This is a genomic window from Microbacterium sp. 10M-3C3, assembly GCF_003931875.1.
Lineage (GTDB): Bacteria > Actinomycetota > Actinomycetes > Actinomycetales > Microbacteriaceae > Microbacterium.
Genome location: NZ_CP034245.1, coordinates 2,099,296 through 2,154,858 on the forward strand (window position 1 = coordinate 2,099,296; position 55,563 = coordinate 2,154,858).

The window sequence follows — 55,563 nt, forward strand, 5'->3', positions numbered from 1 at the left end:
CCGGCAAGGACGTCTCCACGCGCGCCGCATCCGGTGTCGTCATCAACGCCCTCGCCGCCGAGCTCCCCGAGCTGTGGGGCGGATCGGCCGACCTCGCCGAGTCGAACCTGACCACGATCAAGGACGCCGCGTCGTTCCTGCCCGAGGAGTGGTCGACGCACGAGTGGTCGGGCGACCCCTACGGCCGCGTGCTGCACTTCGGCATCCGCGAGCACGCGATGGGCTCGATCATCAACGGCATCGTGCTGCACGGCCCCACCCGCGCGTTCGGCGGCACGTTCCTCATCTTCAGCGACTACATGCGCCCGCCGGTCCGCCTCGCGGCGCTCATGAACATCCCGTCGCTGTTCGTGTGGACGCACGACTCCATCGCCCTCGGCGAAGACGGCCCGACGCACCAGCCGATCGAGCAACTCGCCGCGCTGCGCGCCATCCCGAACTTCACGCTCGTGCGCCCGGCCGACGCCAACGAGACCGCCGTCGTGTGGCTCGAGCTGCTGCGCCGTCACGCAGGCCCCGCGGGTCTCGCGCTGACGCGCCAGAACATCCCCGTCTTCGCCCGCGGCGAGGGCGAGGCCTCCGGCGACGAGTTCGCGTCGGCCGCGGGCGCGGCGAAGGGCGCGTACGTCCTGGCCGAGGCTCCCGGCGGCGCGCCCGACGTGATCCTCATCGGCACGGGCTCCGAGGTGCAGCTGGCCGTGGCCGCGCGCGAGACGCTCGCCGCCGAGGGCGTGAACGCCCGCGTCGTGTCCGCGCCGTCGCTCGAGTGGTTCGCCGAGCAGGACGAGGCGTACCGCGAGTCGGTGCTGCCGTCGTCGGTGAAGGCGCGCGTGTCGGTCGAGGCGGGCATCGCCCTGCCGTGGCGCGGCATCGTCGGCGACAACGGCCGCTCGGTCTCGATCGAGCACTTCGGTGCGTCGGCCGACTACAAGACGCTGTTCGAGAAGTTCGGCATCACCGCCCAGGCGGTCGTCGATGCCGCCCGCGAGTCGCTCGCCGCGACCCGCTGAGATCACGGATCCGAGGAGAATCATGAGCACCCCCACTGAAGACCTCGTCGCCGCGGGCGTCAGCATCTGGCTGGACGACCTGTCGCGCGAGCGCATCCAGACCGGCAACCTCGCCGACCTCATCGCCACGCGCAACGTCAGCGGCGTGACCACGAACCCCACGATCTTCGCGGGCGCGCTCGCGAAGGGCGAGGCGTACGAAGCGCAGGTGCGCGAGCTGGCGGCGCAGGGCGTCGACACGGATGCCGCGATCTTCCAGATCACGACCGACGACGTGCGCGACGCGTGCGACATCTTCCAGCCCGTGTTCGCGGCCACCGGCGGCGTCGACGGCCGCGTGTCGATCGAGGTCTCCCCCGACCTCGCCAACGACACCGAGGGCACGATCGCCCAGGCCAAGGATCTGGCGGCGCGCGTCGGCCGCGACAACGTCCTCATCAAGATCCCGGCGACCAAGGCGGGCCTGCCCGCCATCACCGAGGTCATCGGCGCGGGCATCTCGGTCAACGTCACGCTGATCTTCAGCCTCGAGCGCTACGCCGAGGTCATCGACGCGTACCTCGCTGGTGTCGAGAAGGCGCAGGCGGCCGGGCACGACGTGTCGACCCTGCAGTCGGTCGCGTCGTTCTTCGTCTCGCGCGTGGACACCGAGGTCGACAAGCGCCTCGCCGCGATCGGCAGCGACGAGGCGGCGGCCCTCAAGGGCAAGGCCGGCATCGCGAACGCGCGCCTGGCGTACGAGCTGTTCGAGCAGAAGTTCGCCGAGCCGCGCGCCACGAGCCTCGTCGAGGCCGGCGCCACGGTGCAGCGTCCGCTGTGGGCCTCGACCGGCGTCAAGGACCCGGCCCTGCCCGACACGCTCTACGTCACCGAGCTCGTCGCCCCGGGCGTCGTGAACACGATGCCCGAGAAGACGCTGCAGGCGACCTTCGACCACGGCGTCGTGACCGGCGACACCGTCACCGGTGCATACGACGAGGCGCGCGAGGTGTTCGCACAGCTCGCCGCCGTCGGCGTCGACTTCGCCGATGTCACGCAGGTGCTCGAGGACGAGGGCGTCGAGAAGTTCATCGCCTCGTGGCACGAGCTGCAGGACACCGTCACGCAGGCGCTGCAGGCGGGCACGACCGACGCGGCCACGGCACCGGCGGACGCGTGAGCTTCGGCATCCACGTCTCGGGCCACCCCCGGGAGCTCGTCGAGACGACGGTGCCGGCCCTGGCCGCATCCCTCATCGCGTCGGGCATCACGGCGCAGGACGCGTCGCTGTGGGGTCCGGCGGCCGAGGCCGAGGCGGGCCGGCGTCTGGGATGGGTGCAGGCCGTGTCGGTCTCGCGCCCACTCGTGCCCGAGATCGAGCGCCTCCGCGCCGAACTCGTCGAGCGCGGGCTCACGCGCATCGTGCTGGCCGGCATGGGCGGCTCGTCGCTCGCGCCCGAGGTGATCGCGCGGACGGCGGGCGTGCCGCTCGTCGTCCTCGACGCCACGGCCCCCGGTCAGGTGCTCGCCGCGATCGACGGCGACGCCGAATCGGGCGGCCTCGACCGCACCGTGCTCGTGGTGTCGTCGAAGTCCGGCTCGACGGTCGAGACGGATGCCGTCCGCCGCGCCTTCGAGGCCGCGTTCCGTGACGTCGGCATCGACCCGGCCGAGCGCATCGTCGTCGTGACCGACCCGGGTTCACCCCTCGAGGAATCCGCGCGCGCCGCGGGCTACCGCGTGTTCCTCGCCGATCCGACGGTCGGCGGCCGCTACTCGGCGCTGACGGCGTTCGGGCTCGTCCCCGCGGGACTCGCGGGCGTCGATCTCACCGAGCTGCTGGACGAAGCGGATGCGACGCTCCTCGAGGTCGCCGTCGACTCGCCCGAGAACCCGGCGCTCACCCTCGCCGCGGCGATCGCGGGCGGCGACCCGCGCCGCGACAAGCTCGGGCTCGTGGCCGACGGCACCCACATCGAGGGCCTCCCCGACTGGATCGAGCAGCTCATCGCGGAGTCGACCGGCAAGGACGGCACCGGCATCCTGCCGGTCGTCCTCCTGCCCGTCTCGCCCGAGCTGGAGACCCGCCCGGAAGACCTCCAGATCGTCCGGTTCGTCGACGACGCCAAGCGCTTCCACCTGTTCGAGCACCACGAGGGCGAAATCCTCGTGAGCGGCTCGCTCGCCGCCCAGTTCGTGGTGTGGGAGTACGCCACCGCGATCGCGGGACGATTGCTCGGCATCGACCCGTTCGATCAGCCCGACGTCGAGTCGGCCAAGACCGCGACGCGAGCCCTGCTGGAGAGCCGTCCCGAGCCGGCGGCGCCCGCGTTCACGGCGGACGGCGTCGACGTGCGCGTGAGCGACCCGTCGCTCGCCGCGTCCGGCACCCTTGCCGGCGTCCTGGATGCCCTGTGGGCGACGCTCCCCGCCGACGGCTACGTGGCGGTGCAGGCCTACGTCGACCGCGTCGCGGCGCCGCAGCTCGCGGGCATCCGCGAGCTCATCGCCGCCGACGCGGGACGTCCGGTGACCTTCGGCTGGGGCCCGCGCTTCCTGCACTCGACCGGGCAGTTCCACAAGGGCGGGCCGCGCACGGGCGTGTTCCTGCAGATCGTCGAGCACTCCGAGGTCGACCTGGAGATCCCGGGCCTGCCGTTCACGTTCGGCCAGCTGCTGCGGGCTCAGGCGGCCGGGGACGCGAGCGTCCTCGCCGCCCACGGCCGCCCTGTCGTGACGCTCACGCTCACCGACCCCGCAGCCGACGTGCTGTCCCTGTTCGAGGCCGCCCAGTGAGGAGAACGCAATGACGGTCGAGATCTCGCGCGGACACAATCCGCTGCGCGACCCCGAGGATCGGCGCCTGAGCCGCATCGCCGGCCCCAGCGCCCTCGTGATCTTCGGCGTGACGGGCGACCTGTCGCGCAAGAAGCTCATGCCGGCCGTGTACGACCTGGCCAACCGCGGTCTGCTGCCGCCCGGGTTCGCGCTCGTCGGCTTCGCGCGCCGCGATTGGGAGGACCAGGACTTCGCGAAGGTCGTGTACGACGCGGTCAAGCAGAACGCGCGCACCGAGTTCCGCGAGGAGACGTGGCAGGAGCTGCTCGAGGGCATCCGCTTCGTGCCGGGCGAGTTCGACGACCCCGAGGCGTTCCGTCGTCTGCGCGAGACGGTCGAGAAGCTCGACGTCGAGCGCGGGACGATGGGCAACCACGCGTACTACCTCTCGATCCCGCCGAAGGCCTTCCCCGTCGTGACGCAGCAGCTGAAGGCGTCCGGGCTCGTCGGCGACGCGGCCGACGACGACACCGGCTGGCGCCGCGTCGTCATCGAGAAGCCGTTCGGCCACGACCTCGCCTCGGCCCGCGAGCTGAACGCGGCCCTCGAGAGCGCGTTCCCGCCCGACTCGATCTTCCGCATCGACCACTACCTCGGCAAGGAGACGGTCCAGAACATCCTGGCGCTGCGCTTCGCGAACGAGCTGTACGAGCCGCTGTGGAACCGCAACTACGTCGACCACGTGCAGATCACGATGGCCGAGGACATCGGCGTCGGCGGGCGTGCCGGGTACTACGACGGCATCGGCGCGGCGCGCGACGTCATCCAGAACCACCTGCTGCAGCTCATGGCCCTCACCGCCATGGAGGAGCCGATCAGCTTCAACGCGCGCGACCTGCGCGCCGAGAAGGAGAAGGTGCTCGCCGCCGTGCGGCTCCCGGAGGATCTGTCGCTCGCGACCGCTCGGGGCCAGTACGCCGGCGGCTGGCAGGGCGGCGAGAAGGTCACCGGCTTCCTCGAGGAAGACGGCATGGACCCGCACTCGACGACCGAGACCTTCGCCGCCGTGAAGCTCGAGGTGAACACGCGGCGGTGGGCGGATGTGCCGTTCTACCTCCGCACCGGCAAGCGCCTCGGCCGCCGAGTCACGGAGGTCGCGGTCGTGTTCAAGCGGGCGCCGCAGCTGCTGTTCTCGCGCAGCCAGACGGAGGAGCTCGGCCAGAACGCGCTCGTGATCCGCGTGCAGCCCGACGAGGGCGTCACGATCCGCTTCGGCTCGAAGGTGCCCGGTGACGGCACGCAGGTGCGCGACGTCACGATGGACTTCGGCTACGGTCACGCCTTCACTGAGGCGAGCCCCGAGGCCTACGAGCGCCTCATCCTCGACGTGCTGCTCGGCGACCCGCCGCTGTTCCCGCGGCACGAGGAGGTCGAGCTCAGCTGGAAGATCCTCGACCCCATCGAGCGATTCTGGGCCGAGCAGGGCGGCCCGCTCGAGCAGTACTCCCCCGGGTCATGGGGCCCCGCCTCGGCGGACGAGCTCCTCGCCCGCGACGGACGCACCTGGAGGCGGCCATGATCATCGATCTGCCCGACACGACCGTCAGCAAGATCTCCAAGGCGCTCGTCAACGTCCGCGAGGAAGGCGGCGCGGTCGCCCTCGGACGCGTGCTGACGCTCATCATCGCGACGCGCCACGGCGCCGAGGAAGAGGTGATCGAGGCGGCCAACGACGCGTCGCGCGAGCACCCGATGCGCGTCATCGTGGTCATGATCAACGACGACCACGACGAGCCGCGTCTGGACGCCGAGATCCGCGTCGGAGGCGACGCCGGCGCGAGCGAGGTCGTCGTGCTCCGCGCGTTCGGCCCCGTCGGGTCGAACACCGAGAGCCTCGTGACGGGTCTGCTCCTGCCGGATGCTCCGGTCGTGGCATGGTGGCCGGCCCAGACGCCGCCCTCCCCGGCGGAGTCGCCGATCGGCCGCATCGCGCAGCGTCGCATCACCGACGCGTCGAGTCAGCCCGACCCGGCCTCGTGGGTCGATGGCCTGGGCGACCACTACTCCCCCGGCGACACCGACTTCGCCTGGACGCGCCTGACACGCTGGCGCGAGCAGCTCGCCGCCGTGCTCGACCAGCCGCCGTACGAGCCGGTCACCGCGGTGGCCGTCCGCGGCGCCGCCGATTCTCCGTCGACGGTGCTCCTGGCGGCGTGGCTGCGGCTGAAGCTCGGGGTCCCGGTGGACTTCGCGTACCTGCCCACCGACGAGTGGGCCAGCGGCATCAAGAGCGTGCGTCTGACGCGTCCGAGCGGCGACACGCTGCTGGAGCGGCCGAGCCCGGGCGTCGCCACGCTCACGCAGCCGGGCCAGCCCTCGCACGACCTCGCCTTCCCGCGCCGCACCCTCCGCGAGTGCCTCGCGGAGGAGCTGCGGCGCCTGGATCCGGACCTGCTCTACGGTCGCGTGATCACCGAGGGTCTCGAGCTGCTCGACCGAACCGACGAAGGAGTGGCACGTGGCTGACGGGACCGAGAAGCGCGTCGTCATCCGGGAGAGCCCCGAGCGGCTCGCCAAGAGCGTCGCGCGACGCCTCGTCGACCGCCTCCTCGCCCAGAACGCTGCCGGCGTGCTCGCCCACATCTGCCTGACGGGCGGGACGATGGGCGGCGCCGTGCTGCGCGCGGCGGCGAAGGACAAGCGCGTCGGCGACGTCGACTGGACGCAGGTGCACTTCTGGTTCGGCGACGAGCGCTGGGTCGCTGCGGACTCGTCCGACCGCAACGAGCGTCAGGCCCGCGAGGCGCTGCTGAACACGTTGCCGGTCCCGGCCGAGAACGTGCACGCCATGGCCGCGAGCGACGGCACACTCGACCTCGACGACGCCGCCGTCGCGTACGCCGACGAGCTCGCGCAGTTCGCCCCGGCCGACCGCTCGGAGTCGGGCGCGTGGCCCACGTTCGACATCTGCTTCCTCGGCGTGGGACCGGACGGGCACATCGCCTCGCTGTTCCCCGATCGCGCGGAGATCCAGATCACCGACCGCGCCGTCGTGCCGGTGCGCGACTCCCCCAAGCCTCCACCCGAGCGGCTCTCGCTGACGCGGCCGGTGATCAACTCGTCGACGCGCGTGTGGATGGTCCTCGCCGGCGCCGACAAGGCCTCGGCGCTCGGTCTCGTCCTGGCCGGCGCGAGCTACGAGAGCGTTCCGGCCGCCGGGGCCAAGGGGCGCCGCCGCACGGTCATCTTCGTCGACGAGGCGGCCGCCGAGCAGGTGCCGCCGCAGCTGATCGACCGCGAGTACTGACGCGAAAAGGGGATGCCGACCGGCATCCCCTTTTTCCGTGGTGTCTGAGTCAGAGCTGACCGCGACGCTCCCGCAGCTGCTGCAGCGCGTCGTCGAGGAGCTGTGCCGCCTCCTCGTCGGTGCGACGCTCCTTCACGTACGCCAGGTGCGTCTTGTACGGCTCGGTCTTCGCCACCGCCGGCGGGTTCTCCTTGTCACGCCCGGCGGGAAGACCGGAATGCGGCGAGTCGATCACCTCGGGGATCTCGTCGTCCGGGATGCCCGCGGCGAAGTACCGCACGGTCTCGTTGCCCAGGGCGTCCCAGTACGACACCGCGATGCGGTCTGCGTGGAAGCCGTGGTCCTGTTCGCCCATCGGGCCCGCGCCCACGCGCGTGCCCCGGATCGCGTTGCCGCCGGTCGCCATGTCACAGTCCCCCGAACTTCGTGATGAGACCCAGCGCGACGATCGAGACGAACCACGTCAGCGCGAGGATGATGGTGAAGCGGTTGAGGTTGCGCTCGGCCAGTCCCGACGATCCGAGAGCGGACGACATGCCGCCTCCGAACATGTCGGACAACCCGCCGCCGCGGCCCTTGTGGAGAAGGATGAGCAGGGTCAGCAGGAGGCTGGTGATGCCCAGCAGCACCTGCAGGACGAACTCGAGAATCTGCACGGTTGAAAGCCTTTCGCGGCGACCGTCCCCGGCCGCACCAGCGTCAAGTGTAGCCCGACGGTCAGACGCCGACGTGCTTCTGGTACCGGATGATCGCGGCGAACTCGTCCACCACGAGGCTCGCACCGCCCACGAGCGCACCGTCGACGTCGGGCTCGCGCATGAAGCCGGCGATGTTGCCCGACTTCACCGAACCGCCGTACAGGATGCGCGTGCGTGCGGCCGCGTCCTCGTCGAGGCTCTCCGCCACGACCTGACGCAGCTTCGCGCAGACCTCCTGGGCCTGCTCGGGAGTGGCGGCCTGGCCCGACCCGATGGCCCACACCGGCTCGTAGGCCACCACGATGTCGGCGTTCGCGGGCACGCCTGTCAGTGCCGTACGCAGCTGGCCGACGGGGACGGCGCTCGCGCCGTGGCGCTCGAGGTCCTCCGCCGTCTCGCCGACGCAGATCACGGGCACGAGGCCGTGCCGCAGCGCCGCCTGGACCTTCGCCGCGACGACCTCGTCGGTCTCGTCGTGGTACTCCCGGCGCTCGGAGTGGCCGATGATCACGTAGGTCGCGTCGAGCTTGGCCAGGAACTGACCGGAGATCTCGCCGGTATACGCGCCCGAGTCGTGCGTCGACAGGTCCTGCGCGCCGAGGGCGAACGGGATCTTGTCGGCGTCGATGAGCGTCTGCACCGTGCGCAGGTCGGTGAACGGCGGGAAGACGGCCACCTCGACGCTGCCGGTCTCGTGCTTGGCCTCCTTGAGCGTCCAGTGCAGCTTCTGCACGAACGCGACCGCCTGCAGGTGGTCGAGGTTCATCTTCCAGTTGCCGGCGACGAGCGGCGTGCGGGCGGTCATGCCCATCCGAGGACCTCCAGTCCGGGAAGCTTCTTGCCCTCGAGGAACTCGAGGCTCGCGCCGCCGCCGGTCGAGATGTGCCCGAAGCGGTCGTCGGAGAAGCCGAGCTGACGCACGGCGGCCGCCGAGTCGCCGCCGCCGACGACGCTGAGGCCGTCGACCTGCGTGAGCGCCTGCGCCACCGCGCGGGTGCCGTCGGCGAAGGGCGCCATCTCGAACACGCCCATCGGGCCGTTCCAGAAGACGGTGCGGCTGTCGCGGATGGCGGCCGCGAAGGCCTCCGCGGTGCGCGGGCCGATGTCCAGGCCCAGGCCCGACGCGCCGAACGGCGTGTCCTCGAGGGCCGTCGCGTCGGCGACGACGTGCTCGGCGTCCGCCGAGAACGACGCCGCGACGACCGCGTCCACGGGGAGCACGATCTCGACGCCGCGCTCGCGAGCGTCGGCGAGGTAGCCCCGCACGGTGTCGATCTGGTCCTTCTCGAGCAGCGAGGATCCCACGGGGTGGCCCTGCGCGGCGAGGAATGTGAACATCATGCCGCCGCCGATGAGCAGGCGGTCGACGCGCGGCAGCAGGTGCTCGATGACCTCGAGCTTGTCGCTGACCTTCGAGCCGCCGAGCACGACCGTGTACGGGCGCTCGGGCTTCTCGGTCAGGCGGTCGAGGACGTCGACCTCCGCCTCGATGAGCAGACCTGCCGCGGAGGGCAGGATCTCGGCGAGGTCGTACACGCTCGCCTGCTTGCGGTGCACGACGCCGAAGCCGTCGGAGACGAGCGCGTCGCCGAGCTCGGCGAGCTGCTCGGCGAACGCACGGCGCTCCGCATCGTCCTTCGCTGTTTCGCCCGCGTTGAAGCGCAGGTTCTCCAGCACCGCGACGTCGCCGTCGCCGAGGGCGGCGACAGCCTCGTGGGCCGACTCTCCCACGGTGTCGCGGGCGAACGCGACGGGCTTGCCGAGCAGCTCGGACAGCCGCTGGGCGACGGGGGCGAGGGTGTACCGCTCGTCGGGCGCGCCGTCCGGGCGGCCGAGATGCGAGACCACGACGACGCGGGCGCCGGCGTTGATGAGCGTGTTCAGGGTCGGAAGCGACGCGCGCACGCGGCCGTCGTCCGTGATGACCCCGTCCTTGAGAGGGACGTTGAGGTCACAACGGACGACGACGCGCTTGCCTGCGAGCGACCCCAGGGCGGCGAGGGTGCGCAGTGCCATCGGTGGGCCTTACAGGCGCTCGGCGACGTACTCGGTGAGGTCGACGAGGCGGTTGGAGTAGCCCCACTCGTTGTCGTACCAGCCCGAGACCTTCACGAGGTTGCCGCTGACGTTGGTCAGCTCCGCGTCGAAGATCGACGAGTGCGGGTCCTGCTGGATGTCCGACGACACGATGGCGTCTTCGTTGTACTTCAGGTAGCCCTTGAGGCGACCCTCGGCGGCGGCCTTCGCGTACGCCTCATTGACGGCCTCCTTGGTGAGGCCCTCGGCCGGCGTGATGATCGTGAGGTCGACGATCGAGCCGGTGGGGACGGGCACGCGGTAGGACGAGCCGCTGAGCTTGCCGTTGAGCTCGGGCAGCACGAGGCCGATCGCCTTGGCGGCACCCGTCGAGGCCGGGACGATGTTGATCGCCGCGGCACGGGCGCGGTGCAGATCGCTGTGCGGGCCGTCCTGCAGGTTCTGGTCGGCGGTGTAGGCGTGGGCGGTCATCATGAAGCCGCGCTCGATGCCGAACGCGTCGTTGAAGACCTTCGCCAGCGGCGCGAGGCAGTTCGTCGTGCACGACGCGTTCGAGATGATGTGCATCGTCTCGGGGTCGTACGTGTCCTCGTTGACGCCCATGACGAAGGTGCCGTCGACGTCGGTGCCGGGAGCGGAGATCAGGACCTTCTTCGCACCGCCGGCGATGTGCTTGGCGGCGTCGGCGCCCTTGGTGAACCGGCCCGTCGACTCCACGACGATGTCGACGCCCAGCTCGCCCCACGGGAGGGCGGCGGGGTCGCGCTCGGCGAACACCTTGATGCTCTTGCCGTTGACGGTGATGGAGTCCTCGTCGTACGAGATGTCGGCGTCGAGGCGGCCGCCCACCGAGTCGTACTTCAGCAGGTGCGCGAGCGTCTTGTTGTCGGTGAGGTCGTTGACGGCGACGATCTCGAGGTCGGCGCCCTGCTCGAGTGCAGCGCGGAAGTAGTTGCGTCCGATCCGGCCGAAGCCGTTGATCCCGATCTTGACGGTCACGGAGTCACTCCTGAAGGGGTTGTGCGCGAAATGCGCTGTGGTGAGGGTTTTTCCAGGTCGGACGACGGCGTCCCGGCGGGGGTCCCGCCGGGACGCTCACGCCGTTTACGACAGTACCAGCAGACCCGCGCTCTTCTGGCGGGCGGCGTCGAGGCGCTGGGCCACGTTCTGCCAGTTGGCGATGTTCCACACTGCCTTGACGTAGTCGGCCTTGACGTTGAGGTAGTCGAGGTAGAAGGCGTGCTCCCACATGTCCAGCTGGAAGACGGGGATCGTGCCCATCGCAGTGTTCGCCTGCTGGTCGAACAGCTGCTGGATGATGAGCTGCTCGCCGATCGGGTCCCAGCTCAGGACGGCCCAGCCGGAGCCCTGGATGCCGGTCGCGGCCGCGGTGAAGTGCGCCTGGAACTTCTCGAACGAGCCGAAGAACTCGTCGATCGCGGCCTTCAGCTCGCCCTCGGGCTGCCCGCCGCCCTCCGGCGACAGGTTGGTCCAGAAGATGGAGTGGTTCACGTGCCCGCCGAGGTTGAACGCGAGGTCCTTCTCGAGCTTGTTGACGTTCGCGAGGTTGCCCGTCTCGCGGGCCTCGGCGAGCTGCTCCAGAGCGGTGTTCGCGCCGGTCACGTACGCCTGGTGGTGCTTGTCGTGGTGCAGCTGCATGATCTTGCCGCTGATGTGCGGCTCCAGCGCGGAGTAGTCGTAAGGGAGTTCGGGCAAGGTGTAGGTCGCCATGTTCTCTTCTTCCGTTCGGCGCGCGCCGAGTCCCCGGCGCAGCGAGGGTGACGTCTTCATCCTAGTGAGGGGCAACGCCGGGGCGCCCGGGTTGCTTCCCGTCGCCGGGGGCGGTAGCGGCGCTCAGTCCTCGACGCCGGCGGGCACGGCCGCCTCGGTGCCGGGGATGCCGTCGGTCTCGGCCTTCTTGTCGGCCATGGCGAGCAGTCGTCGGATGCGTCCGGCCACGGCGTCCTTCGTCAGCGGCGGGTCGGCGTGGTGCCCGAGCTCGTCAAGGCTCGCATCGCGGTGCGCGAGGCGGAGCTCACCCGCCTCCCGCAGGTGCTCGGGCACGGTGTCGCCGAGGATCTCCAGGGCGCGCTCGACGCGCGCGCACGCCGCGACGGCCGCCTGCGCCGACCGGCGCAGATTCGCGTCGTCGAAGTTGACGAGCCGGTTGACGCCCGCGCGCACCTCGCGGCGCTGGCGCATCTGATCCCACTCGGCGGCGGTGCGACGCGCCCCCATCTCGGCCAGGGTCGCGCGGATCGCCTCGCCGTCCCGCACGACGACGCGCGGCACGCCGCGCACCTCGCGCGCCTTGGCGGGGATGCCGATCCGGTGGGCGGCGCCCACGAGCGCCATCGCCGCCTCCGGCGACGGGCAGGCGATCTCCAGCGACGCGGAGCGACCAGGGTCGCTGAGGGTGCCGGCGGCCAGGAACGCACCGCGCCACACCGCGGCCAGGTCGGGGCGCGAACCGGTCGTGAGCTTGTTGGGGAGCCCGCGCACCGGGCGACGACGCTGGTCGAGCAGACCGGTCTGGCGGGCCAGGGTCTCCCCCGCCTCGATGACGCGCACGGCGTAGTGGGCGCCCGTGCGGCTGCCGGAGCCCTGCACGTGCACGAGCTCGGGACGCACGCCGTACAGTTCCATGATGTCGCGGCCGACGCGGCGGGCCAGCAGGTCGGAGTCGAGCTCGGCCTCCACCGCGACGCGGCCGGCGATCGAGTGCAGTCCGCCCGAGAACCGCAGGATGGCCGTGAGCTCCGCCACGCGGGCCGTCGGCCGCGGGTCGCGGACGCTCGTCAGCTCGGCCTTCACGTCGGCGGTCAGCGGCACGATGCTCCTCGGGTCAGGCGGCGGGGGGACGACGGTACAGCCTACTCGCGGCCCGCCGAGGGCGCGTCACTCCCGTCCGAGGTCGCGGTGCAGCACCCGGACCGAGACGCCGGGCGTGCCGCGCAGGCGCTCGGCGAGCTCGCGCGCCATGACGACCGAGCGGTGCTTGCCGCCGGTGCATCCGATGGCCACGACCGAGTGCCGCTTGTTCTCGCGCTGATAGCCCTCGAGCACCGGACGCAGCGCCGCGGCGTAGTTCTCGAGGAACTCCGCCGCGCCCGGCTGCCCGAGCACCTCGTCGCGGACCGCCGGGTCCTCACCCGTCAGGGCGCGTAGCGCGTCGTTCCAGTAGGGGTTCGGGAGGAAGCGCATGTCGGCGACCATGTCGACATCGGTGGGCAGGCCGTACTTGAAGCCGAAGCTCATGAGCGTCACGGTATGCCGCGCCGCGCCCGCCTCGCTGAACTGCTCGACGACGCGCGTGGTGAGTTGGTGGATGTTCGTCGAGGTCGTGTCGATCAGCACGTCCGCGGCCTCGCGCACGGCGGCGAGCTGGGCACGCTCGCGCCGGATGCCGTCGAGGATCGTGCGGTCGCCCTGCAGCGGATGCGGCCGCCGCACGGCCTCGAACCGGCGCACGAGCACGTCGTCGGCGGCGTCGAGGAAGACCACGCGCACCTGCCGCCCGACCCGCAGGTGCTGCATGACCTCGGGGAGGTCCGCGAACAGCTCGCGGCCCCGCACGTCGACCACGACGGCGACCCGCGGCAGCGCGCCCGCGGCGATCTCGGTCAGCTCGAGCAGCGGCCGCAGCATCTGCGGCGGCAGGTTGTCGACGACGTACCAGTCGAGGTCTTCCAGCGCGTTCGCGACCGTCGAGCGGCCGGCTCCGGACATGCCCGTGACGATCAGCACCTCGCCCGTGTCGCGGCGCTCCGGATCCGTCATGACCACCCCCGTCGGCTCCCCAGCCTATCCGGCGAGATGCGCGTGGATCGATTCGGCGAGCTTCGGGCCGATCCCCGGCAACGCCGTGATCTCCTCGGGACTGGCGTTCTTGAGGGCCGTCACCGATCCGAAGTGCCGCAGCAGCGCCTTGATCCGTGCGTCGCCGAGCCCCGGCACCTCCGACAGCACGCTCGTGATGTCGCGCTTCCGGCGTCGGCGCTGGTGCGAGATCGCGAACCGGTGGGCCTCGTCGCGCAGCCGCTGCAGGAGGTACAGGGCCTCGCTCGTGCGCGGGAGGATCACCGGGTAGTCCTCCCCCGGCAGCCACACCTCCTCGAGGCGCTTGGCGATGCCGCACAGCGCGATCTCCTCGTGCCCCGCGTCGGCGAGGGCGCGCGCGGCGGCGGCGACCTGCGGCTGCCCGCCGTCGACGACGAGCAGCTGTGGCCGGTACGCGAAGCGCGGGCGCTTGCGGGCGGTCACGACCTCGCCGTCGGCCGTCGCATCCGGCACCTCGTCCTCCTCGTCGGGACGGTCGAGGTAGGCGAGGCGGCGCATGAGCACCTGGTACAGCGAATCGGTGTCGTCGGTCGTCTCCGGCACGCCGAACGAGCGGTACTGGTCCTTCCGAGGCAGCCCGTCCTCGAACACGACCATCGAGGCGACGACGTTGGTGCCCGACAGGTGCGACACGTCGAAGCCCTCGATGCGCAGCGGCGCCTCGGCGAGGTCGAGCGCCTCCTGCAGGTCGGTGAGCGCTTGCGACCGGGCGACGTAGTCGCTCGTGCGGCGCGTCTTGTGCAGCATGAGCGCCTGCTGCGCGTTGAGCGTCGCGGTCTTCAGGAGCTCGGCCTTGCGCCCGCGCTGGGCCACCTGGATCGAGACGTTCTTGCCGCGCCGCGAGCGCAGCCAGGCCTCGAGATCGCCGGCGTCGTCGGGCAGCTCCGGCACGAGCACCTGACGCGGGATGTCGGCGGATGCGGCGTCGCCGTACGCGCGTTGGATCACCTGGTCGACGAGCTCGGCGCCGGAGATGTCGATCTCCTTCTCGATCGTCGTCGCCCGGACGCCGCGGACGCGCCCGCCGCGGACGACGAAGTGCTGCACGGCGGCGGCCAGCTCGTCCTCCGCGATGCCGAACAGGTCGGCGTCCGTGTCGCTCGCGAGCACGAGCGCGCTCTTGTTGAGCACCGCGTCGATCGCCTGCAGCTTGTCGCGGTACTGCGCCGCCGACTCGTAGTCCATCGCCGCCGACGCCTCGCGCATGCGAGCGGTGAGGGCGCGGGTGAAGCGCTGGTCGCCGCCGGCCATGAACGCGACGAAGTCGTCGACGATCGCGCGGTGCTCCTCGACGCTCACGCGCATCGAGCACGGACCGCCGCACCGACCGATCTGCCCCGGGAAGCACGGACGCCCCGACTGCATCGCCTTGCGGTACGACGCGTCGCTGCACGTGCGGATCGGGAAGACCTTGATGAGCAGGTCGATCGTGTCGTGCACCGCCCACACCTTCGGGTACGGGCCGAAGTACTTCGCCCCGGGGATCCGGCGATTGCGCGTCACCATGACGCGGGGCGCCTCATCGGCGAGGGTGATCGCCATGAACGGGTAGGACTTGTCGTCGCGGTAGCGGACGTTGAACGGGGGATCGAACTCCTTGATCCACATGTACTCCAGCTGCAGCGAGTCGACGTCCGTGGGGACGACCGTCCACTCGACCGACGTCGCCGTCGTGACCATGCGGCGCGTCCGCTCGTGCAGCGACGACAGCGGCGCGAAGTAGTTCGACAGCCGCGCCCGGAGGTTCTTGGCCTTGCCGACGTACAGCACCCGGCCCTGCGCGTCGCGGAAGCGGTAGACGCCGGGGTTGGTCGGGATCTCGCCGGGCTTGGGCTTGTAGGGCAGCTGCGACATCCGCTCTCGCGCAGCCACCTCAGCCCGCCTTGCGCTGCAGTTCCGGTCGCCGGGCCGTGCCGAGCACCTCGGCGAGGAAGCGGCCGGTGTGCGACTCAGGCACGCGCGCGACCTGCTCGGGCGTGCCGGTCGCGACGATCGTGCCGCCGCCGGATCCGCCCTCGGGGCCGAGGTCGATGACCCAGTCCGCCGACTTGATGACGTCGAGGTTGTGCTCGATGACCAGCACCGTGTTGCCCTTGTCGACGAGGCCGTTCAGCACCTGCAGCAGGCGCGACACGTCCTCGAAGTGCAGACCCGTCGTCGGCTCGTCGAGCACGTAGATCGAGCGGCCGTTGCTCCGGCGCTGGAGCTCCGTCGCGAGCTTGACGCGCTGCGCTTCGCCGCCCGACAAGGTCGTCGCGGACTGTCCAAGACGCACGTATCCGAGGCCGACGTCCACCAGCGTCTTCAGGTAGCGGTGGATCGCCTGGATCGGCTCGAAGAACTCCGCCGCCTCCGCGATCGGCATCTCGAGCACCTCGGCGATGTTCTTGCCCTTGTAGTGCACGGCGAGGGTGTCGCGGTTGTACCGCTTGCCGTGGCACACCTCGCAGTCGACGTACACGTCGGGGAGGAAGTTCATCTCGATCTTGATCGTGCCGTCGCCCGCGCACGCCTCGCAGCGCCCGCCCTTGACGTTGAAGCTGAAGCGCCCGGCCTGGTAGCCGCGCACCTTGGCCTCGGGGGTCTCGCTGAAGAGCGTCCGGATGCGGTCGAAGACACCCGTATAGGTCGCCGGGTTCGAGCGCGGCGTGCGCCCGATGGGCGCCTGGTCGACGTGCACGACCTTGTCGAGGTTGTCGAGCCCCGTGACGCGCGTGTGCTTGCCGGGCACGCGGCGCGCGCCGTTCAGGCGTGACGCGAGCACCTCGTACAGGATGCCGTTCACGAGCGAGGACTTGCCCGAGCCGCTCACGCCGGTCACCGCCGTCAGCACGCCGAGCGGGAAGTCGACGGTGACGTTCTTGAGGTTGTTCTCGCGCGCTCCGACCACCGTGATCTGCCGCTTCTTGTCGATGCGGCGCCGCTTCTTCGGCGTCTCGATCGCGCGCCGGCCCGACAGGTAGGCGCCCGTGAGCGACTGCGGGTCGTCGAGCAGCTCGGCGAGCGGGCCGGAGTGCACGACGTTGCCGCCGTCGACGCCCGCGCGCGGGCCGATGTCGACGATCCAGTCGGCGGCGCCGATCGTCTCCTCGTCGTGCTCGACCACGATGAGCGTGTTGCCGAGGTCGCGCAGCTTCACGAGGGTCTCGATGAGGCGACGGTTGTCGCGCTGGTGCAGGCCGATCGAGGGCTCGTCGAGGACGTAGAGCACCCCGGTCAGGCCCGAGCCGATCTGGGTGGCCAGACGGATGCGCTGCGCCTCGCCACCCGAGAGGGTCGCGGCCGCGCGTCCGAGGCTGAGGTAGTTCAGACCCACCTGGATGAGGAAGTCCAGACGCGCGCGGATCTCGCGCAGGACGGCCGCCGCGATGCGTGCCTCGCGCTCGGTCAGCTGCAGCTTCGCGAAATACTCCTGCGCCTCGGCGAGGCTCAGGCGGGATGCATCCGCGATCGAGTGGCCGTGCACGAGCACCGCCAGCACCTCGGGCTTGAGGCGGTCGCCGTTGCAGACCGGACACGGCACCTCACGGAGGAACTCCGACCAGCGCTGGCGCTGCGTGTCGGACTCGGCCTGCATGTACTGGCGCTCGATGTAGGGCACGACGCCCTCGAAACCCGACGAGTACCGCATCTCGCGGCCGTAGCGGTTCTTCCACTTGACGGTGACCTTGTAGTTCTCACCGCGCAGCACCGCGTCCTGTACGTCGGTGGGAAGGTCCTTCCACGGCGTGTCGAGGGAGAAGCCGAGATCGCGGGCGAGGCCCTCGAGCAGGCGCTCGTAGTACTGGAAGAGCCCCTTGCCCTGGGTCGTCCACGGGATGATGACGCCCTCGCGGATCGACAGCTCCTCGTCGCCGAGCATCAGGTCGACATCGACTGACATGCGCGTGCCGAGACCCGAGCACGCGGGGCACGCGCCGAACGGGGCGTTGAAGGAGAAGGTGCGCGGCTCGATCTCCGTCAGCTGCAGCGGATGCCCGTTCGGGCACGCGAGCTTCTCGGAGAAGGACTGCCACGCGGCGTCGCCCTCCTCATCGACGAAGTTCACCTGCATGATCCCGCCGGCAAGGCCCAGCGCCGTCTCGACGGAGTCGGTGACGCGCCCCAGGATGTCGCCTCCGGCGACGAGGCGGTCGACGACGACCGCGATGTCGTGCTTGTAGCTCTTCTTGAGCACGGGCGGCTCGGCCAGCTGCACGAGCTCGCCGTCGACGACCGCGCGCGCGTAGCCCTTCGCGCTCAGCTCCTTGAAGAGGTCGACGAACTCGCCCTTCTTCTGCGTGACGACGGGTGCGACGATCTGGAAGCGCGTGCGCTCGGGCAGCTCCATGAGCTGGTCGGCGATCTGCTGCACCGTCTGACGCTGGATCTGCTCGCCGCAGACCGGACAGTGGGGCACGCCGATGCGCGCCCACAGCAGACGCATGTAGTCGTGGATCTCGGTGATCGTGCCGACGGTCGAGCGCGGGTTGCGGTTCGTCGACTTCTGGTCGATCGACACGGCGGGGCTGAGCCCCTCGATGAAGTCGACGTCGGGACGGTCGACCTGCCCGAGGAACTGCCGCGCGTACGCGCTCAGCGACTCGACGTAGCGGCGCTGGCCCTCGGCGAAGATCGTGTCGAACGCCAGGCTCGACTTGCCCGAGCCGGACAGGCCCGTGAACACGACGAGCGCATCGCGCGGGATGTCGAGATCGACGTCCTTGAGATTGTGCACGCGAGCACCGCGGACGCTGAGCTTTCCGCTGGTGTTTCCGGGCAGCGCGACAGGGAGGATGGGCACCGCACAATTCTAGGTGTGGCCTCCGACACGGGCTCCGGGGTTCGCGTCGGGCGCACGCGGCGACGTCAGGTCCGGGGGCCCGCGAAGGGCGTGAGACCGTCGCGGAGCGCCGTCACGGCCTCGATGGTCAGCCCGGTGCGGGCCATGATCTCCACCGGCACGCGCAGCGCCTCGCGCCGCAGCATCCGCCCCTCCTCGGTGAGGGAGATCTCGAGCACCCGCTCGTCTGCGGCGCTGCGTCCGCGCGTGACCCGGCCCTGCGCCTCGAGCCGCTTCACGAGCGGGGAGAGCGTCGCGGGCTCCATCGCGAGCGTGGCGGCGAGCTCGCCGAGCGCCTGCGGCGACCGCTCCCACAGCGCGAGCATGACGAGATACTGCGGATGCGTCAGCCCGAGCGGCTCGAGCACCGGCCGGTACAGCGACACGACGTTGCGCGCGGCCGTGACGATCGCGAAGCACAGCTGGTTCTCGAGCGCGAGCGGATCGACCTCGATCGTCGGCATCGCCCCTCCCATTCGTCAGTACACTAATAATCATGGCACGAAAGAACGGTGATGCGCGGCCGCTGCGCGAACGTGTCGCCGAGGCGGGCGGCTGGTACCAGTACCTGAACACGCGTCTTATCCGCGTTGCGGGGCCCGCCTCCGTCGGTCCCTACGAGACGACACCCGAACCGTCGCGCGCGGAGCGGGCGTGCCCGCTGTGCGGCCAGGCCATGTCTGAGCACACGTTCGACCGCTCGGGGCCGAAGCCCCTCATGCACTGCCCCTGAGCGCGCTTCTGATCAGCCCAGGCGCACGCGACCGTCGTCGTCGAGCGGCCAACCCGGATTGACCGCGATCTCCCACGGGTGGCCGTCGGGGTCGACGAAGACGCCCGAGTAGCCGCCCCACGCGGTGGGAGCACCGGGACGGGCGAGCCGCGCGCCGGCGGCCTCTGCGGCCGCCAGGACGGCGTCGACCTCGGCGGGCGTCCGGACGTTGTGCGCGAGGGTCACGCCGCCCCAGCCGCCGCCGTCGACGACGCCGGAGTCGTCCGCGAGCGCGGCGCGGCTCCACAGCGCGAGCACGGAGCCGCCCAGGTCGTAGAAGGCGACCTCGCCCTCGACGGACGACGCGTGCCGGCGCCAGCCGAGCGCCGCGTAGAACGCGATCGCACGCTCGAGGTCGGCGACGCCCAGCGTCAGGAGGCTCAGCCGTTGGGCGAAGAGCGCCTGATCAGGCATGTCCGGCCTTCTCCATCGCGCGCAGCTCCTTCTTGAGGTCCTGCACCTCGTCGCGCAGCCGCGCGGCGAGCTCGAACTTCAGCTCGGAGGCGGCCGCGAGCATCTGGTCGCTGAGGTCGGCGATCGTCGCCTCGAGCTGCCCGGCGCCCTCCGCCGCGATGCCCGACCGTCGCAGCTGCGGGGTCGGCGACTTGCCCTTGCCGTTCTTGGACCCGGCGACCTCTTTGCGCGAGAGCATCGCCTTGGTGTCGTTCGCCTCGCGGGCGAGCACGTCGGTGATGTCGGCGATCTTCTTGCGCAGCGGCTGCGGGTCGATGCCGTTGGCCTCGTTGTACGCGATCTGCTTCTCGCGGCGGCGCTCGGTCTCCTCGATCGCGTTGCGCATCGAGTCGGTCATCGAATCGGCGTACATGTGCACCTCGCCCGAGACGTTGCGCGCGGCGCGGCCGATCGTCTGGATGAGCGACGTGCCGCTGCGCAGGAACCCCTCCTTGTCGGCGTCGAGGATCGCCACGAGCGAGACCTCGGGCAGGTCGAGACCCTCGCGGAGCAGGTTGATGCCGACGAGCACGTCGTAGACGCCGGCACGCAGCTCGCTGAGCAACTCGACGCGGCGCAGCGTGTCGACATCCGAGTGCAGGTAGCGCACGCGCACGCCGTGCTCGCCGAGGAAGTCGGTGAGCTCCTCCGCCATCTTCTTCGTGAGCGTCGTCACGAGCACGCGCTCGTCGCGATCGACGCGGATGCGGATCTGCTCGAGCAGATCGTCGATCTGGCCCTTCGACGGCTTCACGACGATCTGCGGGTCGACGAGGCCCGTCGGGCGGATGATCTGCTCGACCACCCCGTCGGCGATGCCCATCTCGTACCGGCCCGGCGTCGCGGACAGGTACACCGTCTGACCGATGCGCTCCTTGAACTCGTCCCACCGCAGCGGCCGGTTGTCCATCGCGCTCGGCAGCCGGAACCCGTGCTCCACGAGCGTGCGCTTGCGCGACGCGTCGCCCTCGTACATCGCGCCGATCTGCGGCACCGTCACGTGCGACTCATCGATGACGAGGAGGAAGTCGTCGGGGAAGAAGTCGAGCAGCGTGTGGGGCGGCTCGCCGGGCCCGCGGCCGTCGAGGTGCCGCGAGTAGTTCTCGATGCCCGAGCAGAAGCCCAGCTGCTGCAGCATCTCGAGGTCGAAGGTCGTGCGCATCCGCAGCCGCTGCGCCTCGAGGAGCTTGCCCTGCGACTCCAGCTCCTTGAGGCGCTCGGCCAGCTCGTGCTCGATCGTGCCGATCGCGCGCTGCACGGTGTCGGTGCCGGCGACGTAGTGGGAGGCCGGGAAGATCGGCACCGACTCCATCTTCTGCAGCACCTCGCCGGTCAGGGGATGCAGCGTGTACAGCGCCTCGATCTCGTCGCCGAACATCTCGATGCGGATGGCGTACTCCTCGTACACCGGGATGATCTCGATCGTGTCGCCGCGCACGCGGAAGTTGCCGCGCGAGAAGTCGACGTCGTTGCGGTTGTACTGCATCGAGATGAACTTCCGGATGAGGGCGTCGCGGTCGTACCGCTCCCCCACCTGCAGCGCCACCATCGCGCGCAGGTACTCCTCGGGCGCGCCGAGGCCGTAGATGCAGGACACGGTCGAGACGACCACGACGTCCCGCCGCGACAGCAGCGAGTTGGTCGTCGAGTGCCGCAGCCGCTCGACCTCGGCATTGATCGACGAGTCCTTCTCGATGAAGGTGTCGGTCTGCGGGACGTACGCCTCGGGCTGGTAGTAGTCGTAGTACGACACGAAGTACTCGACGGCGTTGTGCGGCATGAGCTCGCGGAACTCGTTGGCCAGCTGCGCGGCGAGGGTTTTGTTGTGCGCGAGCACGAGGGTCGGACGCTGCACGGCCTCCACGAGCCACGCGGTCGTCGCCGACTTTCCCGTGCCGGTGGCGCCGAGCAGGACGACGTCGGTCTCGCCGGCGTTGATGCGGGCGGCCAGCTCGGCGATCGCCTGCGGCTGGTCGCCCGAGGGGGCGTAGTCGCTCACGACCTCGAACGGGCGCACGGAACGCGTGGTCTGCATGATTCCAGCGTAGGCGCGGCCACCGACACGGCGGCCGGCGTTCGCCGAGCGCGATGCGCGTCAGGCGGACAGGCGCTCCCACAGCTCGTCGGTGCGGCGGAGCGTGTCCTCGATCGTGCCGGACGTGTCGATCACGACGTCGGCCAGGCGCAGCCGCTCATCGTCGCCGACCTGCGAGCCGATCCTCGCGAGCGCGTCCTCCCGGGTCATGCCGCGGCGACGGACCAGCCGCTCGGCGCGCACGTCCGCCGGCGCGTGCGCGACGACCACGAGCTCCCACGGATCGTGCGCGCGCGCCTCGGCGAGCAGCGGCACGTCGTAGACCACCACCGCCGCCGGGTCGCGCGCGAACGCGGCCGCGAAGCGGCGCTGGGACTGCGCGCGCACGGCGGGGTGGACGAGCGCGTTCAGTCGGGAGAGGCGCTCGGGATTCCCGAACACCCGACGTCCGAGCTCCGCGCGGTCGAGCGCCCCGTCGGGACGGAGGACGTCGGCGCCGAACTCGGCGGCGATCGCGGCGAGCACGGGCGAGCCGGGCGCCTGCACGTCGCGGACGATCGCATCCGCGTCGACGATGACGGCGCCGTGCTCGGCCAGCCGCGCGGCGATCGTGGACTTGCCCGACGCGATGCCGCCGGTGAGTGCGATCAGAGGCATGATCCGAGCATTCCATGCCGTGTGCCGCTCGGCCGTGCACTACGCTTCGACCAGAGCCGCCGGATACCCGAGCACCGACGGAGTGCCGAGGTACCGATGTCCACCCCCGCCGTCGCCGTCGTCGTCGAGGACGACGCCGACATCCGCTCCCTCCTGTCGGCCGTGCTCGAGCAGTGCGGTCTCGCCGTGCAGACGGCAGCCGACGGGCTCGCCGGCGTCGAGCTCGTGCGCGCGCACACGCCCGTCATCACGACGCTCGACGTGAGCATGCCCGGCATCGACGGCTTCGAGACGGCGCGCCGCATCCGCGAGTTCAGCGACACGCACATCTTCATGGTGACCGCGCGCGCCGACGACGAGCACATCCGCCGCGGGCGCGAGGCCGGTGCGGACGACTACATCCTGAAGCCCTTCCGCCCGCGCGAGCTGCGGGCACGCGTGCAGGCGATCGTCGCCGCGGCCTGACGCCGGGTCAGGCGTCGGCGAGGATCACCGAGGCGTCGGAGCTCGTGGCCGAGCGCCGCGCGGCGTCCGCGGCCGCGGCGACGAGGGCGTCGAAGTCGTAACCGGTGCGGTCGGTGAGAGCGATGCCGACGCCGACGACGGGGATCGCCGACAGGCCCAGACCGCCGAAGTCTTCGAGCAGCTGCCGCTGGAGGATCCCCGCGGTGCGGCGCACGTCGGAGAACGAGGTCGTGATGAACGCGGACAGGAGCGTCGTCGGCCCGCCCTCGCCCACCAGTGAGGCACTCGGCGCGTCGCGACGCAGGATGCGTCGCCAGGCTTCGGCGACGGCGTCGGCCTCGCCGGGGCCGAACGCGACGCCGAGCCGGTGCAGATCGTCGATGCGCACCGCCATCACGCACATCGTCTCGCCCTTGCGCTGCGTGCGCTCGAGGAGGGTCTTCGCCGCCGAGCGGAAGGAATCGGCCGTGAGCACGCCGTCGAGGGCGACCTCGATCGTGTACGTGTCGCGCTGCCCGCGCAGGCCCGACTCCCCCGCCCGCAGCACGGAGGTCGTCACGACCGCCACGATCGTCAGCACGATCGTGAGCACCGACGTCGGCCCCGAGTCGAACCACGTCCGGAACACCTCGGACTCCGGGCCGGCGATGAGGAAGAAGACCGTGCGCGCGAGGAAGAACACCGCCTCCACGACCAGCACGACGGTGAGCCCGATCGCGTTCCACTGGGCGGCGAGCGCGCCGCGACGGGTCTCCAGCGCGCCGAGCGACGCGAGGACGGCGTTGCCGAGGAACATCGGCACCGCACCGGCCCAGTCCCCGCCCCCGGGGCCGGCCAGCAAGGCCGAGGCCGTTACGACGACCTCGATCGCGGCGAGGACGACCGCGGGCACGCGCAACGACCGGCGGTTGAAGGCGAGAGCCCCGAGCCAGATGAATCCGGCCGTCGCGACGAAGCCGGCGTTGCCGACCGCGACGGCGACGAACGCGGTCCGGTCGATCGACCACACCAGATAGGACGAGACGGTGATGGTGCCCGCGAGGTACGCGACCGACCACAGCCGCCCGGCGGCCCCGTCGTTGCGCAGCAACGTCTCCACGAGATAGAGCACGGTGCACACGATGATGACCAGCGCCGTGACGAGTGTGATGGTGAACAGATCGATGGTCATGGCCGCTCCCCCTCCGGCTGCAGCGGGACGCGCACTGTGAAGGTGGCGCCCGCTCCGGGCCGGCTCTGCACGAAGATCTCACCGCCGTGGGCGCGCACGAGATCGCGGCTGATCGCGAGGCCGAGGCCCGATCCGTGCGTCGACGAGTTGCGCACCGCGTCGGCCCGGAAGAACCGTTCGAACAGCATCGGCTGCTCGTCGAGGGCGATTCCGGGCCCGTCATCGCTGACCGACAGCCACGCGTCCACGCCGTCGCCGCTGACGGCGACCTGCACCGACCCGCCGTCGCGGTGGTACTTCACGGCGTTGCTGAGCAGATTGTCGACGACCTGACGGATGCGGTGGGGGTCGACGCGCGCGACGACCGGAGCGGCCGTCTCCCCGCGCACGTCGATGTGGCGCTCAGCCGCCCGGGGGGCGATCGACTCGATCGCCGCCGTGACGATGCCGACCAGATCGACGTCCTCCGGCCGCAGCACGAGCCCGACGCCGTGGCGGGTCACGTCGGAGATGGCGAGGATGTCGGTGACGAGTTCGAGCAGGCGCTCGGCGTTGCGCTCGGCCACGGCGAGGTCACGGCGAGTGCTCTCGGGCAGCTCGCCGTCGAGCGCGAGCTCGAGGTAGCCCAGGATCGACGTCAGCGGCGTCCGCAGCTCGTGCGACACGGAGGCGACGAGGTCCTCCCGGGCGCGCAGCGCCTGGACTTCCGCCGTCACGTCCTGCGACACGACGACGGTTCCGCCCGCGCCGCCGTCCAGGTCGTGCAGCGGGCGGGCGGTCACGCTGAGCGCGCGTCGGCCCGGGCCGGGCGGCCCATACCAGACGAGCTCCTTCTCGAACGCCTCCCCCCGTCGGGCCCGCGCCAGCGGCGCCCCGTCGGCGGCCACGGGCGTCTCGCCGTCGCGCGCGAACATCGGCAGCTGCGCACCGCCGTGATCGGTCGCGCCCTGCAGGCGCGCGTGCGCCTCGTTCGTGAAGACGAGATCGCCGGTGGGGGTGATGCGGATGACGCCGAACTCGACGGCGTCGAGGACCTCCGTCACGAGGTCCTCCTGCCGCCGCGCGCGCGCGACGGAGTGCTGCAGCTGACGGGCCTGCTTGTCCAGCAGCTCCCGCTGCGCGGCGCTGCGGCGCGAGGCCAGGGCGGCGATCGTCGCCAGGGCTGCGATCGTGACGGGCAGCAGCACGGTCGGAGTGGCGACGGTCTGCGTCGCATCCGACACGGTGAGCACCACGAGGAGGACCGTGATAGCGCCCACTCCCACCACGACGCCCGGGATCGCGAAGATGACGGCGATCCACATCGCCGGGAACGCCCACAGCAGGCCGATGCCCGCGGCGTCGGTGCCCTCGCGGAGGAACGCGATGGCGATGACGTCGACGATGGGGAGGACTGCCGTCGCCACGTGGGGCAGCCGCTTCCACGGAACGAGGATCGCGGCTCCCGTGGCGCCGTAGACAAGGGAGAGCCCGATCACGAAGGAGGCCTGCGCGTCGATCTGCCCGAACGTGAGCGCGGCCAGCGAAGCCACCAGGACGACTCCGGCCAGGAGCACCTGATTCAACAGGACGGTGCGGTCGCGCGTGCTGTCCTCGATGCGCGCGCGTCGCTCCTCCTCCGAGAGCCACGCCATGTCGATGACAGTAGCGGGTCTGCGACCGTCAGCCGCGCAACGCGGATGCCTCACTGCGCCAGCGCGCCCACTGCACCCAGGGGTCGCTCACCCCCGCCGCCAGCGCGGCGATGTGCGCGTCGAGCTGTGGAGACCGCCGGAACCACTCGCTCCCCGCCCAGCGCAGGTCGGCGAACTGCTCGTGCCGCCGCCGTTCGACACCGCGGTCGCCCCTCTCGAGCGCGAGCAGATCGTCGTGCCGGATGGCGGCGAAGCGCTGACGCGGGTTCGCGGTCGTGCCGATCTTCACGCGGTCGCGGTAGGCGAGGTAGTACACGACGTCGACGCGGGGCGCGGACAGGTCGTCGTCGGGCACGTCGGCCAGCCGCCACTCGCACACCGCGCACAGCCATCCGCTCGGCCATCGCACCCCGAGACGCGACCCGCACGCACGGCACGGCGTGGGTGCGACGTCGGTCACGCCGTGAGCGCGGTCGTGCCACTCGGCGACCACCGCCGCGTGATGCGCACACAGGCCGACCGGTGCGGCCGCCTCGGGCGGCTGCGGGCAGTCGGGCACGATGCACTCCACGTCGCGAGCGTAGGCGCGGCCGCCGACATCCGTCAGACGCGGCGCAGCGCGACGGCCGCGACGACGCCGGCGACGACGAACAGCGCGATCACCGCCGCAACGAACGCCGGCCACCCGACCTCGGAGAACACCCATCCGAGCGCCCAGCCGAACAGGCTCGACCCGCCGTAGTAGCCCAGGTAGTACAGCGACGACGCCTGCGCGCGCGTCCCGGCGGGGGCTGCGACGGGCGCCCAGCCCGACGCGATCGCGTGCGCTGCGAAGAAGCCCGCCGTGAAGACGACGAGCCCGGCGATGATCGCGACCAGATCCGGCACGAACATCAGCGCGAGCCCGGCGATGCCGACGCCGATGGAGCCGAGCAGCACCGGCAGCCGCCCGCGGGCGGACGCGAGGGCGCCCGCCCACGGCGAGCACACCGTGCCGGCGAGGTATGCCGCGAACAGCAGCGTCACGAGCCACGCCGGCGCACCGAACGGTGGTGCGGCGAGGTGGAAGCCGAGGTAGTTGTAGACGGCGACGAAGCCGCCCATGAGGAGGAAGGCCTGCACGTACAGCGCGCGCTGCGGCGCGGACGCGAGGTTTCGCAGCAGCCGCGTGCCGATGTGCGGGCCGCGCTCGCTGCGGACGCGGAGCGGCACGAACCCCCGCGCGCGCGGCACGAGCCACACGAACAGGGCGGCGGATGCGGCGCACACCCCCGCCACTGCCCACACTCCGGCGCGCCACTGCGCGATGTCGGCGATGGGCCCGGAGATGAGACGGCCGGCGAGGCCGCCGACGGTCGTGCCCGCGATGTAGCTCCCCGCCGCCGCGGCGGCATGCCCGGCGTCCACCTCCTCGCTCAGGTAGGCCAGCGCGACCGCGGGGACGGCGCCGAGAGCCGCGCCCTCGAGGATGCGGATCGCGAGGAACGGGACGATGTCGGTCGCGAACGGGGCGACGAGGCCGAGGAGGCTCGCCACGACGACGCCGCACGCCATCGCCGGCACCCGGCCGATGCGGTCGGCGATCACCGACCACGGGAGGACGGCGAAGGCCAGCCCGACGGTCGCGGCCGAGACCGACAGCGCGGCCGTCGCGGGGGCGACCGCGAAGTCCGCGGAGATGAGGGGCAGGACCGCCTGCGGCGAGTACAGCTGCGCGAACGTCGCGACGCCGGCGAAGAACAGTCCGGCGAGCAGGCGACGGTACTCGCGAGTTCCCGGCAGATGTCCGGTGAAGTCGCTCACCACTTCACGGTAGGCGATGCGGCGGTTGCGTCCGATCAGCCCGCGACGAGAGCCGCCGCGTCGGCGATCTCCGGTTCACCGGGGAAGTCGACGCCTCCCATCACGAGGCTCGTGATGACGAGAGTGAAGACGAGGGCGATCGCGGCGAACAGGATCGCCGCGCCCAGGAGGCTCAGGATGATGGGGAGTCGGGCTACCATGCACCGAGTCTGCCTGCGGGCGAGGCTGCGGACGAGCGCTTGCGCCGCATCCGCGGGCCCGCTAGCCGCCGCTAGCGTGGGGGCATGACCTCCGCCCTGCAGCGTCGCGCGTCCCGCGAGCCCCGTCCGGCGGGAGTGCTCGGCTGGACGGCTTTCGTCGCCGCGTGCGTCGCCTTCCTCATCGGCTGGCTCCCGGTCGCCGGCCTGGTGCTGGGCGCCGCGGCGCTCGTGCTGTCGGCCGTGGCGCTGTTCCAGCGCCGCCCCGTGTGGATGGGTCTTCTCGGCCTCATCCTCGGCGGGCTGGCCACCGTGACCGGGCTCGTCACGACGATCGGACTCGTCGCGCTGCTGAACTTGCCGACCGCGCCCTGAGACGGCGAAGGGCCGGAACCCTCGCGGGTTCCGGCCCTTCGTGCGGTGCTACGGGATCAGCGACCCGACAGCTTCTCGCGCAGAGCGGCGAGAGCGGCGTCGTCGGCCAGGGTGCCGCCCGAGGACGACTCCGAGGTGTACGAGCCACCGGCCGACGGGACGTCGGCGCCACCGGCGTTGTTCGCCTCGGCCTCGAGGGCCTTGGCGACGGCAGCCTTGTGGGCCTCCCAGCGAGCCTGGGCGGCGGCGTACTCCTGCTCCCACTTCTCGCGCTGCTCGTCGAAGCCTTCGAGCCAAGCGTTGGTCTCCGGGTCGAAGCCCTCGGGGTACTTGTACTCCCCGCGCTCGTCGTACTCGGTGACCATGCCGTACAGGGCCGGGTCGAACTCGGTGCCGTAAGGGTCGACCGACTCGTTGGCCTGCTTGAGCGACAGCGAGATGCGGCGACGCTCGAGGTCGATGTCGATGATCTTGACGAAGACCTCTTCGCCGACCGACACGACCTGCTCGGCCAGCTCGACGTGGCGGCCCGACAGCTCGGAGATGTGCACGAGACCCTCGATGCCGTCCGCGACGCGCACGAACGCACCGAACGGAACGAGCTTGGTGACCTTGCCCGGTGCGATCTGGCCGATCGCGTGGGTGCGGGCGAAGACCTGCCACGGGTCCTCCTGCGTCGCCTTCAGCGACAGCGAGACGCGCTCGCGGTCGAGGTCGACCTCGAGGATCTCGACGGTGACCTCCTGGCCCACCTCGACGACCTCGGAGGCGTGCTCGATGTGCTTCCAGGAGAGCTCGGAGACGTGCACGAGGCCGTCCACGCCGCCCAGGTCGACGAACGCGCCGAAGTTGACGATCGAGGACACCGTGCCCTTGCGGACCTGGCCCTTGTGCAGGTTGTTGAGGAAGTTCGAGCGGGACTCGGACTGCGTCTGCTCGAGGAGCGCACGGCGCGACAGGACCACGTTGTTGCGGTTCTTGTCGAGCTCGAGGATCTTCGCCTCGATCTCCTGGCCGAGGTACGGCGTGAGGTCGCGGACGCGGCGCAGCTCGATGAGCGAGGCCGGCAGGAAGCCACGGAGGCCGATGTCGACGATGAGGCCGCCCTTGACGACCTCGATCACGGAGCCGGTGACGACACCGTCGTTCTCCTTGATCTTCTCCACGTCGCCCCACGCGCGCTCGTACTGCGCACGCTTCTTCGACAGGATGAGGCGGCCTTCTTTGTCCTCCTTCTGGAGAACCAGCGCCTCGACGTGGTCGCCGACGTTGACGACCTCGTTGGGGTCGACGTCGTGCTTGATGGAGAGCTCGCGCGAGGGGATGACACCCTCGGTCTTGTAACCGACGTCGAGGAGCACCTCGTCGCGGTCGATCTTCACCACGGTGCCCTCGATGAGGTCGCCGTCGTTGAAGAACTTCAGGGTCTTCTCGACCGCGGCCAGGAAGTCCTCGGCAGATCCGATGTCGTTGATCGCGACCTGCTTGGTGGCCGGGGCGGTCGTTGCGGTAGTCATGTAGTGGGTTGTCCTATAAGGGGTTGTGTCGGGCTTCGACTCAGCGCTCCCCCGGACGGAACCGGGTTCCCGCGGCCCCGCCCGCGCAAGCGCGAACGGATGCCTCGAGCCGAAGCGAAGCGGATTGTTGTCAAGCGATGTCACTCCCGGCGAAGGCCGGGCATGCGGAACGAGCCACACGAGTGACGCTCCAGAGTATCAAACACCGGGGCCCCGCGAAATGTTCCGCCTCGCGGCGGGCGCCCTCAGAACGGCGGGTCGCCCGGCGGCGGCTCCGGCGGCGGACGGAACGTCGGCGTTCGACGCTCGGGTTCGACAAGGTAGCGGCGCCCGAGGGGCGAGATCCATTCGATGACGCCGTCCGGCCGTTGTCGGACGCCCCATCCGCCGTGGTGCTTGACGATGTGGTGGTTCTCGCAGAGCGGCGCGAGGTTGGTCAGCTCGGTGCGGCCGCCCTCCGACCACGGCACCTGGTGATCGATGTGGCACAGCCGGGCGGGCACGTTGCATCCGGGGGCGAGGCAGCGTTCGGCGCGCCATCTCACGAGCCGTCGCAGATCGGCGGGTGGACGGTAGAGGTCACGCCCGACGGAGAGGACGACTCCGGTCTCGGGGTGTGTGATCACGCGCATCCAGCTCGTCGCGACGCCGCACAGCTCACGCGCCTTCGCAAGGGGGATCGGCCCGACGCCTTCGACGCTCGCCGGCCCCGCCGAGGCGGCGAGGTCGTCGTCCAGGAGGGAGAGCGCCGGCACCGTGACGGCCACGGTCGCCCGCACTCCGCGCACCTCGTCGGGGTGCGCGGCGACCTCACCGTCGATGAGCAGGTCGCACGCGATGTCGGCTCGCAGCTGATCCATCGTGCGGTCGTCATCCGGCCGGTCGGCGAAGACGCGCGCTTCCCCGTCGAGCCGGTTCATGATCGCGCGCGCTTCGACCACAGGCACGTGCAGCAGCAGCCACCCCATGCCGTCGTCGGACGGCTCGAGGATGACCCGCCGCCGGGCGAGCGCCTCTCGGCTCCGCTGGTCCAGCGTCGCAGACCGCACCGTGTCGACGAGCGCCCGCAGCCGACGGCGGAAGGTGCCGAGCGGGCACGATTCAGCGAGCTCGAGCGCGGTGGGTATGACCACGTCCCGCAGCTCGGGCTCGACGGCGTCGACGAGCTCGACGAACAGTTCTGCGTGCTGCGCCGTCGTGCGGCCGCCGTGGAGCGCGTCGAGCGCCGCGGGGTATCTCTCGGTCAGCGCGTGTGCGGTGTGCAGCAGTCGCGCGGCGGTGTGCTCGGTGAGCTGCAGCGCGGCGGCCAGCTCGAGACGCAGCGATCGCTCGATCAGTTCGGGCGCGGCGCCGCGGAAGGGATGCGGGGAAGCCATGGCCTCGCGACGGTACTCCGCGATCCGCTCGAAGCGCTCGGCGGCGAACACGGCGAGCATCACCGAGGAGTCCTGCACCCACGCCAGCGCGTCGATGCCGGGCTCGCCGATCGTCGGGTCCCGCACCACGTCGGGTTCGGGCCCCCACTCCTCCGGCTCGCTGAACATGACCCCACGCTAGCGAGGGCCTCCGACACCGCCGGTGGACAACGAGGCGAGCGGCGAGCGCGGCGTTTCTCGGCGCAGCGGGCGTCTATCGAGCGAGGACGGCGCGGGCGGCCCGCTCCCCCGACACGAGCGCGCCCTGGATCGACGCCGTGGTGCGGTGATCGCCCGCGACGACGACCCGCTCGGCGACCCGGCGGCGCCGGAGCGGTCGCAACGGAGGTGTCTGCGCCGGGAGCGCGGCGGGGATGTCATCGCGACGCACAAGCTCCCACCGCGCCGCATCCGCTCGCCACATGCGCGCGAGCTGCGCGCGCACCACCGTCTCGCTCGGAGCATCGCGGGGATCGAACACGCACGACGCCTGCAGGAGATGGCGGCCGGGCGCCGCGTACGAGGGCGCCGTGTGCGACAGGACCGCGGAGTTGACGACCGGCCCGCTGCGCGTGCCGTCCACGCGGAGGAACGCCGACGGGGAGGGCGGCTCATCGAGCGCGAACCACCACGTCTGCAGCCCGCGCAAGACGGGAGGCGCGATCGGCACGAGCGCGCCGGCGCTCTCGGGCGACACCGCGACCACGACATCGGCCGCGCGCACGGCGTCGGCGCCCTCGACGGCGATCGTCACCGCGTTCCCCGTCGTGCTCACCCCCGTGACGCGGTGCCCGAGCCGGATGTCGGCCCCGGCCGCGCGGGCACGCTCGGCGAGCTGGTCCGGCAGTGCGCGGATGCCGCGCGCCGGCACACCGGGCGCGCCGAGCGCGAACATCCGCACGAGCAGGCGGACGAAGTTGTCGGAGGTCTCCCCCGTCGTGTCGGCGACCACGCCCGCGAGAAACGGCTCGAGCACCGCGGTGCGCAGCGGGCCGTGCAGACCGACGCGGTCCCACGCCGCAGAAAGCGTGCGGTCCTCCCCCGCCAGGACGGTGCGCGGCCCGATGAGCGCCGGAGCGAGCCATCGCGCCACCGCCAAGACCTCGCGCGGCCGCACGAGATCACTCCGAAGGGTGGCGGGCAGGAGACGTGGATGGCGGAGCGGGTGGGCGAGCGTGGCGATCGTGCGCGCGCGGGCGACCTCGACGCCGACCGGGAACGGCCGCAGCGCGAGGGCCGCGGTGTCGACGTGCCTGCGCACGGCGGGATAGGCGGGGTTCAGGACGTGGAACCCCCGGTCGACGAGGAAGCCGTCGACCGCATCGGTACGCTCGCGACCGCCCACCGCATCCCCGGCCTCGAGCACGACGACGTCGCGGCCGGCCTCGGCGAGCAGGGCAGCCGCGAGGAGGCCGGCGAGACCGGCGCCCACCACGACCACGTCATGCGACTGCACATGCCGAGCGTACGGCGTCACGACGAAGCCCCCCGCGCGGGCGGGGGGCTTCGTTCAGCGCAGACTCAGTACCAGCCGACGGACTGCGAGTGGTTCCACGCGCCGCACGGGTCGCCGTAGCGGCCGGAGATGTAGCCGAGGCCCCACGAGATCTGCGTCGCGGCGCTCGTCTGCCAGTCGGCGCCGGCAGAGGACATCTTGCTGCCGGGGAGCGCCTGCGGGATGCCATAGGCACCGCTCGGGTTGGACGCGTTGACCCGCCAGCCGGACTCCTTGTTCCACAGCGACACGAGGCACGAGAACTGGTCGTCGCCCCAGCCGCGGGAGGCGAGCATGCCGCGGGCGGTCGCCTGGGCGCCGGCCGGACTGTTGTCGCCGGTCGCCGCCACGACGGGCACCGGAGCGGAGTTGCCGCTGCCGCGCGAGACGGGCGCGGCCTTCTTCGCGGCGGCGGCCGCGGCGGCCTCCGCCTCCTGGCGAGCCTTCTCGGCGGCCGCCGCGGCCTCTTCGGCCTTCTTGCGCTCGATCGCGCCGTCCAGGCTGCCCCGCAGCGACGCGACGCGGTTGTCGACCGAGGCCACGAGCTCGGCGACGTCCTCGGTGAGCGCCGGGACGAACGGCGCGGGCAGCTCGTCGGCGTTCTCGAGCCGGTCGACGGCCGTCTGCAGCGCCGCGACGTCCACGGTCGGGTTCGGGTCGCCGACATCGAGTCCGGATGCGGCGATGTCGGACTGCACGGTCGCCGCGGCCTGCACAGCGGTGCCGGCGGCGGTCAGCGCCGCCTGGGCTTCAGCCGCCGCATCCGCCTCGGGCGTGAGGGCGGGCTGCACCTCGACCGGCGCCTGGTACGACGCGAGCGCGAACGACGCGAGCTGCGGCTGCGCCGAGGCCTGCGGCGCGGGCGCGGTGCCGGTCATCGCGGCCGCGCAGATCACTCCGAGAGCGAGCCCGCCGACGATGAGGACGGGGCGGCGGCGGCTGCGACGCTCGGCCTCGCGGCGGTTGCGGCGGGTGGGGACGGAAGACGTGTTGGTGCGCATGAAGACTGGTTCCGTATCGGGGGGAAAACGCCCTCGGGCGGGCGTCTCCGATCCGCGGAGGCGGACATAAGTCCCACAGCCTGACAGCCGTTACCTGAACGTTACCTGGACGCCTGTGGAGAACCGGGCGGAGGGAAGCCCGGTCGGATGCCGCAGATCGCACCGAAAGACCCCCGATCGCGGCGATCATGGAGAGATGAGCATGGGCATGCGCGACACCCCCGGCGGACCGTTCGTCGTGACGCTCGTCGTGGACCTGCCGATCACCAAACCCGATGCTCTGGAGGTGATCGCGTTCGTGTCGGACGGCGAGGTCGAGCACGCCCGCACCGCCTACCCCCGTGTCGGACTCGCCCCGCACGTGTGGGCCGAGGTCGCCATCCCGAAGTTCGCCGACCCGCCGCCCCTCGCCGTCGACGTCTGCTCGGACGCGTCGCTCGCGCTGGCCCGCGCGCACGCCCGCCGGCTCGCCGAGGCCCTCGAGCGCGTGGGCTGGACCATCCGCGATCCGCGGCCCGGCGAGGCGTGACGCGCCGGTCGTAGGAGTTCAGCGGCCGCTGCGGCGCGCGATCACGCCCGCGAGCATCGCGTGCAGGAGCGGCAGGACGGACACGGCCATGAGGACGCCGCCGAACACGGCGTCCTCGATCCGCAGCACCGCCCCCGCCACGAGCAGCCCCGCGAACAGCACGGCGGAGACGACGCGACGGCCCATCCGCTCGAGGTCGCGCGCGCGACGGTCGAGCTTGGGCGTCTGCACACTCACCCGGCCGTCCTCGATCCGGTCGGCCAGCGCATCGAGGCGGCGCGGCAGGCGCGCCGCGAGCGTCGCGACCGACCCCGCCTCCCGGAGGGCCGCCGACACGACGTTCCCGCTCTCCTCGCGGATGAGCCGCTGGGCGTAGGGCTCGACCGCGTCCCAGATGTTGAAGGCCGGGTCCAGCGCGCTGCACATGCCGGAGGTCAGCGACATCGCGCGCACGATCAGCAGGAAGTTCTCCGGCAGCTGGAACGGCAGCGCGCGCACCGTGTCGCCGAACTCGATGGCGAACGCCCGGAACTCGCGCGGGTCGACCTCCTGCAGCTCGGCGAAGCCCATGCCGCCGAAGCGGGCGAACAGCTGGGTCATCGCGCGCTCGAGCTCGGCGGTGTCGGCCGAGGGCAGCAGCACGCCCACGTCGCGGATGCCGTCGACCAGGCCCTTGCCGTCGCGCGAGGCGGCTGCGATCAGCGTCCGGCGGAGCCCGCGGCGCAGATTCGGCGGGACCTGCCCCATCATGCCGAAGTCGATGAACGTGAATCGCCACGTCGGCGCCCCGGGCGCCGCATCCGGACCCGGCGTCACGAACACGTTCCCCGGATGCGGATCGGCGTGGAAGTAGCCCCGGTCGAAGAGCTGGTCGAACATGACCGCCGCGAAAGCGCGGGCGACCTCGGTCGGGTCGATCCCCGCGGCCCGGAGCGCCCCGGTGTCGCTGATCTTGATCGCCGTGACGTCCTGAAGGGTCAGCACGCGACGCGTCGTGCGCTCCCACACCACCTCGGGCACGGCCACACGCGGATCGGCGGCGAAGTCGACGGCGAAGCGCTCGGCGTTCGCCGCCTCGTGGAGGTAATCGATCTCCTCGAGGCTCGTCGCGGCGAACTCCTCCACGAGCTGCGGCATGTCGACGCGGTCGCGCACGAGCTTGACGCGGCTGAGCCATCCGCCGACCTTGCGCAGCGCACGCAGGTCGACCTCGACGACCGCGTCGATGCCGGGGCGCTGGATCTTGACGACGGCGTCCGCGAAGCCGGTCTCCGCGGCGTCCTCCGGGAGCAGCCGCGCGCGATGCGCCTGGCCGAGGGAGGCGGCGGCGACCGGCGTCGGATCGACCCACGCGAACGACTGCTCGAGCGGCCGCCCGAGCTCGCTCTCGGCGAGCGCGCGGATGCGGTCGAAAGCCACGGGCGGGACCTCGTCCTGCAGCCCCTCCAGCTCCTTGGTCACCTCGGGCGGCAGCACGTCCAGCCGCGAGGACAGGAACTGACCGACCTTGATCATGAGGCCGCCGAGGTCGACCGCGAGCACGTGGAAGCGCTGGGCGATTCGCCGCATCCGGCGCGACCGGTTGCGCGCACCGATGCCGGCCAGCCCGAGCCGCGGCAGGAAGAGCTCGTACCACCACGCCTCGACGAGGTAGCGCGCGGCGAACCGCGTGATGCGGCGGTACCGAGCGCGCATCGCGTAGGCGTCGGTCATCGAGTCTCCTTGATGCCGACGCGCTGCGCGTGCGCGATCGGCGGGCGGCCGCTCAATCCTGAGCGAGGATGGAGTAGAGCTTACGGCGGGCCTCTTCGAGGACGGCGACCGCTTCCTTCACCTGCTCCGGGCTGCCGGTGCGCCCGACCTGCGCCGCGGCCTGGGCGAGGTCTAGCCCCGCCTTCGGGAGCCCACCGCCGCGCGCGCTCTCACGCGAGCCGGACGTCTCCCACGGTGCGGGCTTGTCCGCCTCCGCCTCGGCGGCGAAGCGCCCCTCGTCCGTCAGCGAGTACGTCTTGCGCCCGCCCGACTCCTCAGCCTTCAGGAGGCCCTCGTCGGTGAGCATCTGGAGGGTCGGGTACACCGAGCCGGGGCTCGGCTTCCACGAGCCGCCGCTGCGCTCGCCGATCTCGGCGATGATCTGGTAGCCGTGCATGGGCTTCTCGAGCAGAAGCGCGAGCACCGCCGCGCGCACGTCGCCGCGAGGCGCGCGCGTGCCGCCGCCGACCTTCTGGTCGAACATGGTCTTGAACTGCTCGAACGCTTCCATCAGGTTCGGGATCGGCCACGCGTCGCCGGCGCCGCCCGTGCGTCCGCGACCCGAGCCCGGGAATGCGTCGCCGAAGAACGAATTGCTCATGATGACCTCCTCGTGCCGAGCGTCGATCCGCTCAGCGATACATAACGATATATCGCTCGGATCACCTGTGACAGGGGCCCGTCGAGACCCACAGCCGACGCTCAGATGTCGCTGAAGTCGTTGCCCGGCGCCTGGATCTGCGACACGGCGTCGCCGTCGAGGAGGAGCAGGATGAACTCCCGCCCGACCTCCCCCCGGTGCGTCAAGGACGAGGTGTCGGGCACCTCGCGCGGCTGGATCGCCCACGTCGGTGCGTTGAGGTCGTCTCCGGCGTACTCCTCCCACCCGCCGGCGGCCTCGACGTCCGAGCGCGACGACCCGATCGTGATGCCCTCCGCCGTCTCGAATCGCACGCCGTCCGGCACGCCCGTCACCGCGATGGAGCCGGTGCCGCCGAGCTCAATCACGCGAACCGCCCCGAAGTCGTACCTCCGTCCCATCTGCATGCCGTTGCCCCACGGGTCCTCGATCACCGACTCGGTGGGCGCCGATCCGAGGGTGTCCGCGACCACCGCGATCAGCCCCGGCACGTCGTCGTACGACGCCGACTGCGTTCCGATCGAGATGCCGTCGAGACCGACGACGACGAGCGGCTCCTCGGCAGCGGTCGGGGTCGGCATCGGCGTCGGCGTCGCGCTCGGTGACGGTGTCGCCGCGACGGAGGTCGGCGCCGCAGCGGGCGCCTGCGCGGTGCAGGCCGCCAGGGCGAGGGCGAGCAGGGCGGCCGCCGGCGCGGCGGTCGGGCGAAGGCGCACGCTCGGAGACTACCCGTCCGATCCCGCATAGCCTGGACGCATGGCGCAGTCGTGGGAGTCCGTCCGTCGCTCCTTCGAGGCCGCGAACGTCGCACACGTGGCGACGCTCATGCCGGACGGCTCGCCGCACAGCGTGCCGGTGTGGGTGGGGGTCGAAGGCGACGACCTCGCGTTCTTCTCGATCGCCCGCTCCGTCAAGGACCGCAACATCCAGGCCGATCCCCGCGTCGCCCTCTCGATCGTCGACCCCGCGAACATGCTGAGCCACGCCGCCGTGCGCGGTCGCGTGCACCGCCGCCTCGAGGGAGCAGAGGCGATGCCGATCGTCGACCGCATCGCGCGCAAGTACACCGGCAAGCCGTACGACATCCGCACCGGGATCGCCGTCTTCCTCGTCGACCCCGTGCGCAGCTGGTCGGTGGATTACAGCGGAAGGGAATGACGCCCGCACCTCGGCGCTTCTCGTCCATGGACCACCCCACGAAAGGACCACGACCATGACGCGCATCGGCTCGAGCGACCTCGACGTCGCCCCGCTGTCCCTCGGCGGCAACGTCTTCGGCTGGACGGCGGACCGCGAGACCTCCTTCGCGATCCTCGACGCCTTCCACGCCGGCGGCGGCGACTTCATCGACACCGCGGATGCGTACAGCGCGTGGGTGCCTGGCCACACCGGTGGCGAGAGCGAGACGATCATCGGCGAGTGGCTCGCCTCGCGTCGGCCGGGGAACGTGGTGGTCGCCACGAAGGTCAGCCAGCACCCGCAGTACCGCGGCCTGTCGGCCGCCAACGTGCGCGCGGCCGCGGAGGCGTCGCTGCGACGCCTCGGGGTCGACACGATCGACCTCTACTACACGCACTTCGACGACGCCGACACACCGCTCGAGGAGACGGTCGCGGCCTTCGGCGACCTGGTCACCGACGGGCTCGTCCGCTACACGGCGGTGTCCAACTACAGCCCGGGGCGGATCCGGTCCTGGCTGTCGCTCGCGCAGGCGGCCGGCACAGCGCAGCCGGTCGCGATCCAGCCCCACTACAACCTCGCGCACCGCAACGACGTCGAGGAGGGCGTCGTGCCGATCGCCGAGGAGTTCGGGCTGTCGCTCGTCCCCTACTGCGCGCTGGCGAGCGGCTTCTTGACGGGCAAGTACCGGTCGACGGATGCGGCGGGCGGATCGCCGCGCGCGAGCGGCGCCGCGAAGTACGCCACGCCGCAGGGTCTGCGGCTCATCGACGCCCTCGAGGAGATCGGTCGCGCCCACGGCGCGTCGATCGCCACGACGGCTCTCGCGTGGCTGCGGCAGCAGCCCACGGTCGCCGCGCCCATCGCGAGCGCCTCGCGCCCCGAGCAGGTCGCCGACCTGCTGGCGAGCACGCGGCTGGACCTGTCCGCCGACGAGCTCCGCCGGCTCGACGACGTGTCGCGCTGGAGCCCCGCCGACTAGGCTCGACGCGGCTTCGGGCTCAGTACCAGTTGGTCGCCTGCGAGTGACCCCACGCCGCGCACGGCGTCCCGTACGCGCGGGAGATGTAGTCCAGCCCCCACGCGATCTGCGTGCGCGCGCTCGTGGCCCAGTCCGAGCCGAAGCTCGCCATCTTGCTGCCCGGGAGCGCCTGCGGGATGCCGGTCGCACCGCTGGAGGCGTTGTACGCGCGGTAGTTCCAGCTCGACTCCTTCTGCCACAGGGAGGCGAGGCACGAGAACTGGCCGTCACCCCAGCCGTACGTGTCGGCGGCGAGCTGGCGCGCAGTCGCCTTCGCCCCCTCGGGGGTGTTGGCGGCGGCGAGGGCCTCGGCCTGGCGCTGTGCCTCGGCGGCCGCAGCCGCCTCGGCCTTGCGCTGCGCCTCGGCCGCGGCCTGCTCCGCGGCGCGCTGCGACTTCGCGGCCTCGAAGCGCTCGCGCAGCTCGGTCACGCGCCCGGCGACGACGGAGGTCTGCGTCTCGGTGTCGGCGGCGAGCTCGGGGAACAGCAGCATCGGCACGACATCCGCCCGGGCGAGATCGTCCGCGGCGCGCTGCAGCGCGGCCGTGTCCACCGCCGCATCCGCGCCGACGTCGAGGCCGGACGCAGCGACCTCGCCGTTCAGCTCGGTCGCGTCGTCCACGGTGCGCTGCGCGGAGTCCAGGGCGTCGGTCACGTCGGCCGCCGTCGCGGTGAGGCGGTCGGCCGTCGCGAGCGCGGTGGGCACGGCCGCGGCGCCGGCGGGCGCGGCGGCGGCCGTGACGGCGGCGGCGCCCGCCGCGATCGGGGCGGACGCCGGGGCGGCGGCGAGCCCCGTGGTGGCGAACGCCGCAGCGGCGGCGCCGGCGCACACGGTGACGGCGAGAAGGGAACGGCGGAGGGCAGAGGTCGACGACGCGACGGAACGCATAGGCTTCGGGTGATTCCTCGGGTGATGCAGCGCGCACGACGGCGCGGTGCCCCTTCGGGCGGGACACGAAGACCCGAGTGTGCACGCGGTTTCTGGACGGCTCGTCGGTGTTCCCTGGACATCCCGTGTGCGCGAGCACCGCGGGCCGCGCGATGCGCGACGCCGAAAATGCCGGATCAGCGAGCGGAAAAGGTCACGGCAGCGCGAGGGCGATCTCGCGTGACCGATCCCATGGCTCGCTCCAGCCCAACCGGTCGAAGAGCGCGTCCAGGAGCATCCCGGTGAAGCCCCACACGACGTACTCGGCCTCGGGGCGGGCGACGACGAAGCCCGGTCCGCTGAACTCCCTGCCGTCTCGGCGGATGACGGTGACGCCCCGCCGCGCCGGGTCGAGGAGCTCGGCGACCGGCACGCGGAAGACGGCCGCCGACTCGGCCTCATCGACCACGCCGACGCGGCTCGGGCGGCGCCACCATCCGAGGACCGGGGTCACCAGGTGCCGGGAGAAGGCGAGCGGGACGGGCGGGAGCGTCCCCAGGACGTCGACGCCGGCCGGGTCCAGGCCGGTCTCCTCCCGTGCTTCGCGCAGGGCGGTGGCGACCGGGTCATCCTCGCCCGGATCGGCGCGGCCGCCGGGGAAGGCGACCTGGCCCGCGTGCGAGCGCAACGTCGCGGCCCGAGCGAGCAGCAGCACGTCGAGGTCGCGCGACACCGCCGGATCGGCGGCGTCCCGGTCGGCGGCGATCGCGTCGAGGACGCCGAACAGCACGAGAATGGACGCCGCCCGCGGGTGCTCGACCGTCGGCAGATCAGGCACGAGGGCGGGACCGGCCGCCTCGGCGAGCGTGCGCAGCTGCGCACGCGCGTCCGTCGGCCGGTCCGCCCCCGTCGGACTCACGGACGCTGCGAGCGGTAGTACGCGAGGAGCGCCTTCGTGGAGGCGTCCTGCGCGTCGAGCGCGGCGGCGTCGCCTTCGATCGCCGGGGCGATCTGCAGCGCGAGCTGCTTGCCGAGCTCGACGCCCCACTGGTCGAACGAGTTGATGCCCCACACGGTGCCCTGTGTGAACACGATGTGCTCGTACAGCGCGATGAGCTGGCCGAGGACCGCCGGTGTGAGCGCCGGTCCGAAGATCGAGGTCGTCGGGCGGTTGCCGGGGAACGTGCGCGCGGCCACGAGGGCGCCGGTCGTTCCCTCCGCCTCGACCTCCGCTGCGGTCTTGCCGAAGGCGAGGGCCTTGGTCTGCGCCAGGAAGTTCGCGAGGAACAGCCCGTGCACGTCGCGGCCGCCGTCCTCCAGCGGGTAGGCGGGTCGCGCGAACGCGATGAAGTCCGCGGGGATGAGCCGCGTTCCCTGGTGGATGAGCTGGTAGAACGCGTGCTGGCCGTTGGTGCCGGGCTCGCCCCAGAACACCTCGCCGGTGTCGGTCGTGACCGCGGAGCCGTCCCAGCGCACCGACTTGCCGTTGGACTCCATCGTGAGCTGCTGCAGGTAGGCCGGGAAGCGATGCAGCTGCTGGGCGTACGGCAGCACGGCGTGCGTCTGCGCGCCCAGGAAGTTCGTGTACCACACGTTCAGGAGCCCCATGAGCACCGGCACGTTGCGCTCGATCGGCGTCGTGGCGACGTGCACGTCGACCGCATGGAACCCGGCGAGCAGCTCGCGGAACGCATCGGGACCGAGCGCGATCGCGAGCGACAGCCCGATCGCGGAGTCGACCGAGTACCGACCGCCCACCCAGTCCCAGAAGCCGAACGCGTTCGCCGGATCGATGCCGAACGCCGCGACCTTCTCCAGCGCGGTGGACACCGCGACGAAGTGGTGCGCGACGGCGTCGGTGCGCGCCGCCTCGGCGTCGCGGATCGCGCCCTGCGCGATGAGGCGCGCCCACAGCCACTCCCGGGCGAGGCGCGCGTTGGTGAGCGTCTCGAGCGTCGTGAAGGTCTTCGACGCGACGATGAACAGCGTCGTCTCGGGATCGAGGTCCTGCGTCTTCTGGGCGACGTCGGTCGGGTCGATGTTCGAGATGAACCGCGCCTCGATGCCCGCATCGGCATACGGCCGGAGCGCCTCGTACACCATCACCGGTCCGAGGTCGGAGCCGCCGATACCGATGTTCACCACATGGGTGACCTTCTTGCCGGTCACGCCCCGCCACTCCCCCGACCGGACGCGCTCGGCAAACGCCGACATCGCATCCAGCACGGCGTGCACGTCCGCGTCGACATCCTGGCCGTCGACCTCGAGCGCGGGCTGCTCGCCACCGGGGCGGCGCAGCGCCGTGTGCAGCACCGCGCGGTCCTCGCTCGTGTTCAGGTGGACCCCGCGCAGCATGTCGACGAATCGCGCTGCGACGTGCGTCTCGGCGGCGAGGTCGACCAGGGCGGCGAGGACGTCGTCCGTGACGAGGTTCTTCGACAGATCGACGTGGAGATCGGCCAGCGGCAGGCTCAGCTTCTCGACGCGCTGCGGGTCGGCGGCGAACCAGCCGCGCAGGTCGGGCGAGAACGACTCGCGGAGGGCGGAGAGGCGCTGCCACGCGGGCGTGCGGGTGGGGTCGACAGGTGCGGTCACGGTCTTACGCTACCGAGGCGACGGCGCCCGCGGGACGGGTTGCGCATCGCCCCCGGGCCCGTCGCGCTCGGAGGACACGATCTGCTGCGCGGCGCGGCGCAGCGCCAGGACGAGCGGCTCGGTGAGCACCGTCCCGAGCACGATGTAGCGCACGGCGTCGTCGGGCGACTCCTCGGGGATGCCGGCGATCTCGCGCTCCGCGATCGTGCGTGCTGCGGCGACATAGGCGTCCAGGACGTCGGGGGGCACCGTGAAGTCCGCCGCCTCGAGTGTCGCGAGCGCGTGCGCGATCCCGTCGACGAGGCGAGGCTCGACCATCTCCCTCCGACCGCCGAGCCGCTCGTACAGCGCGAACGCGCCGGCGGTGTCGACCGGGGCATCCGCGCGCGGCGTGACGGCGTCGTGCGCGACGCCGAGGAGGTCGTATCCGGCGGGCGGCTCGTCGAGCGCGGCCACGACACGCCGCACGTCGGCGATGCTCACCCCCGCCGCCTGCAGCGCCTTGATGACGCGCAGCCGCTCGGCGTGGCGCGTGTCGTACGCGGCCTGCGTCGCCGACGTGCGCTCGGCCGCCGGGAGGAGTCCCTCCCGCAGGTAGTACTTGCCGCCCATGTCCCGCGTCGTTCCCGGCCGCATGACCCACCAGTACGACGGCGAGCTCGTCGTCTTCCACATCGGGATGCAGATCAACCGGCCCTGGCGCGTGGACCAGTGGTTCCCCGCCTTCATGGCGATGCCGCGGATGCTGCGGGAGCTCATGAGCGATCCCGGCTCCGGGCTCCTCGGCTCGCACGTCCTCCTGGGCGCGGGCGGCCCGTACGTCGTGCAGTACTGGTCGTCGATCGACAAGCTGTACGCCTACGCCGCGGCGCCCGAGCAGGCGCACCGCCCGGCGTGGACGGCGTTCAACCGCCGCGCGCGGAAGGCGGCGGGGGCCGTCGGCATCTGGCACGAGACGTTCCTCGTCGAACGCGCCGAGAGCATCTATGTGTCCACGCGCCCGATGGGACTGCCCGGCGCGACACGCGTCGTGCCGATCGGATCGCGTCACGATCGTGCCCGCGCGCGACTGGCCGACGGGCGCACGACCGGCGCCGCCGAGCCCGCCGCGTGAGCGTCAGGCCGCCGACGCCTCGAGCACCCAGCCGCCGACCACGTCGGAGGAGAACGGCACCGAGTACGCCATGAGCGCGCCCGCCTGCGCGTCGCGGAAGATGCGCTGGATCGGCGAGGCGACGAGATATCCGCCACCTCCGCCGACCGTCACGGCGAGCGCCGCCGCCTTCTTCGCCACCTCGTTCGCGAGCAGCTTCGACTCCGTCGCGGCCGGCATCGCCTCCGGCGAGCGCGTGTCGGCGAGCCACGCGGCGCGCTCGGCGAGGAGCGCCGCCGCGCTCACCTCGGTCCACACCAGGCCCGTCTGCTGTCGCACCCAGTCGGCGTCGGCGAGCCGCTCGCCGTTGCGCACGCGCGCCGCGACCGTCGCGAGGGCGTCGAGCGCCGCTTGCGCGATCCCGAGCGAGACGAACGCGAACCCGATCGTGATGAGGTTCGCGTAGTCCGCCGGCGGCGGCCCGCAGCGGCGCTCCGCGCGCAGCGGCGTGCCGTCGAAGAGGATCGTGCGGCTGCGGGTCGCCCGCATCCCCATGGTCTCGTCGATCGGCGGGAAGGACACGGTGTCGTCGACGCTCACGCCGAAGAACGCGGGAGCCCCGTCGATGCGGACGTTCAGGAACAGGTGGTCGGCCGCCTCGGAGCCGGACACGAAGAGCTTGCGGCCGGTGAGCGTCCACCCGTCCGCCGCCGGCGCGGCGTCCTGCTGCGAGGCGAGGAAGTGATTGCCGCCCGCCGGCTCCGACAGCGCGTTGGCGAAACGGCGCCCGGCCGCCAGCTCGGCCGCGAAGAACTCCGACTCCTCCGGCGCCGACATCGTCACGAGCGCGTGCGCCGCGCCCAGGTGCATGAGCCACACCGTCGCGACCGCCGGATGCGACGCCGCGAGCGTGCGCACGACCTCGCCGAGCGTCGCATACGACAGCGCCTCTCCCCCTGCCGCGCGCGGCAGGAACGCCGCATCCAGGCCGCTCGCCGACAGCGCCCGCAGGTGGTCGAGGGGCAGCCGGGCCGCGGCGTCGTCGGCGGCCGCCGTCGAGGCGAAGCCCGCCGCGAGCTCGGCGGCGAGGTCGACCCAGCGCTGCTCGTGGGCGGGGATGGCGACGGGCGAGGGACGGCGGAGCATGGCGGATCCTTCCGGGTCAGGCAGTGCGCAGCCGCGCCGCGTGACGACGCAGCGCCGCGCGGGAGGTGAGCACGAGGACGATGAGGGTCACGAGGTACGGCAGGGTCGCGTACACCTCGCTGGGGAGCTGGATCGCGGTGGACTGCGCGAGCAGCGAGAAGGACTGCAGGAAGCCGAACAGCAGCGCGCCCAGCGCGATGCCGATCGGGGTCATGCGTCCCATGATGACGATCGCCAGCACGATGTATCCGCGCCCGGCCGTCATGCCGGGCGTGAACGCGCCGATCGAGCCGACGGCGATCGTCGCGCCGGCCAGGCCCGCGAGGGTGCCGCCGAGCAGCAGCGCGCGCTCGCCGACCGCGCGCGGGCGCACGCCCCGCAGCGCCGCGGAGATCGGGTCGGACCCGACGGCGCGCACCTGCAGGCCGAAGCGCGTCAAGCGCGCCAGCGCCCACATGAGGACGAGGAGCACGGCGGCGGCGTAGACGACCGGGCTCTGCGCGAACAGCACCGGGCCCGCGACCGGGAGGTCGCTGAGGGGGCCGAGGTCGACGCGGCCCAGCGTGTCGACGCTCACGTTCGTGGTTCCCGCGGGCACCCACAGCTGGAAGAGGTAGGTGGACAGGCCGAGACCCAGCATCGTCACGGCCACGCCGACGACGATCTCGTTCGCGCGCAGGGCGTACACGAGCGCGTTGACTCCGGCCCCGAGGACGACGCCGACGACGGCCCCGGCCGCCAGCCCCGCCCACGGCCCGGCGATGCTCGCCGCGTACACGCCCGCGAAGGCGCCGAGGATCATCATGCCCTCGATGCCGAGGTTCAACCGCCCCGCGCGTTCGACGAAGCCCTCCCCGATGCCGGCGATCACGAGCGGGGCGGCCAGGGCGAGCGCGCCGACCAGGATCGAGATCCACAGCTCGCCGCTCATGCGCGCGCCTCCTCGGCGATGACCGGCTCACCCGATGCGGCGAGGGCTCCGGCCGTCTCGTCCGCCCCCAGCGCGCCGTCGTCCGGCGGCGGGGCGGCCGCGGCGTGCGCGGGGGCGACGAGCCCCGGCCGGGTCGCGGCGACGACCGCGACCCCGAGCAGCAGCACGCCCTTGATGACGTCGGCGATCGAGGAGGGGACCGTGCCCGTCGCGGACTGCATGCCCACGGCTCCGACGGCGAGGGCGGAGAAGAACACCGCGGCCGCTGCGATGCCCACCGGGAGCAGCCCGCCCAGCAGGGCCACGGCGAGCCCCGAGAACCCGACGCCGCCCGACACCGAGCCGAGGAGGCGGTCGTTGACGCCCGCCACCTGCATCCATCCGACGACGCCCGCTCCCGCACCGGAGACGAGCATCGTCGTCAGCACCGTGCGGGTGCGCGTGGCGCCCAGCCGGCGCGCGAGCGCGGGACGCTCGGCGAAGACGCGCACGCGCGTCGCGTGCCGGCTCCGCCGCCAGAGCTCGAACACCACGACGGCGACGACCACGAGCAGCACGCCCACGTGCGCGCGCGTCCCCGGCAGCAGGTCGGGCAGCGCCGCCGCCGCGGGCAGGGCGTCGCTCTGCGGCGTGGCGGTGTTCTCGGGACTCGCGAGCCACGTGCGCAGCGTCCAACCCAAGGATCCGGATGCGACGTAGTTCAGCAGCAGCGTCGACAGGATGACGTTGACGCCCCACCGGGCCGCCAGCCACGCTGGAAGAAGAGCGAACAGGGCGCCGCCCAGCGCACCGGCCACCGCGCCCACGAGCCAGTACGCCGGAGCGGGAGCGGCATCCCCCAGCGCGCCGCGCATGCCGAACGTCGCCGCGGTCGCGGCGATCGCCCCGACGACGACCTGCCCCTCGGCGCCGACGGAGAACACGCCGGCGCGGAGGGCCGGCACGAGTGTGAGGGCGACGATCGCGACCGGGACCGCGCCCACGAGCAGCTCGCCCACACGGTAGGGCGAGCTCGACACACCCTCGACGAGTCCGCGCAGCCCCACGAGCGGATCCGCGCCGGCCACGAGGATGAGGGCCATCGCGATCGCCGCGACCACCACGACGACGATCGCGGTGAGCGCGAGGGAGCGCACGCGCGCGCGGTTCACGCGTGCTCCTCGACGTGGCCGCAGGCGTCCACCGGGCCGGGGACCAGCACGTCGACGAAGCGCTGGGTGGCGGCGTCGATGAGGCCGAGCTCGGTCAGGCCCAGGTCGGGGACGACGTACAGCCCGACGAAGGACAGGATGATGTACGGCGACGGGATGCGGCAGCCGAGCGCGTGTGTGGCGGCATGGCCCGCGCGCAGCGCCGCGGCCGTCTCCTCGAACGGCGCGTCGCTCATCATGCCGCCCACCGGCAGCGGCACGCGTGCGAGCACCTCCCCGTCGGCGACCGTGACGAAGCCGCCGCCCATGCGGCCGAGCTCCTCGACGGCCAGGCGCATCGACGCGTCGTCCGCGCCGACGACGGAGATGTTCATGTTCGGGCAGTTCATCGAGATCGCGATCGCGCCCCGCTCGAGGCCGAACCCGCGGACGAAGCCCATCGCGGCGAGCGCCTCGCCGTGGTGCCGATCGACCACGGCGATCTTCAGGACGTCCTGCGACGGGTCGGCGGCGACTCCGCCGGCATCCGCGGTCAGCCGCGCCGTGAACGCGCGCTTGAAGTAGCCGTCGTACATCTCCATCGCCCGCACGTGCACGGGCCCGTCGCCCTCCGGCGCGGGCACCGTGAAGAGGTCGGCGGGCAGCTCGGCCGGAAGGTGGACGGTGTCGCGAGCCCATGCGGGGATCACGTCGGTGTTGACGAAGGTCGCCGCCCCGTCGCGGGCGACGACGGCACCGGCCACGACCACGACCGAGGGGCGCGCCTCGGCGAGGTCGGGGATGACGAGGATGTCGGCCAGGCGCGAGGGCGCGAGCACGCCGACCACCTGGTCGAGCCGGTAGTAGAGGGCGGGCTGGGTCGTGGCCATCCGGTAGGCCAGCTGCGGGTCGACGCCCGCGCGGATCACGGAGCGCACGTGGTGGTCGATGTGGCCCTCGGTCGACAGGTCGAGGGCGTGCTTGTCGTCGGCGCAGAAGCTCAGCGAGCGCAGCGCGGGGGCGATCGCGTCGAGGTCGGCGAACAGCGGGCCGGTGTTGTCGGTGAGCGAGGAGCCCATGACGGTGATGCGCGTGCCCAGGCGCACGCGCTCGAGCACCTCGTCGACCGTGCGCGCGTTGTGGTCGTCGCCGATGCCGGCCGCGAGGTAGCTCCACAGCGACTCCCCCGTCTGCGAAGCGGTGTGACCGGTGAGGCGCCGCCCGGCGACGAGAGCGGCCTGGAACCGTCCGGTGGACAGCTCGCCGAGATCGAACGGGTTGCTCTCGCCGAGGGTCGCGGTGTCGTCGTCGTTCAGGCGCGCGCGCACGACCTCCTCGACGATGACCTGCCCACCCCGCTCGAGCTCGTGCGAGGTGGGGGTCGTGGGCGAGACCTGCTCGAAGATGTGCAGCGGGGTCGTCGTCGTGCGCAGCAGATCCATGCCGTCGGTGCCCCACACGTTGGCGGCGCCGTTGGGGTCGGTGAGCACGGTCGTGGTGCCGCGCGGCACCGACAGGCGCGCGAGCTCGCCGGGCGTGAGGTTCGTGTACTCGATGTGCAGGTGCGTATCGATGAATCCGGGCACGACGTGGCTGCCGCGCGCGTCGATCTCCTCGACGCCCTCCCCCGCCGGCGCGTGGTCCCACGGGGTGAGCGCGGCGATGTGGCGCCCGGCGACGACGACGTCGCGCTCCAGCCACTCCTCGGTGCCGGGCGACTGCACGAGGCCTCCCCGCACGATGAGGTCGGGGCGTGAGAGGCCCGCCGCCACCGCCCGCAGGCGCGCGAGCTCGTCCGGCGTGGGCAGGAGGGACGTGTAGGCGGTCATGCGGACTCCTCGGGGGGTCGCGGTGTGGAGCGGATGCGGGCCTCGGTCGCCTCGCCGGTCGGGGTGGGGTCGAGGACGCCCGCCATCGCGGCGCCGACGCGCGCGGTGGTGGCCTCGGGGGCGGGCAGGTCGGCGACCACGCGACCGCTGTAGAGCACGACGACGCGGTCGGCGACGGCGCGGATCTCCTCGAGGTCGTGCGAGGCGACCACGACGGCGGCCCCGGCCTCGGCGGCGGCGACGAGGCGCTCCCGCACCGCCTGCGCCGCGCGCAGGTCGAGGCCCTGCGACGGACCGTAGGCGAGCACGAGGCGCGGCGCGCCGCTGGGACTGTCCGGCCACGCGCGGCCGAGCTCGCGCGCCACGAGGAGCTTCTGCTGGTTGCCGCCGCTCAGACCGCCGGCGGCGAGCGCGGGCACCGCGGGGCGCACGTCGAACGCCGTCAGACGCTCGGCGGCGTCCGCCCGGCGCGATGCCCTGTCCGCGCGCCGGCCGCGCAGGCCCCGGGCGACGTCGTACACCTTGAGCGTGTCGGCGAGCGTCATCGCGGGCACGAGGGCGTTGGCCCGCTCCTCGGGGATCCACGCGACCCCCGCCCGCAGCAGCTCCGCAGCGTCGGGGGCGAGGCGGCCCGCGACACGCACGGTGCCGGATGCGGGGATCCGCAGTCCGGCGAGCACGTCCAGCAGCACGTCCTGGCCGCTGCCGGCGACGCCGGCGACGCCGACGATCTCCCCGGCGCGCACGGTGAGGGTCGCCTCGTCCAGGCGCGTCCCGTTCTCGCCGACGGCGCTCACGGCGCGCGCGTCGACGACGATCTCGCCCGGCGCTCGCGGCGCGCGCGGGGCGGGCTCGGGGAGGTCCCCGACCATGAGCCGGGCGATCTCGGCGGGCTCGAGCCCGCGGGCCGGCCCCGCGTGGACGCGGCGCCCATGCGAGAGCACGGTGACGTCGTCGGCGACGGCGCGCACCTCTTCGAGCCGGTGGGTGATGAGCACGATCGCGGTGCCGAGGTCGCACAGCGCGCGGAGGTGGTCGAACAGTCCGCCCACCTCGAGGGGGCCGAGGCTCGCGGTCGGCTCGTCGAGGATCAGGGTCGTCGCGCCCTCCGCCAGCGCCACCACGATCTCCCCCAGCTGCCGATGGGCCTGGCTCAGCCGCGCCGTGGGGACGTCGAGGTCGACGGCGACTCCGGCGCGCTCGAGCGCCGCGACGAGGTCGGCACGGGCCGACCGGCGGCGGAGCACTCGACGACGGCCCGCCAGCAGGAGGTTCTCGACGAGCGTCAGCTCGCCGACGAGGCTCAGCTGCTGCGGCACGAGGTCCACTCCCTCGGCGCGCCCGTCCGCGCGGTCGCGCGGCGTGTACGGCCGCCCGCCGAGCTCCAGCTCCCCGGTGTCCGGGCGGTCGACGCCGGCGAGGATCTTGGCGAGCGTCGACTTGCCGGCGCCGTTCTCCCCGACGAGCGCGTGCACGGCGCCCGGACGCACGACGATGTCGACGTCCTCGAGCGCGCGCACCGAGCCGAACCGGCGCGAGACCGACCGGGCGACGAGCGCCCGGTCGGTCTGCGCGGACGCGGTCGTCACGGAACGGTCACGCTTCCGTCGGAGATGCCGGCGACGAGCTCGTCGACCTTCGCGGCCACGTCGGCCGGCACGGCGCCGTCGACGGTGTTGATGTCCTGGAAGACGATGCCGCCGTTGGCGAGCGTGGACGTGACGCCCTTGCCGCCGAACGTGTCCGCCTTCACCTCGTCGACCCACGCCTTCACGATCGGGTACATGTCGATGTCGACAGTCGACACGTTGGTCTTGAGGGCCTCGGCGCCCGCGGCGGGCGAGACGCCGACCGACAGCGTGCCGGCGCTCGAGGCGGCCGCGCCCACGCCCGCCGCGATGCCGTCGCCGGTCGTGTAGACGAGCTTCGCGCCCTGGCTGATGAGGCCCGACGTGGCGGACGCGGCGGCCTCGGCGTCGTCGAAGCTGCCGGCGTAGACGACCGGGAGGAGTGTCGCGGAGGGGTTCGCGGCCGTCACGCCCTGCTGGAAGAACTGGTCGGTGGCCTTGACGAAATCGAGCTCCATGCTCTCCACGCGTCCGATCGGGGTCGCTCCGGTCAGGCCGGCGATGTAGCCCGACAGATAGCCGACCTGCGCGGAGTCGTACGTCCACGTCTCGACGTTGTCGGTGTACTTCTCGAGGATGTCCGGGCCGCCCGAGGCGGTGAAGTGCACGTCGGGGAAGTTCTTCGCGACGGAGAAGATCGCGTCGCCGAGCTCGATGCCGTGGCCGATGACCAGGTCGAAACCCTGGCTGGCGAAGTCGGCGACGACCGGCTCGCTCGTCGCCGGGTCGGCCATGCCCTCGCGCAGCTCGTACGTGATCTCCCCTTCGTCCTGCAGCTTCTCGAGCGCGTCGGCGAGGGCCTGGTTGAAGGCGCCGTCGTTCGCGTTGCCGGGCGTGAGCGCGCCGACGCGGATGACGTCGTCGCCCGCGGCGGCGGCGGGGGCGGAGGAGGCGGCGTTGCCCGCGCCGGAGCATCCGGCGAGGGCGAGGGCGCCGGCGGCGAGGGCGGCGAGGAGGACGGGACGGGTGCGCATGTGCGGCCTTTCGGGTGGTTTCGCGGTGTGCGGTGGCGGTCAGGGACGGGGTGTGACGGTGAAGCCGGGGGCGAGCGTCGCGCCGACGAAGGCGGCGCTGTCGGGCGACCAGTGCGCGAGCACGGCGCCGGTGGCGACGTCGAAGCACGGGTCGAGACGGACGTGGGCGGGGGCCGCATCCGGATGCAGAGCCGCGTCGTCGACGCACACGGCGGGAGTGCCGTGCACGTCGCGCACGACACCCTCGCGCGGCAGTCGCCCCTCGCGGGCGAGGCCGATCACGGCCGCGGTGGCGAGGAAGCCGCGGAGGGTGGTGTCGTCGGCGCACGAGTCAGGGTCCTTGGCGCACCCGCGCGTCCACGCGATCGTGCCGTCGTCGCCGACGTGCACCGCGCTGCGCTGCGTGCCGAAGGGCTCGTCGCCCTGCCCGATGACGGCGATGAGTACGCGCAGGTCGTCACCGGACCGCTCGATGCGGATGTGCTCGGTGTAGAGGGGCTCGGATTTCGCCCCCGTCACCACGAAGCCGTCGGGCCAGCCCGCCACGACATCGGCGAGGGCGACGGTCCGGGGCTCGGCGGCGGGTGCGGCAGCGGCGACGGCGGCCACGCCCGCACCGCACACGCCCGCCACCGCCGCGGCGCACGCGGCGAGGACGAGAAGCGGGCGCGAGCGGATCATGCCGACGGCACCTCCGCGACGGCCAGACGGCGGGCGGCGTGCTCCAGCTCGGCGCGCAGCGCGGCCTTGCGATCGTCGTCGGCGAACGACGCCTCGATCGAGCGCGCGGCGAAGCCGATCAGGTCCGTCTCATCGAAGCCGTACTCCGCCGCGGTGACGGCCCAGTCGGCCTCGAGCGACGACCCCAGGGGCGCCGGATCGTCGGTGTTGAGCGTGACGGAGACGCCGGCGTCGAGCAGGCGCGGCAGCGGGTGCTCCTCCCACGTGCGGTAGAGGCCCAGGGTGAGGTTCGAGCGCGGGCACACGCCGAGGCTGATGCCGTCGCTGACGAGGCGGGCGATCAGCGCCGGGTCCTCGACCGCTCGCACACCGTGGTCGATGCGCTCGGCGCCGAGCAGATCGAGCGCGTCCCACACGCCCACGGGGCCGCTGGACTCGCCGGCGTGCACCGTGCGCCGCAGGCCCGCCGCCTTCGCACGGGCGAACGCTTCGCGGAACTTCTCCCCCGTGCGCCCCGTGACCTTCTCGTCGCCGTCGACCGAGAGCGCGATCACTCGGGCCGGGCGTGCGGCCGCGAGCGCGGCGACGGCGTCGTCGGCCGAGGCGGCGGACTGCCCGCGCAGCAGCGAGTAGGCGATGCCGACCGCGCACAGCCCGTCCTGCTCGGCCTCGTCGAAACCGGCCGCCAGCGCGCGCATGAGCTCGATCTCGCGCCCGCGCCACGCGTTCCAGTGCGTCGGGTTGACGATGACGTCGGAGTAGAGGACGCCCGACGCGCTCTGGCGCGCGGCGAAGGCGTACGCCACCCGCGCCGCCTGTGCGGCGGTGCGGACGAGGCCGCACTGCCAGTCGAGGAAGCGGAGGAAGCCCGAGAGCCCGGCGGCCCCCGCGCCGGCGCCTCCGCCCGTGGTGACCTCGGGCGCGGCGAACGCGTCGTGCGTCGTGATGTCGAACAGCGTCGCGGCCGGTCCGGGCAGCGCCGCGCCGTTCTCGCGAGCCAGGAGGAGGATGTCGGCGAGCGAGAACGTGCCTTCGAGGTGCACGTGGACTTCGGCCTTGGGCAGGGCGCGGATCGTTCCCTCGTCGATCCGCGCGGGCGCCGGGTGTCGGGACATGGAGCTCTTTCGATCGGGTTCGTGTCGTACGGTAACGAGGGATTCGCACTTGTTGACAAGTTGGAGCGATACCGTTCGAAGGCCGTAACGAGACGGAAACGCTCGGGCATGATCGTGGAGGATGCGGCTCGCCGCGCCAATTCGCGCCGTAGCACTTGTTCACAAGGAGACACATGACGATCGACGCCACCCCTGCGCTGTCCGCAGCGGACCTCGCGCTGCTGCGCCAGAGCATCGACGTGGCCGAGCGCGCCCGCGCGGCCGGCGCGCACCCGTTCGGCGCCCTCGTCGCCGACGCGTCGGGCGCTGTCGTCAGCTCCGCCGGGAACAACTCGCTGCCGCCCGAGGGCGACCCCACGCAGCACGCCGAGCTGCGCGCGGTGGCCGCCGCCTTCCGCGCGCTCGGGCCCGACCGCATGGCCGGCACGACGCTGTTCACGAGCGCCGAGCCGTGCGCGATGTGCTCGGGCGCGGCGTACTGGTGCGGCATCGATCGCGTCGTCTACGCCCTGTCGGAGGAGCGGCTCCTCGTCCTCACGGGCGACCACCCCGAGAACCCGACGTTCTCGCTCCCGTGCCGCGAGGTGTTCGCACGCGGCCAGCGCCCCATCGAGGTCGTGGGCCCGCTCCTGGAGGACGAGGCCGCCCGCGCCCACATCGACTTCTGGGTCTAGCCGCGCGGCACGCCACCCCACGGCGGGCGCACCGTCCGCACGACCGAGTACGACACGATGTCGGGGTCGTGGTACTCGCGGCTGTACAGCAGCCGGCGCCCGCTCGCGCCGATCCCGATCACCTCGATCGTCATGACGGGGGTGCCCGGGTCGCGCTCGAACAGCTCGGCGAGCGGCGCATCCAGCGTCGAGACACCGGGATTCGCGACCTCCCAGATGACCGACTCGCCCCACACGCGAGCGGCGGCGGTGAACACCGACTCGTCCGGGTCGACCGGGTCGTCGTAGCCGGGCGGCAGCGGCAGGGCGTCGTCGGCGATCATCGCCACGACGCCGTCGGCGCGCCAGCGCTTGCGCGCCGCGAGGATCGGCGTCGTCGCGGGCAGCTCCATGGCGGCGCCGACGTCGGCGCCGATCGTGGCGCGCTCGGCCGACAGCGTCTCGACCTCGGCGACGTAGCCGAGGCGGTCGAGCAGCTCGGTGTGCTCGAACTGCTCCTCCAGGCGCACGCTCAGGCGGAGCGCGATCGGGTCCACCGTCGTCACCGACCCCTGGCGGCGCCGCACGATGCCCTGCGCCTCGAGCGCCGACATGGCGCGCCGCAGCTGCTGGCGCGTGCACCCCAGCCGCGCGGTCAGATCGAACTCGCCGGGCAGCGGCGTCCCGGATGCGGCGGCCTCGCGCACGTAGCGCAGCAGGCCGTGCTGCACCCGCAGGCTCTCCCCTTCCGAACGCGGTCGGGGAAGCGGCAGGAATGCGGTCACGACGGCCTCTCGCTCGCGGCACGGCGTGCCGGTGCCCCCACGCTAGCGCGCAAGCGAGGGGCGGCGCGTCACCAGCCCATCGAGCCCGGCACGCCCTTGATCGGACCCGCGATGTCGGGCGTCACCCAGCCGCCGTAGAACCCGCCGGGCTGCGGCTGCACCTCCACGTCGTCGACCAGGCAGCGGTCCATCGGCCCCGCGTACACCGCGACGCGGTCGGCGAGCACCTCGTAGCCGGGGGCGGGACGGGGGTAGTTCCACGCCGCGGCGGGCCGGGTGACGCCGCCGCCGTGCACGTCGAGATACCGCGCGCCGCCCTTGAACTCGCAGAAGGACGCGCCTTCGCCGGGGGTCAGAGCGCCGGCGGCGAAGTCGGCGATCGGCACGTAGTAGACGGGAGCGTGGCTGGTCTCCAGCACCCGCACGACGTCGGCGGTGTCGAGGATCACCTCGCCGCCGAGCTCGATCCGCACCCGCCGCGGCACCCGCTCCACGCGCGGGGGGCGCGGGTAGCTCCACACCGACTCCTGACCGGGCCCGACCGGATCGGGCTGAGGACGACGGCTCACGACAGCCCCACCATCTCGGCGCTGCGCTCCCACAGCATCTTCGCGAGGCCCGGGTCGTCGGCCAGCCTGCTCGTGCGCGCCGGACGGTTGTTCGCGTAGTACCCGCCCGGCTGCCAGTCCACTCCTGGCTTGCCGAGCGCGAGCCACGTCAGCCGGGCCCCGCCCCCCTCGACGGGGACCAGCAGACGGCGGCTCACCGGATTGCTGTACACGAACCGCCACGGGCCCTGCGAGGCCGACGCGAAGCTCGTGGCGACGGCCCCGGGGTGGAACGCGACGGCGTTCACGCCGGTGTCGGCGAATCGGCGGTGCAGCTCCTTCGTGAACAGGATGTTCGCGAGCTTGGCGTTGCCGTATGCGCGCGACGCGGAATAGCGACGGCGCCCCTGCAGGTCGTCGATGTCGAAGCGCGAGAAGCGCTGCGCGGCGACGCTCGAGGTCTGGATGACGCTCGCCGCGCTCTCCTGGAGCCGCGGGAGCAGCAGGTTCGTGAGGAGGAAGCCGCCGAGGTGATTGACCTGGAACGTCAGCTCGAAGCTGTCGGCGGTCTCCCGCCGCGCGCCGAAGATTCCGCCGGCGTTGTTGGCGAGCACGTCGATGCGCGGGTACTCGGCGAGGAGGGTCTCCGCGAGCCCGCGCACCTGTGCGAGATCCGCGTAATCGGCGACGTGCCACGGCGCGCCGAGCGGCTCGGCGACGCGTCGCGTCTTGTCGGGGTCGCGCCCGACCACGACGACCCGCTCGCCGGCGTCGTGCAGCTGCCTCGCGGACGCGGCGCCGACGCCGTCGCTCGCACCTGTGATCACGATGGTCCGTGCCACCGCTCCTCCTCGTCCTCGCGTGCCGATCGGGTCAGAGATCGATCTTGTCGTTGTCGCCCTCGTAGCGCTCGCCGGTGACCTTGTGCTTCACGAAGGCGATCGCGCTCGCGATCCGGCCTCCGGGGCTGTCCCAGTATTCCGCGCCCGATGCGTCGACCTTCAG

General features: G+C 72.2%; 56 protein-coding genes (2 of these 56 cut by a window edge). 14 read left to right on the forward strand and 42 right to left on the reverse strand.

Annotated features, from left to right (window positions below; all coding sequences use genetic code 11):
* The 6 genes in view from tkt to pgl are tightly spaced (at most 22 nt apart) and all read left to right on the forward strand, a layout consistent with a single transcriptional unit that may run on beyond the window.
* Nucleotides 1-1,010, forward strand: the end of a protein-coding gene (tkt, locus tag EI169_RS10150; protein WP_125132216.1) for a transketolase. 1,087 nt of this gene lie to the left of the window's left edge; 1,010 of the gene's 2,097 nt are visible here — the last part of the coding sequence; the start codon falls outside the window, past its left edge; the stop codon is at nucleotides 1,008-1,010.
* Nucleotides 1,011-1,032: 22 nt separating this feature from the next.
* Entirely contained in the window at nucleotides 1,033-2,169 is a 1,137-nt protein-coding gene (gene tal, locus EI169_RS10155) for a transaldolase (RefSeq protein WP_125132217.1), read from the forward strand.
* On the forward strand, nucleotides 2,166-3,785 hold the full coding sequence (locus tag EI169_RS10160) for a glucose-6-phosphate isomerase (protein ID WP_125132218.1): 1,620 nt from the start codon (nucleotides 2,166-2,168) through the stop codon (nucleotides 3,783-3,785). The genes tal and EI169_RS10160 overlap by 4 nt, the downstream gene beginning before the upstream one ends.
* A 10-nt stretch (nucleotides 3,786-3,795) precedes the next feature.
* Nucleotides 3,796-5,346: a glucose-6-phosphate dehydrogenase gene (zwf, locus tag EI169_RS10165; RefSeq protein ID WP_125132219.1), complete on the forward strand. Its 1,551-nt coding sequence runs from the start codon at nucleotides 3,796-3,798 to the stop codon at nucleotides 5,344-5,346.
* Entirely contained in the window at nucleotides 5,343-6,293 is a 951-nt protein-coding gene (locus tag EI169_RS10170; RefSeq protein WP_125132220.1) for a glucose-6-phosphate dehydrogenase assembly protein OpcA, read from the forward strand. Before zwf ends, EI169_RS10170 begins: the two co-directional genes overlap by 4 nt.
* The gene (gene pgl / locus EI169_RS10175) at nucleotides 6,286-7,074 is read left to right on the forward strand and encodes a 6-phosphogluconolactonase (protein WP_125132221.1); all 789 of its coding nucleotides are present in this window, start codon (nucleotides 6,286-6,288) and stop codon (nucleotides 7,072-7,074) included. The genes EI169_RS10170 and pgl overlap by 8 nt, the downstream gene beginning before the upstream one ends.
* Before the next feature lie 49 nt (nucleotides 7,075-7,123).
* On the opposite strand, the gene EI169_RS10180 is transcribed toward pgl, so the two are convergent.
* The 11 genes from EI169_RS10180 to EI169_RS10230 all read right to left on the reverse strand — a co-directional run bounded on the left by EI169_RS10180 (nucleotide 7,124) and on the right by EI169_RS10230 (nucleotide 18,935).
* A complete protein-coding gene (locus EI169_RS10180; protein ID WP_125132222.1) occupies nucleotides 7,124-7,480 on the reverse strand; it encodes an RNA polymerase-binding protein RbpA in 357 nt (118 codons plus the stop codon).
* A 1-nt stretch (nucleotide 7,481) separates the two neighbouring features.
* Nucleotides 7,482-7,730, reverse strand: coding sequence for a preprotein translocase subunit SecG (gene secG / locus EI169_RS10185; protein WP_125132223.1), 249 nt, complete (start codon nucleotides 7,728-7,730; stop codon nucleotides 7,482-7,484).
* Between the two features lie 61 nt (nucleotides 7,731-7,791).
* Nucleotides 7,792-8,583 (reverse strand): triose-phosphate isomerase, encoded by a 792-nt coding sequence (gene tpiA, locus EI169_RS10190; RefSeq protein ID WP_125132224.1) that lies wholly within the window; start codon nucleotides 8,581-8,583, stop codon nucleotides 7,792-7,794.
* Complete coding sequence (locus EI169_RS10195; RefSeq protein WP_125132225.1) at nucleotides 8,574-9,788, reverse strand: phosphoglycerate kinase; 1,215 nt, start codon at nucleotides 9,786-9,788, stop codon at nucleotides 8,574-8,576. Before EI169_RS10195 ends, tpiA begins: the two co-directional genes overlap by 10 nt.
* A 9-nt stretch (nucleotides 9,789-9,797) precedes the next feature.
* A complete protein-coding gene (gene gap / locus EI169_RS10200; protein WP_125132226.1) occupies nucleotides 9,798-10,808 on the reverse strand; it encodes a type I glyceraldehyde-3-phosphate dehydrogenase in 1,011 nt (336 codons plus the stop codon).
* A 105-nt stretch (nucleotides 10,809-10,913) separates the two neighbouring features.
* Nucleotides 10,914-11,540 carry a superoxide dismutase gene (locus EI169_RS10205; protein ID WP_125132227.1) on the reverse strand — a complete coding sequence of 209 codons (627 nt, stop codon included), beginning with the start codon at nucleotides 11,538-11,540 and terminating at the stop codon, nucleotides 10,914-10,916.
* 123 nt (nucleotides 11,541-11,663) lie between these two features.
* Nucleotides 11,664-12,641, reverse strand: a complete 978-nt coding sequence (gene whiA / locus EI169_RS10210) for a DNA-binding protein WhiA (RefSeq protein ID WP_125132228.1) — start codon at nucleotides 12,639-12,641, stop codon at nucleotides 11,664-11,666.
* A 66-nt stretch (nucleotides 12,642-12,707) separates the two neighbouring features.
* Nucleotides 12,708-13,589 (reverse strand): RNase adapter RapZ, encoded by an 882-nt coding sequence (gene rapZ, locus EI169_RS10215; protein WP_125132229.1) that lies wholly within the window; start codon nucleotides 13,587-13,589, stop codon nucleotides 12,708-12,710.
* Nucleotides 13,590-13,613: 24 nt separating this feature from the next.
* Nucleotides 13,614-15,503, reverse strand: coding sequence for an excinuclease ABC subunit UvrC (gene uvrC / locus EI169_RS10220; RefSeq protein WP_125133423.1), 1,890 nt, complete (start codon nucleotides 15,501-15,503; stop codon nucleotides 13,614-13,616).
* Nucleotides 15,504-15,522: 19 nt separating this feature from the next.
* Nucleotides 15,523-18,432, reverse strand: a complete 2,910-nt coding sequence (uvrA, locus tag EI169_RS10225) for an excinuclease ABC subunit UvrA (protein WP_125132230.1) — start codon at nucleotides 18,430-18,432, stop codon at nucleotides 15,523-15,525.
* Nucleotides 18,433-18,497: 65 nt separating this feature from the next.
* Nucleotides 18,498-18,935, reverse strand: coding sequence for a MarR family transcriptional regulator (locus EI169_RS10230; protein ID WP_125132231.1), 438 nt, complete (start codon nucleotides 18,933-18,935; stop codon nucleotides 18,498-18,500).
* Nucleotides 18,936-18,967: 32 nt separating this feature from the next.
* Here EI169_RS10230 and EI169_RS10235 point away from each other — a divergent pair, with 32 nt between their 5' ends.
* Nucleotides 18,968-19,204, forward strand: a complete 237-nt coding sequence (locus EI169_RS10235; protein WP_125132232.1) for a hypothetical protein — start codon at nucleotides 18,968-18,970, stop codon at nucleotides 19,202-19,204.
* Between the two features lie 12 nt (nucleotides 19,205-19,216).
* Here the strand turns inward: EI169_RS10235 and EI169_RS10240 are convergent, their stop codons facing one another.
* Genes EI169_RS10240 through coaE form a run of 3 tightly spaced genes read right to left on the reverse strand, consistent with a single transcriptional unit; the run spans nucleotide 19,217 to nucleotide 22,388 of the window.
* On the reverse strand, nucleotides 19,217-19,657 hold the full coding sequence (locus EI169_RS10240) for a VOC family protein (protein WP_125132233.1): 441 nt from the start codon (nucleotides 19,655-19,657) through the stop codon (nucleotides 19,217-19,219).
* Nucleotides 19,650-21,731: an excinuclease ABC subunit UvrB gene (gene uvrB, locus EI169_RS10245; protein WP_125132234.1), complete on the reverse strand. Its 2,082-nt coding sequence runs from the start codon at nucleotides 21,729-21,731 to the stop codon at nucleotides 19,650-19,652. Before uvrB ends, EI169_RS10240 begins: the two co-directional genes overlap by 8 nt.
* Before the next feature lie 60 nt (nucleotides 21,732-21,791).
* Complete coding sequence (gene coaE, locus EI169_RS10250; protein ID WP_125132235.1) at nucleotides 21,792-22,388, reverse strand: dephospho-CoA kinase; 597 nt, start codon at nucleotides 22,386-22,388, stop codon at nucleotides 21,792-21,794.
* A 96-nt stretch (nucleotides 22,389-22,484) separates the two neighbouring features.
* Between coaE and EI169_RS10255 the strand changes: the two genes are divergently transcribed.
* Nucleotides 22,485-22,853 (forward strand): response regulator, encoded by a 369-nt coding sequence (locus tag EI169_RS10255; RefSeq protein ID WP_125132236.1) that lies wholly within the window; start codon nucleotides 22,485-22,487, stop codon nucleotides 22,851-22,853.
* Nucleotides 22,854-22,860: 7 nt separating this feature from the next.
* Here EI169_RS10255 and EI169_RS10260 read toward each other — a convergent pair whose 3' ends face one another.
* The 5 genes from EI169_RS10260 to EI169_RS16600 are packed head-to-tail and all read right to left on the reverse strand — an operon-like array spanning nucleotide 22,861 to nucleotide 27,661.
* Entirely contained in the window at nucleotides 22,861-24,024 is a 1,164-nt protein-coding gene (locus EI169_RS10260) for a hypothetical protein (protein WP_125132237.1), read from the reverse strand.
* Nucleotides 24,021-25,658, reverse strand: coding sequence for a PAS domain-containing sensor histidine kinase (locus EI169_RS10265; RefSeq protein ID WP_125132238.1), 1,638 nt, complete (start codon nucleotides 25,656-25,658; stop codon nucleotides 24,021-24,023). The genes EI169_RS10260 and EI169_RS10265 overlap by 4 nt, the downstream gene beginning before the upstream one ends.
* 28 nt (nucleotides 25,659-25,686) lie before the next feature.
* Nucleotides 25,687-26,229: a GIY-YIG nuclease family protein gene (locus tag EI169_RS10270; RefSeq protein ID WP_125132239.1), complete on the reverse strand. Its 543-nt coding sequence runs from the start codon at nucleotides 26,227-26,229 to the stop codon at nucleotides 25,687-25,689.
* A gap of 32 nt (nucleotides 26,230-26,261) precedes the next feature.
* Nucleotides 26,262-27,461: an MFS transporter gene (locus EI169_RS10275; protein ID WP_125132240.1), complete on the reverse strand. Its 1,200-nt coding sequence runs from the start codon at nucleotides 27,459-27,461 to the stop codon at nucleotides 26,262-26,264.
* Between the two features lie 35 nt (nucleotides 27,462-27,496).
* Nucleotides 27,497-27,661 carry a hypothetical protein gene (locus EI169_RS16600; RefSeq protein ID WP_164515484.1) on the reverse strand — a complete coding sequence of 55 codons (165 nt, stop codon included), beginning with the start codon at nucleotides 27,659-27,661 and terminating at the stop codon, nucleotides 27,497-27,499.
* A gap of 84 nt (nucleotides 27,662-27,745) precedes the next feature.
* Between EI169_RS16600 and EI169_RS10280 the strand changes: the two genes are divergently transcribed.
* Nucleotides 27,746-28,033 (forward strand): hypothetical protein, encoded by a 288-nt coding sequence (locus EI169_RS10280; protein ID WP_125132241.1) that lies wholly within the window; start codon nucleotides 27,746-27,748, stop codon nucleotides 28,031-28,033.
* 56 nt (nucleotides 28,034-28,089) lie between these two features.
* On the opposite strand, the gene rpsA is transcribed toward EI169_RS10280, so the two are convergent.
* From rpsA to EI169_RS10300, 4 genes are all read right to left on the reverse strand, one after another.
* Nucleotides 28,090-29,550, reverse strand: coding sequence for a 30S ribosomal protein S1 (gene rpsA, locus EI169_RS10285; RefSeq protein WP_125132242.1), 1,461 nt, complete (start codon nucleotides 29,548-29,550; stop codon nucleotides 28,090-28,092).
* Nucleotides 29,551-29,795: 245 nt separating this feature from the next.
* A complete protein-coding gene (locus EI169_RS10290; RefSeq protein WP_240640402.1) occupies nucleotides 29,796-31,094 on the reverse strand; it encodes an HNH endonuclease signature motif containing protein in 1,299 nt (432 codons plus the stop codon).
* An 85-nt stretch (nucleotides 31,095-31,179) separates the two neighbouring features.
* Entirely contained in the window at nucleotides 31,180-32,421 is a 1,242-nt protein-coding gene (locus EI169_RS10295) for an FAD-dependent oxidoreductase (protein ID WP_125132243.1), read from the reverse strand.
* Between the two features lie 65 nt (nucleotides 32,422-32,486).
* Nucleotides 32,487-33,461 carry a lytic transglycosylase domain-containing protein gene (locus EI169_RS10300; protein WP_205783776.1) on the reverse strand — a complete coding sequence of 325 codons (975 nt, stop codon included), beginning with the start codon at nucleotides 33,459-33,461 and terminating at the stop codon, nucleotides 32,487-32,489.
* Nucleotides 33,462-33,657: 196 nt separating this feature from the next.
* On the opposite strand from EI169_RS10300, the gene EI169_RS10305 reads away from it, so the two are divergent.
* On the forward strand, nucleotides 33,658-33,990 hold the full coding sequence (locus EI169_RS10305) for a hypothetical protein (protein ID WP_125132244.1): 333 nt from the start codon (nucleotides 33,658-33,660) through the stop codon (nucleotides 33,988-33,990).
* Nucleotides 33,991-34,008: 18 nt separating this feature from the next.
* On the opposite strand, the gene EI169_RS10310 is transcribed toward EI169_RS10305, so the two are convergent.
* The 3 genes from EI169_RS10310 to EI169_RS10320 all read right to left on the reverse strand — a co-directional run bounded on the left by EI169_RS10310 (nucleotide 34,009) and on the right by EI169_RS10320 (nucleotide 37,098).
* Nucleotides 34,009-35,703 carry an AarF/UbiB family protein gene (locus EI169_RS10310; protein ID WP_125132245.1) on the reverse strand — a complete coding sequence of 565 codons (1,695 nt, stop codon included), beginning with the start codon at nucleotides 35,701-35,703 and terminating at the stop codon, nucleotides 34,009-34,011.
* Between the two features lie 52 nt (nucleotides 35,704-35,755).
* Nucleotides 35,756-36,253, reverse strand: a complete 498-nt coding sequence (locus EI169_RS10315) for a PadR family transcriptional regulator (protein WP_240640733.1) — start codon at nucleotides 36,251-36,253, stop codon at nucleotides 35,756-35,758.
* Between the two features lie 191 nt (nucleotides 36,254-36,444).
* The gene (locus tag EI169_RS10320; RefSeq protein ID WP_125132247.1) at nucleotides 36,445-37,098 is read right to left on the reverse strand and encodes a hypothetical protein; all 654 of its coding nucleotides are present in this window, start codon (nucleotides 37,096-37,098) and stop codon (nucleotides 36,445-36,447) included.
* A 40-nt stretch (nucleotides 37,099-37,138) separates the two neighbouring features.
* Between EI169_RS10320 and EI169_RS10325 the strand changes: the two genes are divergently transcribed.
* Both EI169_RS10325 and EI169_RS10330 read left to right on the forward strand, forming a co-directional pair.
* Nucleotides 37,139-37,540, forward strand: coding sequence for a TIGR03618 family F420-dependent PPOX class oxidoreductase (locus EI169_RS10325; protein WP_125132248.1), 402 nt, complete (start codon nucleotides 37,139-37,141; stop codon nucleotides 37,538-37,540).
* Nucleotides 37,541-37,595: 55 nt separating this feature from the next.
* Complete coding sequence (locus EI169_RS10330; protein WP_125132249.1) at nucleotides 37,596-38,543, forward strand: aldo/keto reductase; 948 nt, start codon at nucleotides 37,596-37,598, stop codon at nucleotides 38,541-38,543.
* Between the two features lie 19 nt (nucleotides 38,544-38,562).
* On the opposite strand, the gene EI169_RS10335 is transcribed toward EI169_RS10330, so the two are convergent.
* The 4 genes from EI169_RS10335 to EI169_RS10350 all read right to left on the reverse strand — a co-directional run bounded on the left by EI169_RS10335 (nucleotide 38,563) and on the right by EI169_RS10350 (nucleotide 42,657).
* Nucleotides 38,563-39,471, reverse strand: coding sequence for a phospholipase (locus EI169_RS10335; protein ID WP_125132250.1), 909 nt, complete (start codon nucleotides 39,469-39,471; stop codon nucleotides 38,563-38,565).
* 193 nt (nucleotides 39,472-39,664) lie between these two features.
* Nucleotides 39,665-40,288, reverse strand: coding sequence for a CoA pyrophosphatase (locus EI169_RS10340; protein ID WP_240640734.1), 624 nt, complete (start codon nucleotides 40,286-40,288; stop codon nucleotides 39,665-39,667).
* A gap of 77 nt (nucleotides 40,289-40,365) precedes the next feature.
* Nucleotides 40,366-42,045, reverse strand: coding sequence for a glucose-6-phosphate isomerase (gene pgi / locus EI169_RS10345; protein WP_125132252.1), 1,680 nt, complete (start codon nucleotides 42,043-42,045; stop codon nucleotides 40,366-40,368).
* A gap of 9 nt (nucleotides 42,046-42,054) precedes the next feature.
* Nucleotides 42,055-42,657, reverse strand: coding sequence for a MerR family transcriptional regulator (locus EI169_RS10350; protein ID WP_240640404.1), 603 nt, complete (start codon nucleotides 42,655-42,657; stop codon nucleotides 42,055-42,057).
* On the opposite strand from EI169_RS10350, the gene EI169_RS10355 reads away from it, so the two are divergent.
* Nucleotides 42,656-43,159 carry a DUF4188 domain-containing protein gene (locus tag EI169_RS10355; protein ID WP_125132254.1) on the forward strand — a complete coding sequence of 168 codons (504 nt, stop codon included), beginning with the start codon at nucleotides 42,656-42,658 and terminating at the stop codon, nucleotides 43,157-43,159. The genes EI169_RS10350 and EI169_RS10355 overlap by 2 nt on opposite strands.
* A gap of 3 nt (nucleotides 43,160-43,162) precedes the next feature.
* Here the strand turns inward: EI169_RS10355 and EI169_RS10360 are convergent, their stop codons facing one another.
* The 8 genes from EI169_RS10360 to add are packed head-to-tail and all read right to left on the reverse strand — an operon-like array spanning nucleotide 43,163 to nucleotide 52,572.
* Nucleotides 43,163-44,284 (reverse strand): acyl-CoA dehydrogenase family protein, encoded by a 1,122-nt coding sequence (locus EI169_RS10360; protein WP_125132255.1) that lies wholly within the window; start codon nucleotides 44,282-44,284, stop codon nucleotides 43,163-43,165.
* A gap of 16 nt (nucleotides 44,285-44,300) precedes the next feature.
* Entirely contained in the window at nucleotides 44,301-45,215 is a 915-nt protein-coding gene (locus EI169_RS10365) for an ABC transporter permease (protein WP_125132256.1), read from the reverse strand.
* Nucleotides 45,212-46,366 carry an ABC transporter permease gene (locus EI169_RS10370; RefSeq protein ID WP_125132257.1) on the reverse strand — a complete coding sequence of 385 codons (1,155 nt, stop codon included), beginning with the start codon at nucleotides 46,364-46,366 and terminating at the stop codon, nucleotides 45,212-45,214. Before EI169_RS10370 ends, EI169_RS10365 begins: the two co-directional genes overlap by 4 nt.
* A complete protein-coding gene (locus EI169_RS10375; RefSeq protein ID WP_125132258.1) occupies nucleotides 46,363-48,174 on the reverse strand; it encodes an adenine deaminase C-terminal domain-containing protein in 1,812 nt (603 codons plus the stop codon). Before EI169_RS10375 ends, EI169_RS10370 begins: the two co-directional genes overlap by 4 nt.
* Nucleotides 48,171-49,763 carry an ATP-binding cassette domain-containing protein gene (locus EI169_RS10380; protein WP_164515485.1) on the reverse strand — a complete coding sequence of 531 codons (1,593 nt, stop codon included), beginning with the start codon at nucleotides 49,761-49,763 and terminating at the stop codon, nucleotides 48,171-48,173. The genes EI169_RS10375 and EI169_RS10380 overlap by 4 nt, the downstream gene beginning before the upstream one ends.
* Nucleotides 49,760-50,776 (reverse strand): BMP family ABC transporter substrate-binding protein, encoded by a 1,017-nt coding sequence (locus tag EI169_RS10385; protein ID WP_125132260.1) that lies wholly within the window; start codon nucleotides 50,774-50,776, stop codon nucleotides 49,760-49,762. The genes EI169_RS10380 and EI169_RS10385 overlap by 4 nt, the downstream gene beginning before the upstream one ends.
* 39 nt (nucleotides 50,777-50,815) lie before the next feature.
* Complete coding sequence (locus tag EI169_RS10390) at nucleotides 50,816-51,457, reverse strand: hypothetical protein (protein ID WP_125132261.1); 642 nt, start codon at nucleotides 51,455-51,457, stop codon at nucleotides 50,816-50,818.
* The gene (add, locus tag EI169_RS10395) at nucleotides 51,454-52,572 is read right to left on the reverse strand and encodes an adenosine deaminase (protein WP_125132262.1); all 1,119 of its coding nucleotides are present in this window, start codon (nucleotides 52,570-52,572) and stop codon (nucleotides 51,454-51,456) included. The genes EI169_RS10390 and add overlap by 4 nt, the downstream gene beginning before the upstream one ends.
* Before the next feature lie 173 nt (nucleotides 52,573-52,745).
* Here add and EI169_RS10400 point away from each other — a divergent pair, with 173 nt between their 5' ends.
* Nucleotides 52,746-53,246, forward strand: coding sequence for a nucleoside deaminase (locus EI169_RS10400; protein ID WP_125132263.1), 501 nt, complete (start codon nucleotides 52,746-52,748; stop codon nucleotides 53,244-53,246).
* Here the strand turns inward: EI169_RS10400 and EI169_RS10405 are convergent.
* From EI169_RS10405 to EI169_RS10420, 4 genes are all read right to left on the reverse strand, one after another.
* The gene (locus EI169_RS10405; RefSeq protein WP_125132264.1) at nucleotides 53,243-54,010 is read right to left on the reverse strand and encodes a GntR family transcriptional regulator; all 768 of its coding nucleotides are present in this window, start codon (nucleotides 54,008-54,010) and stop codon (nucleotides 53,243-53,245) included. The genes EI169_RS10400 and EI169_RS10405 overlap by 4 nt on opposite strands.
* A gap of 68 nt (nucleotides 54,011-54,078) precedes the next feature.
* Nucleotides 54,079-54,579: a DUF427 domain-containing protein gene (locus EI169_RS10410; RefSeq protein WP_240640405.1), complete on the reverse strand. Its 501-nt coding sequence runs from the start codon at nucleotides 54,577-54,579 to the stop codon at nucleotides 54,079-54,081.
* Nucleotides 54,576-55,400, reverse strand: coding sequence for an SDR family NAD(P)-dependent oxidoreductase (locus tag EI169_RS10415; RefSeq protein ID WP_125132265.1), 825 nt, complete (start codon nucleotides 55,398-55,400; stop codon nucleotides 54,576-54,578). The genes EI169_RS10410 and EI169_RS10415 overlap by 4 nt, the downstream gene beginning before the upstream one ends.
* A gap of 31 nt (nucleotides 55,401-55,431) precedes the next feature.
* Nucleotides 55,432-55,563 carry the final stretch of a pyridoxamine 5'-phosphate oxidase family protein gene (locus EI169_RS10420; protein ID WP_125132266.1) on the reverse strand. Its footprint extends 348 nt past the window's final position, so only the last 132 of its 480 coding nucleotides appear in the window; its start codon lies beyond the right edge, outside the window; the stop codon is at nucleotides 55,432-55,434.

Coding starts and splice junctions, on each gene's coding strand:
- tal (WP_125132217.1), top strand. CDS start 1,033: ATGAGCACCCCCACTGAAGACCTCGTCGCCGCGGGCGTCAGCATCTGG.
- zwf (WP_125132219.1), top strand. CDS start 3,796: ATGACGGTCGAGATCTCGCGCGGACACAATCCGCTGCGCGACCCCGAG.
- EI169_RS10170 (WP_125132220.1), top strand. CDS start 5,343: ATGATCATCGATCTGCCCGACACGACCGTCAGCAAGATCTCCAAGGCG.
- EI169_RS10180 (WP_125132222.1), bottom strand. CDS start 7,480: ATGGCGACCGGCGGCAACGCGATCCGGGGCACGCGCGTGGGCGCGGGC.
- tpiA (WP_125132224.1), bottom strand. CDS start 8,583: ATGGGCATGACCGCCCGCACGCCGCTCGTCGCCGGCAACTGGAAGATG.
- EI169_RS10195 (WP_125132225.1), bottom strand. CDS start 9,788: ATGGCACTGCGCACCCTCGCCGCCCTGGGGTCGCTCGCAGGCAAGCGC.
- EI169_RS10205 (WP_125132227.1), bottom strand. CDS start 11,540: ATGGCGACCTACACCTTGCCCGAACTCCCTTACGACTACTCCGCGCTG.
- rapZ (WP_125132229.1), bottom strand. CDS start 13,589: ATGACGGATCCGGAGCGCCGCGACACGGGCGAGGTGCTGATCGTCACG.
- uvrC (WP_125133423.1), bottom strand. CDS start 15,503: ATGTCGCAGCTGCCCTACAAGCCCAAGCCCGGCGAGATCCCGACCAAC.
- EI169_RS10230 (WP_125132231.1), bottom strand. CDS start 18,935: ATGCCGACGATCGAGGTCGATCCGCTCGCGCTCGAGAACCAGCTGTGC.
- EI169_RS10235 (WP_125132232.1), top strand. CDS start 18,968: ATGGCACGAAAGAACGGTGATGCGCGGCCGCTGCGCGAACGTGTCGCC.
- EI169_RS10240 (WP_125132233.1), bottom strand. CDS start 19,657: ATGCCTGATCAGGCGCTCTTCGCCCAACGGCTGAGCCTCCTGACGCTG.
- uvrB (WP_125132234.1), bottom strand. CDS start 21,731: ATGCAGACCACGCGTTCCGTGCGCCCGTTCGAGGTCGTGAGCGACTAC.
- coaE (WP_125132235.1), bottom strand. CDS start 22,388: ATGCCTCTGATCGCACTCACCGGCGGCATCGCGTCGGGCAAGTCCACG.
- EI169_RS10255 (WP_125132236.1), top strand. CDS start 22,485: ATGTCCACCCCCGCCGTCGCCGTCGTCGTCGAGGACGACGCCGACATC.
- EI169_RS10260 (WP_125132237.1), bottom strand. CDS start 24,024: ATGACCATCGATCTGTTCACCATCACACTCGTCACGGCGCTGGTCATC.
- EI169_RS10265 (WP_125132238.1), bottom strand. CDS start 25,658: ATGGCGTGGCTCTCGGAGGAGGAGCGACGCGCGCGCATCGAGGACAGC.
- EI169_RS16600 (WP_164515484.1), bottom strand. CDS start 27,661: ATGGTAGCCCGACTCCCCATCATCCTGAGCCTCCTGGGCGCGGCGATC.
- EI169_RS10280 (WP_125132241.1), top strand. CDS start 27,746: ATGACCTCCGCCCTGCAGCGTCGCGCGTCCCGCGAGCCCCGTCCGGCG.
- rpsA (WP_125132242.1), bottom strand. CDS start 29,550: ATGACTACCGCAACGACCGCCCCGGCCACCAAGCAGGTCGCGATCAAC.
- EI169_RS10290 (WP_240640402.1), bottom strand. CDS start 31,094: ATGTTCAGCGAGCCGGAGGAGTGGGGGCCCGAACCCGACGTGGTGCGG.
- EI169_RS10300 (WP_205783776.1), bottom strand. CDS start 33,461: ATGCGCACCAACACGTCTTCCGTCCCCACCCGCCGCAACCGCCGCGAG.
- EI169_RS10305 (WP_125132244.1), top strand. CDS start 33,658: ATGAGCATGGGCATGCGCGACACCCCCGGCGGACCGTTCGTCGTGACG.
- EI169_RS10310 (WP_125132245.1), bottom strand. CDS start 35,703: ATGACCGACGCCTACGCGATGCGCGCTCGGTACCGCCGCATCACGCGG.
- EI169_RS10315 (WP_240640733.1), bottom strand. CDS start 36,253: ATGGAAGCGTTCGAGCAGTTCAAGACCATGTTCGACCAGAAGGTCGGC.
- EI169_RS10325 (WP_125132248.1), top strand. CDS start 37,139: ATGGCGCAGTCGTGGGAGTCCGTCCGTCGCTCCTTCGAGGCCGCGAAC.
- EI169_RS10330 (WP_125132249.1), top strand. CDS start 37,596: ATGACGCGCATCGGCTCGAGCGACCTCGACGTCGCCCCGCTGTCCCTC.
- EI169_RS10335 (WP_125132250.1), bottom strand. CDS start 39,471: ATGCGTTCCGTCGCGTCGTCGACCTCTGCCCTCCGCCGTTCCCTTCTC.
- EI169_RS10355 (WP_125132254.1), top strand. CDS start 42,656: ATGTCCCGCGTCGTTCCCGGCCGCATGACCCACCAGTACGACGGCGAG.
- EI169_RS10350 (WP_240640404.1), bottom strand. CDS start 42,657: ATGGGCGGCAAGTACTACCTGCGGGAGGGACTCCTCCCGGCGGCCGAG.
- EI169_RS10360 (WP_125132255.1), bottom strand. CDS start 44,284: ATGCTCCGCCGTCCCTCGCCCGTCGCCATCCCCGCCCACGAGCAGCGC.
- EI169_RS10365 (WP_125132256.1), bottom strand. CDS start 45,215: ATGAGCGGCGAGCTGTGGATCTCGATCCTGGTCGGCGCGCTCGCCCTG.
- EI169_RS10375 (WP_125132258.1), bottom strand. CDS start 48,174: ATGACCGCCTACACGTCCCTCCTGCCCACGCCGGACGAGCTCGCGCGC.
- EI169_RS10385 (WP_125132260.1), bottom strand. CDS start 50,776: ATGCGCACCCGTCCCGTCCTCCTCGCCGCCCTCGCCGCCGGCGCCCTC.
- EI169_RS10390 (WP_125132261.1), bottom strand. CDS start 51,457: ATGATCCGCTCGCGCCCGCTTCTCGTCCTCGCCGCGTGCGCCGCGGCG.
- add (WP_125132262.1), bottom strand. CDS start 52,572: ATGTCCCGACACCCGGCGCCCGCGCGGATCGACGAGGGAACGATCCGC.
- EI169_RS10400 (WP_125132263.1), top strand. CDS start 52,746: ATGACGATCGACGCCACCCCTGCGCTGTCCGCAGCGGACCTCGCGCTG.